Source organism: Microbispora cellulosiformans (assembly GCF_008728085.1).
GTDB classification, from domain to species: domain Bacteria; phylum Actinomycetota; class Actinomycetes; order Streptosporangiales; family Streptosporangiaceae; genus Microbispora; species Microbispora amethystogenes.
Genome location: NZ_VYTZ01000004.1, coordinates 282,187 through 339,857, shown reverse-complemented (window position 1 = coordinate 339,857; position 57,671 = coordinate 282,187). Strand labels below are relative to the sequence as shown.

The 57,671-nt window shown below is 73.3% G+C and carries 50 protein-coding genes (2 of these 50 only partly in view); 35 read left to right on the top strand and 15 right to left on the bottom strand.

Annotated features, from left to right (window positions below; genetic code table 11):
- The 4 genes from F5972_RS12695 to F5972_RS12680 all read right to left on the bottom strand — a co-directional run.
- Positions 1–10 carry the beginning of a GNAT family N-acetyltransferase gene (locus F5972_RS12695; RefSeq protein WP_191910078.1) on the bottom strand. Its footprint begins 2,339 nt before the window's first position, so 10 of the gene's 2,349 nt are visible here — the first part of the coding sequence; it begins with the start codon at positions 8–10; the stop codon falls past the left edge of the window.
- On the bottom strand, positions 7–1,302 hold the full coding sequence (locus F5972_RS12690; RefSeq protein WP_150933666.1) for a lysine N(6)-hydroxylase/L-ornithine N(5)-oxygenase family protein: 1,296 nt from the start codon (positions 1,300–1,302) through the stop codon (positions 7–9). The genes F5972_RS12695 and F5972_RS12690 overlap by 4 nt, the downstream gene beginning before the upstream one ends.
- Positions 1,289–2,788 (bottom strand): pyridoxal phosphate-dependent decarboxylase family protein, encoded by a 1,500-nt coding sequence (locus F5972_RS12685; protein ID WP_225311410.1) that lies wholly within the window; start codon positions 2,786–2,788, stop codon positions 1,289–1,291. Before F5972_RS12685 ends, F5972_RS12690 begins: the two co-directional genes overlap by 14 nt.
- Before the next feature lie 83 nt (positions 2,789–2,871).
- A complete protein-coding gene (locus F5972_RS12680) occupies positions 2,872–3,918 on the bottom strand; it encodes an ABC transporter substrate-binding protein (RefSeq protein ID WP_225311409.1) in 1,047 nt (348 codons plus the stop codon).
- Between the two features lie 120 nt (positions 3,919–4,038).
- Here F5972_RS12680 and F5972_RS12675 point away from each other — a divergent pair, with 120 nt between their 5' ends.
- From F5972_RS12675 to F5972_RS12640, 8 genes are all read left to right on the top strand, one after another.
- On the top strand, positions 4,039–5,103 hold the full coding sequence (locus F5972_RS12675; protein ID WP_225311408.1) for a FecCD family ABC transporter permease: 1,065 nt from the start codon (positions 4,039–4,041) through the stop codon (positions 5,101–5,103).
- A gap of 13 nt (positions 5,104–5,116) precedes the next feature.
- Complete coding sequence (locus tag F5972_RS12670) at positions 5,117–6,283, top strand: FecCD family ABC transporter permease (protein WP_225311407.1); 1,167 nt, start codon at positions 5,117–5,119, stop codon at positions 6,281–6,283.
- A gap of 197 nt (positions 6,284–6,480) precedes the next feature.
- Positions 6,481–7,296, top strand: coding sequence for an ABC transporter ATP-binding protein (locus F5972_RS12665; RefSeq protein WP_225311475.1), 816 nt, complete (start codon positions 6,481–6,483; stop codon positions 7,294–7,296).
- Entirely contained in the window at positions 7,293–9,911 is a 2,619-nt protein-coding gene (locus tag F5972_RS12660) for a penicillin acylase family protein (RefSeq protein ID WP_150933663.1), read from the top strand. The genes F5972_RS12665 and F5972_RS12660 overlap by 4 nt, the downstream gene beginning before the upstream one ends.
- The gene (locus F5972_RS12655) at positions 9,901–10,473 is read left to right on the top strand and encodes a GNAT family N-acetyltransferase (RefSeq protein WP_150933662.1); all 573 of its coding nucleotides are present in this window, start codon (positions 9,901–9,903) and stop codon (positions 10,471–10,473) included. Before F5972_RS12660 ends, F5972_RS12655 begins: the two co-directional genes overlap by 11 nt.
- 17 nt (positions 10,474–10,490) lie before the next feature.
- Entirely contained in the window at positions 10,491–11,207 is a 717-nt protein-coding gene (locus tag F5972_RS12650; protein ID WP_150933661.1) for a (2Fe-2S)-binding protein, read from the top strand.
- A 113-nt stretch (positions 11,208–11,320) separates the two neighbouring features.
- Positions 11,321–11,668, top strand: a complete 348-nt coding sequence (locus F5972_RS12645; RefSeq protein WP_150933660.1) for a YciI family protein — start codon at positions 11,321–11,323, stop codon at positions 11,666–11,668.
- Positions 11,669–11,692: 24 nt separating this feature from the next.
- Positions 11,693–12,937: an RNA polymerase sigma factor gene (locus F5972_RS12640; RefSeq protein WP_150933659.1), complete on the top strand. Its 1,245-nt coding sequence runs from the start codon at positions 11,693–11,695 to the stop codon at positions 12,935–12,937.
- A 39-nt stretch (positions 12,938–12,976) separates the two neighbouring features.
- Here the strand turns inward: F5972_RS12640 and F5972_RS12635 are convergent, their stop codons facing one another.
- On the bottom strand, positions 12,977–13,579 hold the full coding sequence (locus tag F5972_RS12635) for a dihydrofolate reductase family protein (protein ID WP_150933658.1): 603 nt from the start codon (positions 13,577–13,579) through the stop codon (positions 12,977–12,979).
- A 396-nt stretch (positions 13,580–13,975) separates the two neighbouring features.
- On the opposite strand from F5972_RS12635, the gene F5972_RS12630 reads away from it, so the two are divergent.
- Positions 13,976–15,223, top strand: a complete 1,248-nt coding sequence (locus F5972_RS12630; RefSeq protein ID WP_150933657.1) for an RICIN domain-containing protein — start codon at positions 13,976–13,978, stop codon at positions 15,221–15,223.
- Between the two features lie 308 nt (positions 15,224–15,531).
- Here the strand turns inward: F5972_RS12630 and F5972_RS12625 are convergent, their stop codons facing one another.
- On the bottom strand, positions 15,532–16,029 hold the full coding sequence (locus F5972_RS12625) for a tautomerase family protein (protein WP_150933656.1): 498 nt from the start codon (positions 16,027–16,029) through the stop codon (positions 15,532–15,534).
- 94 nt (positions 16,030–16,123) lie between these two features.
- On the opposite strand from F5972_RS12625, the gene F5972_RS12620 reads away from it, so the two are divergent.
- A complete protein-coding gene (locus tag F5972_RS12620) occupies positions 16,124–16,615 on the top strand; it encodes a winged helix-turn-helix transcriptional regulator (RefSeq protein WP_150933655.1) in 492 nt (163 codons plus the stop codon).
- A gap of 545 nt (positions 16,616–17,160) precedes the next feature.
- Positions 17,161–17,946 carry an ArsR/SmtB family transcription factor gene (locus F5972_RS12615; RefSeq protein WP_150933654.1) on the top strand — a complete coding sequence of 262 codons (786 nt, stop codon included), beginning with the start codon at positions 17,161–17,163 and terminating at the stop codon, positions 17,944–17,946.
- 67 nt (positions 17,947–18,013) lie between these two features.
- On the opposite strand, the gene F5972_RS12610 is transcribed toward F5972_RS12615, so the two are convergent.
- The 4 genes from F5972_RS12610 to F5972_RS12595 form a co-directional block, all read right to left on the bottom strand.
- On the bottom strand, positions 18,014–19,078 hold the full coding sequence (locus tag F5972_RS12610; protein WP_150933653.1) for a glucose 1-dehydrogenase: 1,065 nt from the start codon (positions 19,076–19,078) through the stop codon (positions 18,014–18,016).
- Positions 19,078–20,874, bottom strand: coding sequence for a glycoside hydrolase family 15 protein (locus F5972_RS12605; RefSeq protein WP_150933652.1), 1,797 nt, complete (start codon positions 20,872–20,874; stop codon positions 19,078–19,080). Before F5972_RS12605 ends, F5972_RS12610 begins: the two co-directional genes overlap by 1 nt.
- 160 nt (positions 20,875–21,034) lie before the next feature.
- Entirely contained in the window at positions 21,035–21,598 is a 564-nt protein-coding gene (locus tag F5972_RS12600) for a dihydrofolate reductase family protein (RefSeq protein ID WP_150933651.1), read from the bottom strand.
- Between the two features lie 50 nt (positions 21,599–21,648).
- Positions 21,649–22,236 (bottom strand): NADPH-dependent FMN reductase, encoded by a 588-nt coding sequence (locus tag F5972_RS12595; RefSeq protein WP_150933650.1) that lies wholly within the window; start codon positions 22,234–22,236, stop codon positions 21,649–21,651.
- Positions 22,237–22,345: 109 nt separating this feature from the next.
- Here F5972_RS12595 and F5972_RS12590 point away from each other — a divergent pair, with 109 nt between their 5' ends.
- From F5972_RS12590 to F5972_RS12495, 20 genes are all read left to right on the top strand, one after another.
- A complete protein-coding gene (locus tag F5972_RS12590; RefSeq protein ID WP_150933649.1) occupies positions 22,346–25,618 on the top strand; it encodes a BTAD domain-containing putative transcriptional regulator in 3,273 nt (1,090 codons plus the stop codon).
- Positions 25,619–25,828: 210 nt separating this feature from the next.
- Positions 25,829–25,918 carry a potassium-transporting ATPase subunit F gene (locus tag F5972_RS12585; RefSeq protein ID WP_150933648.1) on the top strand — a complete coding sequence of 30 codons (90 nt, stop codon included), beginning with the start codon at positions 25,829–25,831 and terminating at the stop codon, positions 25,916–25,918.
- Positions 25,918–27,618 (top strand): potassium-transporting ATPase subunit KdpA, encoded by a 1,701-nt coding sequence (kdpA, locus tag F5972_RS12580; protein ID WP_150933647.1) that lies wholly within the window; start codon positions 25,918–25,920, stop codon positions 27,616–27,618. The genes F5972_RS12585 and kdpA overlap by 1 nt, the downstream gene beginning before the upstream one ends.
- Entirely contained in the window at positions 27,615–29,717 is a 2,103-nt protein-coding gene (gene kdpB, locus F5972_RS12575; RefSeq protein ID WP_150933646.1) for a potassium-transporting ATPase subunit KdpB, read from the top strand. The genes kdpA and kdpB overlap by 4 nt, the downstream gene beginning before the upstream one ends.
- 1 nt (position 29,718) lies before the next feature.
- Entirely contained in the window at positions 29,719–30,570 is an 852-nt protein-coding gene (locus tag F5972_RS12570; protein ID WP_150933645.1) for a potassium-transporting ATPase subunit C, read from the top strand.
- A 9-nt stretch (positions 30,571–30,579) separates the two neighbouring features.
- The gene (locus tag F5972_RS12565) at positions 30,580–33,138 is read left to right on the top strand and encodes a sensor histidine kinase (protein ID WP_150933644.1); all 2,559 of its coding nucleotides are present in this window, start codon (positions 30,580–30,582) and stop codon (positions 33,136–33,138) included.
- Positions 33,135–33,803 (top strand): response regulator, encoded by a 669-nt coding sequence (locus F5972_RS12560; RefSeq protein ID WP_150933643.1) that lies wholly within the window; start codon positions 33,135–33,137, stop codon positions 33,801–33,803. Before F5972_RS12565 ends, F5972_RS12560 begins: the two co-directional genes overlap by 4 nt.
- Before the next feature lie 726 nt (positions 33,804–34,529).
- Positions 34,530–35,912, top strand: coding sequence for a poly(ethylene terephthalate) hydrolase family protein (locus F5972_RS12555; RefSeq protein ID WP_225311406.1), 1,383 nt, complete (start codon positions 34,530–34,532; stop codon positions 35,910–35,912).
- A 321-nt stretch (positions 35,913–36,233) separates the two neighbouring features.
- On the top strand, positions 36,234–39,068 hold the full coding sequence (locus tag F5972_RS12550) for a glycosyl hydrolase family 95 catalytic domain-containing protein (RefSeq protein ID WP_225311405.1): 2,835 nt from the start codon (positions 36,234–36,236) through the stop codon (positions 39,066–39,068).
- 53 nt (positions 39,069–39,121) lie between these two features.
- Entirely contained in the window at positions 39,122–41,110 is a 1,989-nt protein-coding gene (locus F5972_RS12545) for a multicopper oxidase family protein (RefSeq protein WP_150933641.1), read from the top strand.
- 121 nt (positions 41,111–41,231) lie between these two features.
- Complete coding sequence (locus tag F5972_RS12540) at positions 41,232–41,666, top strand: hypothetical protein (RefSeq protein WP_150933640.1); 435 nt, start codon at positions 41,232–41,234, stop codon at positions 41,664–41,666.
- Entirely contained in the window at positions 41,663–42,577 is a 915-nt protein-coding gene (locus tag F5972_RS12535) for a V-type ATPase subunit (protein WP_150933639.1), read from the top strand. The genes F5972_RS12540 and F5972_RS12535 overlap by 4 nt, the downstream gene beginning before the upstream one ends.
- The gene (locus tag F5972_RS12530; protein WP_225311404.1) at positions 42,564–44,039 is read left to right on the top strand and encodes a V-type ATPase 116kDa subunit family protein; all 1,476 of its coding nucleotides are present in this window, start codon (positions 42,564–42,566) and stop codon (positions 44,037–44,039) included. The genes F5972_RS12535 and F5972_RS12530 overlap by 14 nt, the downstream gene beginning before the upstream one ends.
- Complete coding sequence (locus F5972_RS12525; protein ID WP_150933638.1) at positions 44,003–44,365, top strand: ATP synthase subunit C; 363 nt, start codon at positions 44,003–44,005, stop codon at positions 44,363–44,365. The genes F5972_RS12530 and F5972_RS12525 overlap by 37 nt, the downstream gene beginning before the upstream one ends.
- 5 nt (positions 44,366–44,370) lie before the next feature.
- Positions 44,371–44,598: a V-type ATP synthase subunit F gene (locus tag F5972_RS12520; RefSeq protein ID WP_150933637.1), complete on the top strand. Its 228-nt coding sequence runs from the start codon at positions 44,371–44,373 to the stop codon at positions 44,596–44,598.
- A gap of 180 nt (positions 44,599–44,778) precedes the next feature.
- Positions 44,779–45,282 (top strand): V-type ATP synthase subunit E family protein, encoded by a 504-nt coding sequence (locus F5972_RS12515; protein WP_225311474.1) that lies wholly within the window; start codon positions 44,779–44,781, stop codon positions 45,280–45,282.
- Entirely contained in the window at positions 45,270–46,946 is a 1,677-nt protein-coding gene (locus F5972_RS12510) for a V-type ATP synthase subunit A (RefSeq protein WP_225311403.1), read from the top strand. The genes F5972_RS12515 and F5972_RS12510 overlap by 13 nt, the downstream gene beginning before the upstream one ends.
- Entirely contained in the window at positions 46,943–48,316 is a 1,374-nt protein-coding gene (locus tag F5972_RS12505; protein WP_150933634.1) for a V-type ATP synthase subunit B, read from the top strand. Before F5972_RS12510 ends, F5972_RS12505 begins: the two co-directional genes overlap by 4 nt.
- Positions 48,313–48,939, top strand: coding sequence for a V-type ATP synthase subunit D (locus F5972_RS12500; protein ID WP_150933633.1), 627 nt, complete (start codon positions 48,313–48,315; stop codon positions 48,937–48,939). The genes F5972_RS12505 and F5972_RS12500 overlap by 4 nt, the downstream gene beginning before the upstream one ends.
- A gap of 133 nt (positions 48,940–49,072) precedes the next feature.
- Positions 49,073–49,300 (top strand): DUF1918 domain-containing protein, encoded by a 228-nt coding sequence (locus tag F5972_RS12495; RefSeq protein ID WP_150933632.1) that lies wholly within the window; start codon positions 49,073–49,075, stop codon positions 49,298–49,300.
- Positions 49,301–49,375: 75 nt separating this feature from the next.
- On the opposite strand, the gene F5972_RS12490 is transcribed toward F5972_RS12495, so the two are convergent.
- Positions 49,376–52,105, bottom strand: a complete 2,730-nt coding sequence (locus tag F5972_RS12490) for a bifunctional acetate--CoA ligase family protein/GNAT family N-acetyltransferase (RefSeq protein ID WP_150933631.1) — start codon at positions 52,103–52,105, stop codon at positions 49,376–49,378.
- 180 nt (positions 52,106–52,285) lie between these two features.
- Between F5972_RS12490 and F5972_RS12485 the strand changes: the two genes are divergently transcribed.
- Positions 52,286–52,894 (top strand): ClpP family protease, encoded by a 609-nt coding sequence (locus tag F5972_RS12485; protein WP_150933630.1) that lies wholly within the window; start codon positions 52,286–52,288, stop codon positions 52,892–52,894.
- Positions 52,891–53,481 carry a ClpP family protease gene (locus tag F5972_RS12480; protein ID WP_150933629.1) on the top strand — a complete coding sequence of 197 codons (591 nt, stop codon included), beginning with the start codon at positions 52,891–52,893 and terminating at the stop codon, positions 53,479–53,481. Before F5972_RS12485 ends, F5972_RS12480 begins: the two co-directional genes overlap by 4 nt.
- A 3-nt stretch (positions 53,482–53,484) precedes the next feature.
- On the opposite strand, the gene F5972_RS12475 is transcribed toward F5972_RS12480, so the two are convergent.
- Complete coding sequence (locus F5972_RS12475) at positions 53,485–53,856, bottom strand: helix-turn-helix domain-containing protein (protein ID WP_150933628.1); 372 nt, start codon at positions 53,854–53,856, stop codon at positions 53,485–53,487.
- Positions 53,857–53,930: 74 nt separating this feature from the next.
- Positions 53,931–54,539, bottom strand: a complete 609-nt coding sequence (locus F5972_RS12470; RefSeq protein ID WP_318527575.1) for a class I SAM-dependent methyltransferase — start codon at positions 54,537–54,539, stop codon at positions 53,931–53,933.
- A gap of 172 nt (positions 54,540–54,711) precedes the next feature.
- On the opposite strand from F5972_RS12470, the gene F5972_RS12465 reads away from it, so the two are divergent.
- Positions 54,712–55,308 carry a TetR/AcrR family transcriptional regulator gene (locus tag F5972_RS12465; RefSeq protein WP_225311402.1) on the top strand — a complete coding sequence of 199 codons (597 nt, stop codon included), beginning with the start codon at positions 54,712–54,714 and terminating at the stop codon, positions 55,306–55,308.
- Positions 55,309–55,314: 6 nt separating this feature from the next.
- On the opposite strand, the gene F5972_RS12460 is transcribed toward F5972_RS12465, so the two are convergent.
- Positions 55,315–56,130, bottom strand: coding sequence for a phosphotransferase family protein (locus F5972_RS12460; protein ID WP_150933626.1), 816 nt, complete (start codon positions 56,128–56,130; stop codon positions 55,315–55,317).
- Positions 56,131–56,204: 74 nt separating this feature from the next.
- Between F5972_RS12460 and F5972_RS12455 the strand changes: the two genes are divergently transcribed.
- A complete protein-coding gene (locus F5972_RS12455) occupies positions 56,205–56,900 on the top strand; it encodes a VOC family protein (protein WP_150933625.1) in 696 nt (231 codons plus the stop codon).
- A gap of 44 nt (positions 56,901–56,944) precedes the next feature.
- Here the strand turns inward: F5972_RS12455 and F5972_RS12450 are convergent, their stop codons facing one another.
- A protein-coding gene (locus F5972_RS12450) for a bifunctional aminoglycoside phosphotransferase/ATP-binding protein (protein WP_225311401.1) crosses the window boundary here: on the bottom strand, positions 56,945–57,671 show its 3' end. 767 nt of this gene lie beyond the right edge of the window; the window shows 727 of its 1,494 coding nt (coding positions 768–1,494); its start codon lies beyond the right edge, outside the window; the stop codon is at positions 56,945–56,947.

The window sequence follows — 57,671 nt, the reverse complement described above, 5'->3', positions numbered from 1 at the left end:
TCCCGCTCACGCGACCACCCCTTCGGGGGCGCCGAACTCCTGGAAGGCGATCGACTTCTCGATGGGGTAGTGCTCGCGGCCGAGGATCTGGGCGATGATCCACGAGTTGCGGTACGGCCCCATGCCCAGGTCGGGCGAGGTGACGCTGTGGGCGTGGGTCGCGCCGTTCTGCACGAAGATCCCCCGGCCGGTGACGTCGACGCTGTAGTTCCTGGCCACGTCGAACCGGCCGCGCCGGTCCCACCGGATGCGGTCCCGTACGGGATCGAGGAAGGCGGGCGGCTCGTAGCGGTAGCCGGTCGCCAGCACGAGCCCCTGGGTGACGAGCGTGAAGTCGCGCTCCTGCTCCAGGTGGCGCAGGCCGAGCGTGAACTCGCCCCGGGCCGCGTCGTGGGCCGCCTCGCGCAGTTCGGTGCAGGTCAGCAGCCGCGACGGGACCGGGCCGCCGGCGGTCTTGGCGTACAGCAGGTCGTAGATCTCGTTGATCAGCGCCGCGTCGATGCCCTTGTGCAGGCACTTCTGCTCGGCTTCGAGGCGGTATCGGGTGTCCTCCGGCAACGCGTGGAAGTAGTCCACGTAGTCCGGGGAGGTCATCTCCAGGGTCAGCTTGGTGTATTCCAGCGGGAAGAACCGGGGCGACCGGGTCACCCAGTTCAGCCGGTAGCCATGGGTGTCGATGCCGGACAGCAGGTCGCGGTAGATCTCGGCGGCGCTCTGCCCGCTGCCGACGACCGTGATGCTCTCCTTGGCCAGCAGGTCCTGCCTGCGGGCGAGGTAGTCGCTGTTGTGGACGACGCCGCCGCCGAGGCCGCGGCACGGCTCGGGCACGTACGGCGGGGTGCCGGTGCCGAGCACGAGGTGCGGGGCGCGGTGCTCGGTCCGCTCGCCCGCGTCCGTCAGCGCGTGGACGACGTACCGCCCGTCCGCCTCTTCGTACGTCACGGAGGTGACCCGGTGGCCGAAGCGGACGCTCCGCAGCCGCCCGGCGGCCCACCTGCAGTACGCGTCGTACTCCGCGCGGAGCTGGTAGAAGTTCTCCCGGATGTAGAAGGGATAGAGCCTGCCGGTCTCCTTGAGGTAGTTGAGGAAGGAGTACGGCGAGGTCGGGTCGGCCAGCGTGACGAGGTCGGCGATGAACGGCGTCTGCAGCGTGACCGAGTCGAGCATCATCCCCGGATGCCAGGCGAAGCCGGGCCTCGCCTCCAGGAACAGCCCGTCGAGCCCGGCCACCGGCTCGGCCAGGCAGGCGAGGCCCAGATTGAACGGCCCCAGCCCGATCGCGACGAAGTCATGAGTGGACATGCGTCACCTCCGGCTGGCCGGCGAGCGGGGCGAGGTCGTCCACGTGGCGCTGGGCGTGCCCGGCGAGGAGATCGAGGACGTACGCGACGTCGTCCCGCGTGGTCTCCGGGTTGAGCAGGGTGAGCTTGAGGTGGTGGCGGCCGTCGACGGTCGTGCCGGCGACGACGGCCTCGCCCGAGGCGGCCAGCGCCTCCCGGGCGTACAGGTTGGCGTCGTCGGCCAGTTCACGGCCCGGACCCTCCGGCGGCAGGTAGCGGAAGACCAGCGTGCTGAGCGGCGATCGCGTGACGACCTCGAAGCGCGGGTCGGCGGCGAGCATCGCGTGCGCCTCGGCCGCGAGATCCACCACCTGGTCGAACAGCTCGCCGACCGCGTCCGCGCCCATCACGCGCAGGGTCAGCCAGAGCTTCAGCGCGTCGAAGCGGCGGGTGGTCTGCAGGCTCTTGTCCACCTGGTTGGGGATCCCCCGCTCGGCCATCCGCAGCGGGTTGAGGTAGTCGGCGTGGTGGGCGGCGTGCCGCAGCGCCGCGCCGTCCCGCACCAGCAGGGCGCTGGAGCTGACCGGCTGGAAGAAGGACTTGTGGAAGTCGACCGTGACCGAGTCGGCCCGCTCGATCCCGTCGAGCAGGTGCCGGCGTCTGCGGGAGACCAGCAGCCCACAGCCGTACGCCGCGTCCACGTGCAGCCACACCCCGGCCGCCGCGCACAGCCGGGCGATCTCCGGCAGCGGGTCGATCGAGCCGAAGTCGGTGGTGCCCGCGGTGGCGGCGACGGCCATGACCGTCAGCCCGGCGCGGCGGCAGCGGTCGAGCTCGCGGGCGAGCCCGTCGAGCCGCATGCGCCGCTCCGCGTCGGTCTCCACGGCGACGACCGCCTCCGGCCCGAGGCCGAGCAGGGCCGCCGCCTTGCGCACGCTGAAGTGGCCCGCCTCGGACGTGATCACGCGCAGCCGGGACAGCGGCGTCCCGGCGGCGCGGGCCTCCTCGCGGGCGAGGAACAGCGCTTGGAGGTTCGACTGGGTGCCGCCGCTGGTGAAGACGCCGTCGGCGGCGGGACCGAAGCCGATCCGGCCGGCCGTCCACTCGACCATGCGGCGCTCGATGAGCGTGCCGCCCGCGCTCTGGTCCCAGGTGTCGAGCGAGGAGTTGACGGCCGACAGGACCACCTCGCCCAGCAGCGCGGGGATCACCACCGGGCAGTTGAGGTGGGCCAGATAGCGGGGGTGGTGGAAGTAGACGGCGTCGCGGAGGTAGACCCGTTCGAGCTCGTCGAGCGCGGCGGCGTGGTCGTGCAACGGCCGTTCGAGGTCGATCGCGGCGATCTCCGGCGCGAGCCGCGCCGGGGCGGCGCCGCTGAACGGCCGGTCGGTCCGCCCGACACGGCCGGCCACGCGGGCGCTCCCGGCGGCCACCGCACGCCGGTATCCCTCCACGGTGTGGTCGTTGAACAGGTACGACCGCGCGTCTCCGGCGCGGGGATGGGTCATGGTCATCCTCAGTTCGTTAGGCTAGGCAAACCTAAGTTGACAGAGCGCAGACGGGGGCCCGGGTGATTTCCGGCAGGTGCGGGTCAGCCGAGCTTCTTGGCGTTCCGGATCGCCGTCGCCAGGTTCTCCAGGATCGGCGCGGCGCCCGCGTACGAGAAGCGGGGCACCGGGTCCCAGGCGGCGACCTGGCCGGCCTTGACCGCCGGCAGCTTCGGCCAGGCGGGCTTGGCCTCGAGGTCCTTGGGCTGCAGCGCGGTGGGGCGGTTGTCGAGCAGGATCAGGTCGGCGTCGTACTTGCCGGCGTTCTCCCAGCTGAGGTTCTCGTAGTAGCCGCCGTCACCGGGCTTGTCGGGCTGGACGACCTCGACCCCCAGTTCGGCGAAGTACATGAGATCGGTGTTGACCTTGGGATTGGAGACGTACAGCACGTCGGGGCTGCCGGAGGCGGCCATCACCCTGATCCCGGGGTTCTCGGCGACCGCCTTGCGCACACTCTCGGCGGCGGCCTCGAACCTCGCCTTCGCCTGGGCGATCTCGGGAGACTTCAGGTCGGCGCCGAGGGTCTCGGCGAGGGCGGCGTAGCGCTCGATCGTCTCGGTCATCGGCACCCGGGCGGCGCTGACGGCGACCGTGGGGGCGAGCTTGACGATCTTGTCCTTGCTCTCGTCCGGCACGTACCAGAGCGCGCCGGGGTCGTACAGGTGGGTGACGAGCAGGTCGGGGCGCAGCGCGGCGTACTTCTCGATGTTGAACTCGCCCCAGACGTTGCCGAGGATCGTCACCTTGTCCACGTCGAGGTCGCCCGCCTGTGGCTCGGGCGAGCCGTCGGCGCGCTTGGTCTCGCCGAACACGCCGACGAGTTTGTCCTGCAACCCGTAGTCGGCGAGGGCCGCCGCCGTGCCGATGAACGCCACGACCCGCGCCGGGACCCCCGCCGCCGTGGCCGTCTCCTTCCTGTCGTCGGTGAAGGACCACGCCCCGGCGCTCCCACTCGCGGCGGCGGCACTCTGACCTGCGGCGGAGGGGGTGGAGCCGCCCGATCCGCAGGCGGCCAGGGCCAGCGTGAGAGCGGCGGCTCCGCCCACGGCGAAGAGCCCGCGACGGGACATGGTGGTGTTCAGGTTTCGCACGGTTTGTCTTTCTCTTGCATGCTCATGCCCTTGGGGCGGATCGATTGTTAGGTTACCCTTACCTAAGTTCTTGTCCAGAGGGGCGATCGGAATTCGTCCCCCGCCCCGATGGAGCCGGCCGTGGTCGTCACCGAGTCGTCGCAGCTCAGCGGGCCCGCACGGGCACCGCGAAAACATCCGCCGAAGGCCCGGCCGACGGCGGCGCTGCTCGGCCCAGTGTTCGGCACGGTGTTCGGGCCGGTGCTCGCGCTGCTCGCCGTCCTCGTGCTGAGCCTCGGGCTCGGCGCCCGGCCGATGTCCCCCGCCGAGGTCTGGCAGGGACTTGTGGACACCGGGTCCGGCGCGTACACGGTGGTGCACGAGATGCGGCTGCCCCGCACCCTGCTCGGGCTGCTCGCGGGCGCGGCGCTGGGAGTGGCGGGCGGGGTCATGCAGGCACTGACCCGCAACCCGCTCGCCGACCCCGGCCTGCTGGGGATCAACGCCGGGGCCTCCGCGGCGGTGGCGACGGCCGCCGGGCTGCTGGGGGTGGCGACGTTCCAGGGCTATGTCTGGTTCGCGCTGGCCGGAGCCGCGGCCGTGTCCGTGCTCGTGTACGGCGTGGGCGGCGGGCGGGCGGCCACCCCGGCGCGGCTGGCGCTCGCCGGAGCCGCGATCAACGCCGCGCTCTACTCGTATGTGAACGGGACGATGCTGCTCGACGCGGCCTCGCTGGAGACGATGCGCTTCTGGACGGTCGGCTCGCTGGCGGGCGCGCAGAGCGCGACGGTGGCCATGGTCGCGCCGTTCGTCGCGGCGGGGCTGCTGCTGGCCCTGGCCCTGGCCCGGCCGCTCAACGCGCTCGCCCTCGGTGACGACTCCGCCCGGTCGCTCGGCGCGCGTCCCGCGCTGATCCGTACGGCCGCCATCGTGGCCGTGACGCTGCTGTGCGGGGCGGCGACGGCGGCCTGCGGGCCGATCGTCTTCGTCGGGCTGATGGTGCCGCACCTCGTCAAGGCGCTGACCGGCCCCGACCTGCGGCGGCTGCTGCCCTGCTGCGCGGTGCTCGCACCCGCGCTGCTGCTCGGCGCGGACGTGCTCGGGCGGATCGTGGCCCGGCCCGGCGAGTTGCAGGCGGGCATCGTCACGGCGGTGCTCGGCGGCCCGCTGTTCCTCTACTTCGTGCGAAGGAAGGTGCGGGCGTGAACCCGGAACCCGCGTGCCTGCGCTCGGCGTGCGGCCGCTCGGCCTGCTCGCGTTCGGCGCGCCTGCGTTCGGCGTCCGGGCCTGCGGCGCTAGGGCGTGCGGCGTCCGGGCCTGCGGCGTGGGAGAGGTGTGGCCGGTGAGCGTGGTCCGCACCGCCGCCGGGCGGCCCGTGGTCGCCGGGGTCGTCGCCGTACGCCCCCGGGCCGTGGCCGTGGGGATCGGCTGCCTGCTGCTGGCCCTCGCCTTCGGCGTGCTCTCGGTCGGCGGCGGCGACTACCCGATGAGCCCGGCCGACGTGCTGCGCACCCTCGCGGGCGGCGGCGGCCCCGCCGAGGACTTCGTCGTACGCGAACTCCGGCTGCCCCGGGTGGTGACCGCGCTGGTCGTGGGCGCGGCCCTCGCGCTGGCCGGCGCGATCTTCCAGTCGCTGGTGCGCAATCCGCTCGGCAGCCCCGACCTGCTCGGCTTCACCCAGGGCGCGGCGACGGGCGCGCTCCTGGTGGTGGTCGCGGGCGGCGGCAGCGCGGCCCTCGCGGGCGGCGCGGTGCTCGGCGGCGTCGTCACCGGCGTGGTGATCTACCTTCTGGCCTGGCGCGGAGGCCTGCACGGGCACCGCCTCGTGCTGGTGGGCATCGGCGCCACCGCGGTCCTCACGGGAGTCAACGGCTACCTGCTGACCCGCGGGCGGCTGATGGAGGCGGCCCGCGCCATGCTGTGGCTCACCGGCAGCCTGGACGGCCGGGGCTGGGAGGACGCCCTCCCGCTGCTCGCCGCGACGGCGGTGCTGGTCCCGGTGGTGCTGCTCGGCTGCGCGCGGCCCCTGGCGATGACCGAGATGGGCGACGACCTCGCCCGCGGCCTCGGTGTGCGGGTGCAGGGGCTGCGGCTGGTCCTGACCGCGGCGGCCGTGCTGCTCGCCTCCCTCGCGGCGGCCGCCGCCGGGCCGGTGTCGTTCGTGGCGCTCACCGCGCCGCATCTGGCCCGGCGGATGACCCGGACACCCGGGCCCAACCTGCTCACCGCGGCCTGCGTGGGCGCCGCGCTGCTGACCGGCGCCGACCTCGCGGCGCAGCGGCTCTTCGGGGACCACCAGTTGCCGGTGGGAGTGGTGACGGGAGTGCTCGGCGGCGGCTACCTCGTCTGGCTGCTCGCCGCCCAGCGGAAGGCGGGCCGGATTTGACCAGGACGAACGCGTACGGACACCTCGCGCAGGGCGACCGCGCGTGCGGAAACGGAGTGGCAGGCGTGGTGACAGCGGGTGTGGCAGACAGAGTGGCGAGCCGGGCGAGCGGCCCGGCGAGAACCCTGGCGAGCGGCCCAGTGGGCGACTCGGCGAGAGGCTTGGCGGGCGACTCGGTGGGCGGTGAGGCGGGGGACGTGCGGGGCGACGGGCCCCGGCTGCGCGGCGACGCGCTGACCCTTGCCTACGACGGGCGGGTCGTCGCGGAGGGGCTGGACGTCTCCATCCCGGACCGGTCCTTCACGGTCGTCGTCGGGCCCAACGCCTGCGGCAAGTCCACCCTGCTGCGGGCGCTGGCGCGCACGCTCAGGCCGTCCGCCGGGGCGGTGCTCCTCGACGGACGGGACGTCACCTCGCTGTCGGCCAGGAAGGTCGCGCGTACCCTCGGCCTGCTGCCGCAGTCGTCGGTCGCGCCGGACGGGATCACGGTCGCCGAGCTGGTCGGCCGCGGCCGGTATCCCCACCAGCGGCTGCTGCGCCAGTGGTCGGCGGACGACGAGCGGGTCGTGGGGGAGGCGATGGCGGCCACCGGGGTCGCCGACCTCGCCGGGCGGCTGGTCGACGAGTTGTCCGGCGGCCAGCGCCAGCGGGTGTGGATCGCGATGGCGCTGGCGCAGGAGACGCCGCTGCTGCTGCTGGACGAGCCGACGACCTACCTCGACATCGCCCACCAGATCGAGATCCTCGACCTGTGCGCCCGGCTGCACGAGGAGCGGGGGCGCACGCTCGTGGCCGTGCTCCACGACCTCAACCACGCCGCGCGCTACGCCACCCACCTGATCGCGATGCGTGCCGGGCGCGTCGTGGCCTCCGGCGCTCCCGCCGAGGTGATGACCGCCGGCCTGGTGGAGGAGGTCTTCGGCCTCCCCTGCCGGGTGATCGACGACCCGGAGACCGGCACGCCGCTGGTCGTCCCCGCCGCCCGCCGCCGTACGGGAGGGAAGGTGTCATGAGCGTCCGGGTCTTCCGAGATCGGTGGGGCATCCCCCACCTGCGGGCGGGCGACGCCCGCGAACTGGCCTACGCCCAGGGGTTCGTCACGGCGGTGGACCGGGCCTGGCAGATCGAGGTCGAGCGGCTCCGCGCGGCCGGCGCCTCGGCCGCCGTCCTCGGCGCGGACGCCGTCCCGTGGGACCGCTTCGTACGGCAGGTCAGGCTGGACGACACGGCCAGGCGCTGCCTGGCGGCGCTCGACGCGGACACCGCGGCCTGGGTGGGCGCGTACGTGGACGGCGTCAACGCGGGCCTGCCCGAGGGAGCCCGCCGCGCCCCAGAGTTCCGAGCAGCCGGGCAGGCGGCGGACGCGACAGGACACGACACGGCCGGGGACAGCACAGGCGGGAACAGCACGGCCGGGGGCGGCAGCACGGCCGGGGGCGGCAGCACGGCCGGGGGCGGCAGCGCAGCGGGGGGCGGCAGCACGGCCGGGGGCGGCGACGCGGCGGCGCTCGTGCCGGGCCGGTGGGAGGCGTGGACGCCGCTGGCGGTCTGGCTGTCGCACCACGTCCTGTTCGCGCACGTCCCGGCGAAACTGTGGCGTGAGGCGGTCACCGCCCGGCTCGGCCCGGAAGCCGTCGCGTTGTTCGCCACCGACGGGCCGGGCACCTCCGGAAGCAACGGCTGGCTGGTCCCCGGCGACCGCACCCGCACGGGAGCGCCGATCATCGCCGGAGACCCGCACAGGCCCATCGAGGACCCCGGTTTCTACCAGCAGGTTCGCCTGGCCTGTCCGGAGTTCGACGTGGCCGGGCTGGCCGTGCCGGGAGTGCCGGGCGTCGCCCACTTCGGGCACGCCGGGCCGGTCGCCTGGGCGATCACCAACGCCATGGCCGACTACCAGGACCTCTTCCGCGAACGCCTCCGGCGCCGGGACGGCCGCGTCGAGGCGCTCGGCCCCGCGGGCTGGCGGCAAGCCAGCGCCCACACCGAGGTCATCGAGGTCGCCGGAGGCGAACCGGTCGAGGTGGAGGTGATCGAGACCGAACGCGGCCCGGTCGTCATGGACGAGCCACCCCGGCCGTACGAGCCCGCTCGGCACGATCCGACGGGACACCCTCCCCACGACCGGGACGCCGGGCAGGAAGGCGGGCCGGATGCCGGGCGCGAGGGCCAGCGCGAAGACGGCCCGGACATCGGGCAGGACAGCGAGCGCGCGGGTGGGCCAGATGCCGGGCGCCAAAACGACCTGGAAGCCGTATGGGTAGGCGGGCGCGAGGGTGAGTGGGAGGGGGTGAGCCTGCGGTATCCGCCGCGGGTGTTCCACGACCTGGGATTCGCGGCGATTCCCGCCCTGATGCGGGCCAGGACCGTGGCCGACGTGGACCGGGCGTTCGACCGGTGGGTGGAGCCCGTCAACGTCGTGCTCGCCGCGGACACCGGCGGCGGCCTGCTGCACCGCGTCGCCGGTCTGGTGCCCGTCCGCCACCCGGGCAACTCGCTGCGGGTCGTGCCCGCCTGGGAGCCCGGCCACGAATGGAGCGGCGAGCACGCGCCGATGCCCCGCCGGGAGGTCACGGGGATCACGGTGATGGCCAACGAACGAGGCCTCTCGGCTCCGCTCGGCGTCGAGTTCGCCCCGCCGTACCGGGCCGACCGGATCAGGACGCTCCTGGAGGCCGCCCCCGTCTGGTCCGCCGGGGACATGGCGGCGGTCCACACCGACACGCTCCTGCCCGGCGCGAAGCCGCTGCTGGGGATGCTGGCGCGGCTGACCGGGCTCACCCCCGGCGCCGTACGCCTCCGGGACCGGCTGACCGGCTGGGACCGGCGCATGGACGCGGACAGCACCGACGCCGCGGCGTACGCGGCCGTGCGGGCGGAGGTGGTGCGGCGCCTGGCGGCCCATCCCGCGCTCGCGCCGCTGGCCGATCTGTCACACCCGCTCCAGCCCGACCAGGCGCGCAGCCCGAATCCGCTCACGCCCGTGGAGACTCGTCCCGGGCAGACCGGCGCCGCGAAGGACCGTCCCGTGCCGGGCGGTGCCGGGCAGGAGAGACCTGCGCAGGCCGGCACCGGTGATCGGGAGGAGCCGGGGGGAGGCATCGCGTGTCCGGAGGTGTTCCGGCCGTGGCTGACGGCGGCTCCCCGGATCGCGCACGCCCTGGAGACCCTGCTGACGACCGACCGGCTCCCCGGCCTCGGCGGCGACGATCTGGCCGAGGTGGCGCGGGCCGCGCTGGAGGACGTCGCGGCCGATGGCGAGACCGGCGTCCGGTGGGGCGACCTGCACCGGCTCGTCCCCTGGCGGGCGCTGCCCTCCCCGGCGCCGACTCCTCCGGTGGCGCAGGACGACCCGCAGACCGAGCCGGGGCTGTCGGGTGACCACGGCTGTGTGCTGTGTACGTCGAGCGTGCCGGGAGTCACCCATCACTGCGCCCGCGGCCCGGCCGCCCGCTACGTCTGGGATCTCGCGCGGCGCGACGCGAGTCTCTGGGTCGTCCCGTTCGGCGCGAGCGGCGTGCCGGGCGACCCCCACCACCGTGACCAGCAGCCGCTGTGGGTGCGCGGCGAACTCGTGCCCCTGGCCACCGACTGGGCCCTGCTGACGGAGGAACGACATGATCTCTGAGACGTCCGCCCGGCGTGCGGCCGTGTACGAGCAGGTGATGGCCGGGTTTGGCACCGTCCGCGTCGTCCCGGTGGACCCGGCGGCCGACGCCGGACTGATCCACTCGTGGGTCACCCAGGAGCGGGCCCGGTTCTGGGGCATGCTCGACGCGAGCCCCGAGCGGGTCCTGGAGATCTACGACTACCTGGACGGGCTGACCACCCACCACGCCTACCTCGTCCACCGCGACGACCGGCCGGTGGCGCTCTTCCAGACCTACGCGCCGGAGGCGGACGCCGTCGGGGAGTGCTACGACGTCCGGCCGGGCGACTTCGGCGTCCACCTGCTGCTCGGCCCGGCGGCGGCCGGGGAGGGCGAGCGCGGCTTCACCGCCGCCCTGCTCTCCGCGCTCCTGGCGTACGCGTTCTCCGATCCCGCCCACACCCGGATCGTCGCCGAGCCGGACGCCCGCAACGAGAAGGTGATCGGCCGCATGCTGCGGACCGGTTTCACGCTCGGGCCCGAGATCGACCTGCCGGACAAGCGCGCCCGGCTGCTCTTCCTGACCCGAGACGACCGCTGAGAACCAAGGAGTACGGAGTGCTGCTCGACGCCCTTTCCCGGCATCTGGAAGGCCTCGCGGCCGAACGCGGCGGCGTGCTGGGAGTGCTGCCCGGGCTGGTCGCCGACGACTCCCCCGGCTGGATCCCCGCCGCCGACCTGCTGCGGGAGCCGTACGAAGGACTGCTCGCGCTGGTGGACGAGACGGCGGCGCGCTGGAACGCGCCGCGTCACGTGGCGGCGGCGCTGCTGTGGAAGACCTACGGCTACTGGCACACGATGCCGATGGTCCTCGGCTGGGCCCTCCATCGTCGGGTGCCGCTGATGCGGCTGGAGGACACGCTGGTCAGGCCGTCGGCGGCGGGCGTCACGGTGGCGGCGTCCCGGCTGACCGTGGCCGTGCTCCCCGACGACCCGGCCGCCGGCGGCACGGTCGTGGTCCCGGACCTGGCGGCGGCCATCAGGGCGGCGATCCTCGACGGGCAGCGTCCGTTCGTCCGGGCGCTGAGCGCGGTGGCGCGGGTGGGCGAGCGCACCCTGTGGGGATCGACGGCGGAGGCGGTCGCCCACCCCCTGCTCACACTCGGGCCGTACGCCGAGGCGGCCCGGCTGCTGGAGGAGATCGGACCGCCGGTGGCCGGGCTGCTCGCGCCCGACGGCGACGGCTACCGCCGCCGCACCTGCTGCCTGTGGATCACGCTGCCGGACGCCGAACCGTGCTCCTCCTGCTGCGTTCCGGCCGCGCGCATACCCTGATCCGGGACCGAAACAAAAATTTCCGGCGATCGTGTCCATCCGGCGGAGTCCCATCCGTAGAGGTGGCGTGCGGCGACGCCCGCACGCGACTCCACAGGAAAGGAAGGCTCGGCATGAAATACATGCTCCTGATCAACAGCAGCCCCGAAGGCCCCTCCGAGGAGGTCGAGGGCGCCTCGTTCGACGACTGGGTCGCCTACGACAAGATGGTGCGGGAGTCCGGCATTTACGTGTCGGGGCACTCCCTCGCCGACCTGACCACCGCGACGACCGTACGGGTCGCCCCGGACGGGCAGCGGGCCATCACCACGGACGGGCCGTTCGCCGAGACCCGTGAGGTACTCGGCGGCTACTACGTGCTCGACGTGCCCGACCTCGACGCCGCCCTCGACTGGGCCGCCCGCTGCCCCGGGTCGCGCGGCGGCGGGTCGGTCGTGGTGCGGCCGGTGGCCGAGTTCTGACATCTGGCGATCCGAGAGCCGGCGATGACGGACGGCCGGGCGGCGACGGCGGTGGAGGCCGTGTTCCGGGAGGAACGCGGCCGGCTGCTGGCCGCGCTGGTGCGCCGCTTCGGCGACCTCGATCTCGCCGAGGAGGTCACCGCCGAGGCGATCGAGGCGGCCTTGGTGCACTGGCCGGTGAACGGCGTGCCGCCGAACCCGGGGGCGTGGCTCGCGACCACCGCGCGCCGCAAGGCGGTCGACCGCCTGCGGCGCGACACGGCCTACGCCGCCCGGCTGGCCATCCTGCAGGTGGAGGCGGAGCGGGCCCCGCCGCCCGCTCCGGAGACCGGCGACGGTGACGATCTGCCCGACGAACGGCTCCTGCTGTTCTTCACGTGCGGCCACCCGGCCCTGCCCGCCGAGGACCGCGTCGCGCTGAGCCTGCGGTGCCTCGCCGGGCTGACCACCCCCGAGGTGGCCCGGGCCTTCCTCGTCCCGGTGGCCACGATGGCGAAGCGGATCGTCCGGGCGAAGAAGAAGATCCGCGAGGCCCGGATCCCGTTCCGCGTGCCGGGGCCGGACGAACGGCCGGAGCGGCTGGCGGGGGTGCTCCAGGTCGTCTACTCGATCTTCACCGAGGGGTACGTCGCGAGTTCGGGGTCCGACCTGCAGCGTCCCGACCTCGCCGAGGAGGCGATCCGCCTGGCGCGCATCCTGCGCCGGCTGCTGCCTGCCGAACGGGAGGTCTGCGGCCTGCTGGCGCTGATGCTGCTGGTCCACGCCCGCCGCGACGCCCGGACCGCTCCCGGCGGTGGGCTGGTGCTCCTCGCCGACCAGGACCGCGGCCGCTGGGACCGTACGATGATCGAGGAAGGGCTGGCCCTGGTGCCCGTGGCGCTGACCGGCGGCCCGGTGGGACCGTACGGCGTGCAGGCCGCGATCGCCGCCCTGCACGACGAGGCGGCGGACGTCACCACGACCGACTGGCCGCAGATCGTGGCCCTCTACGACGTCCTGTCCTCCCTGACTCCGTCGCCGATCGTGGCGCTGAACCGCGCGGTCGCGGTCGCCATGCGCGACGGGCCGCAGGCCGGGCTGGCGCTCCTGGAGCAGCTCGCGGACGAGCCCCAGTTGCGGGACCATCACCCCTTCCACGTGGCGTGCGCCGACCTGCTGTCCCGGCTGGGCCGGGACGCCGAGGCGGCCGCGGCGTACCGGCGGGCCCTCGACCTCGCCGGCACCGAACCCGAACGCGCTCACCTGCGCCGGAAGCTGGCCCTGGAATGAGCCCTGGAATGAGCCCCGGGATGAGGCCGGCCGCCGCGGTCAGCCCGCTGCCTTCGCCTCGGCGGCGCGACGAGCGGCGGCGGGATCGGGGATGCCCTCGCCGGTCGGCTCGTAGGTGAGCAGGACCACCCCGGACGAGAACGGCCTCGACTCGGCGAGCCGGAGGGTGGCGGGCTCGCCGCCCTGGTCGAACAGCCGGGCTCCGCGCCCGGCGATGACGGGATAGACCGCGAGACGCATCTCGTCGAGCAGGTTCTCGTCAAGCAGCCAGCGCACCAGCGCCGCGCTGCCGAAGACGAGGATGTCGCCGTCCACCTCGCCCTTCAGCGCCTTGACGCGGTCGGCCGCGTCCGCGCCGATGATCGTGGTGTTGTTCCAGGCGGCCTCGGTCAGCGTGGTCGACACGACGTACTTCGGCAGCGTGTTCATCGCGTCCGCGTAACCGACCTCGTCGGTCATCGACGGCCAGGAGGCCGCGAAGCCCTCGTAGGTGACCCGGCCGAGCAACAGCGCCCTCGCGGCACGGATCTGGTCGAGACCCGCCTGCATGGAGTCTTCGCTCACGAAGCCGAAGGCCCATTCGTGCGGGTTCTCGATGACACCGTCGAGGGTGGTGAAGACGGACAGAACTATGCGTCCCATGGTGCGGTTCCTTCAGGTGGAGTGGTACAGGTGGCGGTCGCCGGCGGATGGCCGGCCGCGCGCCGCATGCTGGGCGCCGGTGGGCGGCGACGTCACGGTGACGTCCGCCGTCGTGACCAGCCCCCGTGGTGTCGGCCACGTGCACCGGCGCTCCAGCATGAACGGACCGGTGGTGCGACGGCCACCGTCGCCCGGGCGCACCCGCGCCGTCCACCCGTTCCGGTGTCCGGGACTGTCCGGGACGCCCCGCTTCTCACGTCTCCGCAGGTGGCGGCCATGGCGCGGAGAGGAGTCCGTTCCGACGGGCGGCGGAGGGGTACCAGGATCGCGCGATCCACCTCCGGCGGGTGCATAGGCTCCGTCGGGAGCGAATGATCCAACGGGGATGGGACAAGCGTGAGCGACACCCGGCCACAGCCGCAGACCGCCGCCACACCCGCCGAGTTCGTCGCCCAGATGCGGCGGTTGCGGGCATGGAGCGCGTGCAGTTACCGAGATCTCGAACGCCGCGCGGCGGCCGCGGGGGACGTCCTGCCCCGCGCCACCCTCTCCGGCGCGCTCAACCGCGCGGATCTGCCGCGGGAGGATCTGCTGGCCGCGTTCGTGCGGGCCTGCGGGGCGGACGACGACACCGTCGCCGAGTGGGTGGACGCCCGGCGTCGCCTGGCCGCCGCCGCGGAGACACACGCCTCCGGCCCTGCGCCCGTGTCACCGCCTCCCGTCCCGCCGACTGCGCCGCCGCCCGGCGACCGCGTACGGCAGGACGACGAGCGCTCCGGCGGCGAAGCAGGCCCGCGTGTGGATTCGGACGCGCCCGACCGGCGGCTCACCCGCCGACGACGGCTGGCAGGCGTGGGGGGCGTCACCCTGCTCTGCCTGCTCGGCGCCTGGCAGCTCGGTCACATCTCCGCCCGTGACACCGCCTCCCGGACCTCGGCGCACGTCTCGTCCGTTCCGGCGGCCCGCGAGGCGGCCTCGGAGGAGCAGGCCGGCCCGACAGACGGCGGCACGACACACAGCGGTGGAGCCCAGAGCATCTCGGAAGCACTGGCCACTTCAGCGGCACCGGGCAGTTCGGCAACACCCGGCGGGCCGGCAACAAAGGGCGGGTCGGGAACACAGAGCGGTTCGGGGACACAGAGCGGTTCGGCAACAAAGGGCGGCGTCGTGTCCTCCTCGGCCGGACCGATGCCGGCCCGTACGTGGGTACGGGTGCGCCCGGCCGGCGACCCCTCGTTGTGTCTCACGGCGGGACGTGCCCGCGGCATCGCCTACGTCCCCGAGATCGCGGCCCTGCGCCCCTGCGCCGAGGCGACGCCGCTCCGGACCTTCCTCACTCCCGCCGGGGCGGGGCTGCTCCACCTGCAGTGGGATCACCCCGACCCGGCGAAGGGCGTCGGCTGCCTGACCGTCGTCCCGGCGGGCCCGGCGGCGGGCATGCTGGAGCCCTGGAGCGACTGCACCGGCGCCCGCGCCAACCAGCGTTTCCGGCTCGAACCCGTCGGGGCCGCCTACCGCATCCGTCCGGCGTCCAGCGGCCGGTGCGTCGCCCTCAAGGGCGGGGACACCGAGCCGGCGGCCGAGGCCGTCGTACGGCCCTGCTCCTCCGCGAGAGACCAGCTCTTCCTCATCGGGCCGGAGTGATCCCCGTAGTCCCCGCCGCTCCGGCCCTGCTGGGCGGGTCCAGGCGGTCCGGAACACCCATGGTTCCGGTGCCAGTGCCGCATGAGAGAACCTTTGCCCCGTAGTGACATGACGCGCCGTTCGGATGCTGGTCCGTGCGACGCGGTGTCGCCAGGCTGCCCGGGTGGCAGAACGGGTACGCGTCCGCGAGATCGATGACGACGAGGGCCGGCGCCTGGAGTCGTCTTCTGCCTGGACGTCGCCTGAATCCGGCTGATCCTAACGACTGTGTCACCGGCCGCATCGATCCCCACTTCGTTCGCCGCTCATCAGGGCAGGCGGGCGTGTTCGGCTCGGGTGGCAGCGATCCGCTCACGCGCGAGCGTACGGGCCCGCTTGGTGTCGTCGCCGGTGAGTCGGGCGAGGATCGTTGCGAGCGGCCTGATCTGGCCCCAGCCGCCCCAGTGACCCTCGGGGATCTCGGTCGGGAATACCCAGATCCGGCTGGCGTCACGCGGCCAGGCGCCGTTCTCCGCGTCGAGGATTGCCTCGGTGACCTCGGCGATGACGCTCGCGCGCTTCTGCTCGTCGAGCTGGCCCTCGGGGACGGACGGGACGACCTTGTAGCGAGGTGCGTCCGCGGGTTCTCCGCCGACATAGATGCCGGCCGGTCGGTGCAGCCAGAGCCAGGAGACGGAACGGCTCACCGGGTCGGCGGGGTCGAATCCCTCGTTGCGGACGAGGATCTCGGTGATGCGGTTCAGCAGGGCCGCCTCGGCGTCCGGCTGGAGCGCGCCGGCGGGAATGTACACGTCGAGCATGGGCATGGTCGATCTCCTTCATGAGTTTATTTCTTCAACTCAGGCCGGAGCTTACGAGGGCTAAGTACAGCTTGTAAACCCAGATGGGTACACTCGTCCCATGGAGACGCGGCGAATCGACCCGGTGAACTGCTCGGTGGCGCGCGCCCTCTCGGTGGTGGGGGAGCGCTGGTCGCTGCTGATCGTTCGTGAAGCGCTGGACGGCGCGCGCCGGTTCGGAGAGTTCCACTCCCGTCTCGGGATCGCCAGAAATCTCCTGGCGACTCGGCTCGAAACCTTGGTGACCGCGGGAGTGATGCGCCGTGTGCCCTATCAGGAGCCCGGGGATCGGCAGCGCTTCGCCTACGAGCTCACCGAGCAGGGCCGGGCGTTGCGGCCCACGCTCGTGGCACTCCTGGAATGGGGCGACACGTACCTCGCCGACCCGCAGGGCCCATCGGTCATAGTCCGGCACCGGCCCGCCGACGATGCGAGCTCCTGCGACGAGCCGGTCAAGGTCGTCCTCGAGTGCGCTGCGGGGCACAGCCACCTCGCCCCGGAAGACGTCTGCCGCACGCCCGGGCCGGGCGCGCGCTTCGTGGAAAGCTCCTGAGATCCCAGGATCGTACTGATCCTTCACCTGCTCCAGGTGTTATTGGCGACCTGGACAGGCCGATGCCCCACCTGCCGCCAACGACCACCATGACGACCTGACAAAGTCCCACTAGTGCGCTGTCCGCCAACGTTCACCGGGGTGGAGGGAGCGGAGCGGAAGGGAGCGAGGACCGCAGCGAAGGCCCAGCGAAGCGGGCTTCGCGAGGACCGGAGGTTCCTTCCGGCGCAGTGACCGACAAGGCCAAAGAAGGACCGGGGATTCCTTCCTGCGCAGTGACCGACTTGGCCAAAGAAGGGCCGGGGATTCCTTCCGGCGCAGTGACCGGCCCAGCAAAGTCCGTGGACATCCCGCTGGGCAGGTCTGGGCAGATCGGCGCGGTACGCGGCGCGCGTCGGCACCCGTGCGGCTATGACCGGCTTCCGCGCCGGCCCGCGGTAGCCGCACGTATTGACATGCAGCCATCCGGCTGCCTAAGTTGATGACACCAAAGGCAGCCGAAAGGCTGCATATCAACACACGGCAACCCGGATACGAGGGCGGGCATGGACGAGGTGTTCAAGGCGCTGGCCGATCCGAGCCGGCGCGCGCTGCTCGACTCGCTCAACGCCCGCAACGGGCAGACGCTGCGCGAGCTGTGCGCCGGGCTCGACATGGCCCGGCAGTCCGTCAGCAAGCACCTCGCGGTGCTGGAGGAGGCCGGGCTCGTCACCACCGTGCGGCGGGGCCGGGAGAAGCTGCACTACCTCAACGCCGCGCCCGTGCACGAGATCGCCCACCGGTGGATCAGCCGGTACGACCGGGCCAGGGTCCAAGCCCTGGCCGACCTGAAACTCGCTCTGGAGGAGACCCCGATGGACGCGCCGACCTTCGTCTACACCACCTACATCCGCACGACTCCGCAGAAGCTCTGGCAGGCGCTGACCGAGCCCGCCTTCACCCGCCGCTACTGGGCCACGGAGTTCACCACGGACTGGTCCCCCGGCTCGCCGATGACCTGGGACAACCACGGCGTGCTGATCAGCGACCCGGAACAGGTCGTGCTGGAAGCCGAACCCTACAGCCGGCTCTCCTACACCTGGCACACCGTCACCCCGGAGCTCGCCAAGCGTTTCGGCTGGGACGAGGAGACGCTCGCCCGGCTGTCCGGCGAGGCCCGCTCGAAGGTCACCTTCACGATCGAGGAGGCCGAGCAGGCCGTGAAGCTCACCGTCGTGCACGACGGCTTCGAGGCCGGATCGAGTATGGCCGAGATGGTCAGCCACGGCTGGCCGAGCGTGGTGTCGAGCCTGAAGTCTCTGCTGGAGACCGGCGAACCGCTGCCGGCCTGACGCGTGACCTCCCCGATCAGGCCCGGATCCCCGATCAGGCCCGCCCCTGATCAGACCCGGATCCCCATCAGGCCCGGACGGTGTCGTCCAGGGTGATGACGACCTTGACGTCCTCGGGTTCCGCCGTGAACGCGTCGGCGAACGACTCCAGCGGCACCCGGCGGGTGATCAGCCGGCTCAGCCAGGCGTGGTCGGCCTGCGCGAGGGCGTCGGCCGCGGCGGCGTAGTGCCGGAGGTTGGCGTTCACCGACCCGATGAGGACGTCGTTCTCCAGCACGATGTCGCGGTTGAGGCTCCCTGCGTCGATCGTGAGCCGGCGCCCGGCCGAGGAGACCCCGGTGAGACAGACGATGCCGTACGGCGCGGTGTTGAAGGCCACCCCGAAGATCACCGGTCCGGCGCCGGTGGCCTCGATGACGACGTCGGGCCGGATCTTCGCGGCGACCTCGCCCGCGTCGCCCGCGTGGTAGACGGCGCCGAGGTCGCGAACCAGTTCCGGCTTGGGGCCGTCGGTGACCCGGTCGAGGACGTGCACCTCCAGGCCGCGCCGCACCCCGAGCAGCGCGGCCAGCAGGCCGATCGGCCCGGCGCCGGTGACCAGCGCCGTCTTCGGCTCGAACCAGGCCCGGGCGCCGACCTTCTCGACCTCGTCCCAGGCCTTGACGACGACGCTGGTGGGTTCGAGCAGCATGCCGACGTCCGCCAGCGCGGGGTCCAGCTTCACCGCGTAGCCGGGCTCGACCACCCAGGTCTGGCTCGCGTACCCGTCCAGGTCCTTGATGCCGCGCTCGGTGTAGCGGCCGTTGCGGCACATGTCGAACTGCCCGTGCGCGCACGCGCCGCACGGCACCGGGTCGGGCCGCCGGACCACGCCGACCACCAGGTCGCCCGGGGCGAAGCCGCTGCCCCCGGGCGCCCGCCGCACCCGGCCCAGCGACTCGTGGCCGATGACCAGCCGCTCGCGGCCGGGCGGGGCCGAGCCGTAGTCGCCCGCGGCGATCTCCTTGTCCGTGCCGCACACTCCGACGGCGAGGCCGTCGACGAGCAGGTCGCCGTCTCCCGGCTCCGGGTCGGGGACGTCGGCGACCGCGAGGGAGTCCTTCCGCAGCGGGACGACGGTGAGAGCGCGCATCAGCGCCTACCTCCAGCATGCTCGGCCGGGTCCGTCCCGGACAGGTGACGGGCCGCGTTGACCAGCCCGACGTGGCTGAACGCCTGCGGGGTGTTGCCGAGCTGCCGCCGGGCGACGGGGTCGTACTCCTCGCTGAGCAGACCGAGGTCGTTGCGCAGATCCAGCAGCCGTTCGAACAGCTCGTACGCCTCGCGCCGGCGGCCGATGCCGTACAGGGCGTCGGCGAGCCAGAACGTGCAGGTGACGAACGCGCCCTCCGCGCCGGGCAGGCCGTCGACGCCGCCGTCGGCCCCGGTCCGGTAACGCAGCAGGAAGCCGTCGGAGCACAGCTCACGTTGGACCGCTTCCACGGTACCCCGCACGCGCGGGTCGTCCCAGGGCAGGAACCCCGCCCGGGGGATCAGCAGCAGAGCGGCGTCGAGGCCCTTCGACCCGTAGAACTGGGTGAAGGTGTTGCGCCCGGAGTCGTAGCCGCGGTCGCACACCTCGGCGTGGATCTTGTCGCGGGTGGCCCGCCACCGGTCCACCGGCCCCTCCAGGCCGAACCGCTCGACGGCCCGCACGGCGCGGTCCATGCCCGCCCAGGCCATGACCTTGGAGTGCACGAAGTGGCGGCGGTCGCCGCGCACCTCCCACAGCCCGTTGTCCGGGTCGTCCCAGTGGCCCTCCAGGAAGTCCAGCAGCGCGCGTTGCAGGTCCCAGGCCTCTTCCTCGGACTCGATGCCGGCCAGGCGGGTCAGGTGCAGCCCGTCGAGGACCTCGCCCCACACGTCGAGCTGGAACTGGCCGGACGCCGCGTTGCCCACGCGCACCGGGGCCGACCCCTCGTAGCCGGCCAGCCAGTCGACCGTGTATTCGGGCAGGCGGCGGGTGCCGTCGATGCCGTACATGATCTGCAGGTCGGCCGGATCTCCGGCGGCGGCGCGCAGCAGCCACTCGCGCCACGCCTTGGCCTCCGCGACGAAGCCGGTGCCGAGGAGGGCCTGCAGCGTGAACGTCGCGTCACGCAGCCAGCAGAACCGGTAGTCCCAGTTGCGCGGGCCGCCGAGCTGTTCCGGCAGCGAGGTGGTGACCGCGGCGACGATGCCGCCGGTCGGCTTGTAGGTCAGGGCCTTGAGGACGACCAGCGAGCGGCGCACCGCGTCCTCCCACCGGCCCTCGTAGCGGAAGCCCCGCAGCCACGACGTCCAGAACGCCTCGGTGTCGGCGAGGGCCCGCTCGGCGTCCACCGCCTTCGGTTTGCGCTCGTGCGAGCGCCGGTAGGTCAGCACGAACGGCACCCGCTGCCCGGCGGCGACGGTGAAATCGGCGTAGGTGGTCATGTCCTCGCCGCGCAGCGGCACCGGAGTGTTCAGCCAGGCGGCGTCCGGCCCTGCGACCGCGACCAGTTCGCCGTCCCGGTTCCGCACCCAGGGCACGACCTGGCCGTAGTCGAACCGCAGCCGGAGCGCCATCCGCATCGGCACCCGTCCGCTCAGCCCCTCGACCACGCGGACGACGTCGGCGGCCTCGCCGCGCGGCGGCATCGCGTCGATCACCCGTACGGAGCCCTCGGGGGTGTCCCACTCCGTTTCGAGCACGAGGGAGTCGCCCCGGTAGCGGCGGCGCGTGCACAGCCCGCCGGCGGCGGGGGCCACCCGCCAGAAGCCCGCCCGCTCGTCGCCGAGCAGGGCCGCGAAGCACGCCGGAGCGTCGAACCGGGGCAGGCACAGCCAGTCGACCGACCCGTCCCGGCCCACCAGCGCCGCCGTCTGCAGGTCGCCGATCAGCCCGTAGTCCTCGATCCGCAACGCCACCGCGCGCCCCCACAGCCGTCCACCGCTCCTGCACCGCGCGCCTACCCTGGCAAAGGGAACGTATGCCCAGTGCAAAAAGGCGTGCGGCGGAGTGGTGCCGGACGGGCAGGAGCCCCCGTTATCCGCTCCTGCCCGTCCTGCCTGTGGACCCGCCGGGCCGTCAGGCGCGCCTGGGCTCCAGACGGAGGGCGGTGACGCCGCACTCGAACGGCGTCGCCGAGACGAGGCGGAACCGCTTCTTGTCGCCGCCGCCGGGGAACACCGGCAGGCCCGCGCCGATCGCGCTCGGGTTGACGAACAGGTTGAGCTCGTCGATCAGGTCGGCGGCGATCAGGCTCGTCACCAGCGTGCTGCCGCCGTACGTGATCAGGTCGCCGCCCGGCTCGGCCTTGAGCTTGCCGATGGTCTCGGCGAGGTCGCCGCCGGCCACGACGGCGTTGTCCCAGGGCGACTCGGCGAGACTGTTGGAGATCACGGTCTTGGGCGTGTTGTTCATGAAGTCGATCGCCTCCTGCGACTCCCCCTCGGGACCGGCGGCCCAGGCCGGGATGAACCCTTCGGCGAGCCGGCGGCCGAGGACGATGTGGTCGACGTTCTCCATGAGCCCGGTGATGTAGGCGGCGAGGTCGTCGGTCCAGGGGAAGGTCATCCAGTCCATCTCGCCCTGCGGGCCGCCCATGTAGCCGTCGACGGTGGTCTGGACCTGAAGCTTGAGCTTGCGCATGATGTGTTCCTTCTTCGTGAGCTTCGTGAACTTCGTGAGTGAGTGAGAGGTCAGGCGACGTAGGGAGTCCTGGCGCGGGCCGCGCTGAGCGCGGCGGCCCACCAGGCGAGCTGGTCGAGCATCGTGGTGACACTGGTGTTGCAGGCGGCGCCGTCCTTCGGCCAGCTTCCGTCCGCGGCGAACAGGTCCCAGTAGCACGGAAGGCTGATGGTGCCCTGGAGCGTCACCGCGTGCAGTTCGGCGAAGATCTGCCGCAACTGCGCGACGGCGTGCAGGCCGCCGGACTCCCGGCCGTAGGAGATGAAGGCGACCGGCTTGGCGTGCCACTCCTGGTAGTACCAGTCGATCGCGGTCTTGAGCGACGCGGGGAAGCTCTGGTTGTACTCCGGGGTGACGATGGCGAAGGCGTCGGCGGCGGCGAGGCGCGCGCCCAGCTCCGCCACCTGCGGCGGGACGAGGTCGTCGTGGTCGCCGAGGGTCGCCGGGACCCGGGTCTCCGCGAGATCGATCAGGTCGATCTCGAAGTCGCCGCGCCGGCGTGCCCGGGTGGTGAACCACCGCGCCACCGTCGGGCCGAACCTGCCGCTCCTGGTGCTGCCGATGATGACCGCCAGCACTGGTCTCGTGGTGTCCGGCATCCTCGGCCTCCTTCCTGCCTCGCCGTCCGGCTGATGTCCCCGACTCTCGCAGGGGGCGTTTACCGTTCGTTTACGGTGTCCTCTCGCCCCGGGCGTTAGGGTGCGCACCATGCGGTTTGGGGTCCTGGGTCCGCTCGCGGTGTGGACGGCAGGGGGCGAGCCGGTCGCGGTGCCCGGTGCGAAGGTGCGCGCCCTGCTCGCCGTGCTGCTGCTCAACGACGGGCGGCCGGTCTCCGCCGACCGGCTGATCGACGACCTGTGGGGGGACGACCCGCCGCGGCGCAATCCCCTCGGCGCGTTGTCGGCCAAGGTCTCCCAGCTCCGCAGGGCGCTGGAGGACGCGCAGCCGGGGGCACGTGAGCTCGTCGTCTCCCGCCCGCCGGCCTACCGGCTGCTCCTGGACGACGAGGCGGTGGACGTCCGGCGCTTCCACACGCTCACCACGCGGGCGCGGCAGGCCGGCGACCCGAGGGCCGGGGCAGCCCTGTTCGCCGAGGCGCTCGCCCTGTGGCGGGGCCCGGCGTTCGCCGACTTCGCCGACGAGCCGTTCGCCCAGCCGGTGATCGCGAGGCTGGCCGAGCAGCGGCTGACCACGCTGGAGGACGCGGCCGAGGCCCGGCTGGCGCTCGGCGAGCACGCGGTGCTGGCCGCCGAGCTCGGCGACCTGGTCGCCGCCCATCCGCTGCGCGAACGGCTGCGGGCGGCGTACATGCGGGCGCTGTACGGCGCCGGGCGCCAGAGCGAGGCGCTGGAGAGCTACGAGGAGCTGCGCCGCCTGCTCGGCGACGAGCTGGGGCTGGACCCCGGCCCCGAACTCGCCGCGCTGCAGCGGGCGATCCTCACCCAGGACCTGCAGGCGCCGCCCGCACCCGACCGGCGGCCCCGCTCGAACCTGCCCGCCCCGCACACCGAGCTGATCGGGCGGGAGAGCGCGGTCGCCGAGATCGGCGCGCTGCTGCGGGAGGAACGGCTGGTGACGCTGACCGGCCCGGGCGGCGTGGGGAAGACCCGGCTCGCGACCGAGGTCGCCGACGGCCGGCGGGACCTGCCCGACGGGGTGTGGCTCGTCGAGCTCGCCGGCGTACGGAACGGCGCCCGGACCGGGGTGGGGAACGGCATGGGGGCAGGTGCGGTGGCCGACGCGGTCACCGCGGCGCTCGACATCAGGGAGGGCGACCACGCGGACCTGTCCGCGGCGCTGCGGTCGAGAGATCTCCTGCTCGTCCTGGACAACTGCGAACACGTGATCGACGAGGTGGCGGCCCTGGCGGAGCGCCTGCTGCGGACCTCTCCCGGCCTGCGGATCCTCGCCACCAGCCGGGAGCCCCTCGCCCTGGCGGGGGAGGTCGTCTGGGACGTGCCGCCGCTCGACGTGCCGGGACGCGACGCCGAGCCGGGCGCGCTGGCGGAGTCCAGCGCCGTGCGGCTGTTCGTCGCGCGTACGGCCGCCGCCGTCCGGGGCTTCACGCTCGACGACGGCAACGCCGCGGCCGTCGGCCTGCTGTGCCGCCGCCTGGACGGCATCCCGCTCGCTTTGGAGCTGGCCGCGACGCGGGTCCGCGCGCTGGGCGTGCAGGGGGTGGTGGACCGGCTGGACGACCGGTTCCGCCTGCTGGCCACCGGCCACCGCGGCGCCCCGCCCCGGCAGCGGACGCTCATGGCGATGATCGACTGGAGCTGGGAGCTGCTGACCGTTCCCGAGCGGACGGTGCTGCGCAGGCTGGCCGTACACGCCGACGGATGCACGGTGGAGGCCGCCGAGTCGGTGTGCGGCGGGGACGACCTCGACGTGCTCACCCTGCTCGTACGGCTGGTCGACCGCTCGCTGGTCGTGATGCTGCCGACGCCGGAGGGGCCGCGCTACCGGTTGCTGGAGTCGGTGGCCGCCTACTGCGCCGACCGTCTGGCGGAGGCCGGGGAACGGGAACGGATCCGGCGGCGGCACCGGGACCACTACCTCGCCCTCGCGGAGCGGGCCGCGCCCCTTCTGCGCGGCCCCGAACAGCGCCACACGCTGCGGCTCCTCGACGCCGAGGCCGCCAACCTGCGCGCCGCCCTGGACCACTGCCTGGCGGACTCCGACGCCGCCGCCGCGCTGCGGCTGACCGGCGCGCTCGCCTGGCACTGGTTCCTGCGCGGCCGGCTGACCGAGGCCCGGCGCTCCCTCCAGGCCGCCCTGGTGCTCGCCGAAGACGGCACGGCGGACGGCACGGGGCACGGCACGGCGGACGGCGGGGAGGACGGCGGGGAGGACATCGCGGGTCTCGCCGACGAGGTCCGGATCTGGCTGGCCGGATTCGCGGCCCTCCAGGGCGACATCGGCGACACGGCGGTCGCGGAGCGTCTGGACGCCGGCCGGGGCAGGGCCGGGTGGTTCCTCGCCCACGCCTCGCTCGGTTACCTGGACCTCGCCGACAGCGAGAAGCTGCTGGCCCGCGCCCTCGACGCCGCCGTGGCCGAGGGCGACCGGTGGGCCGAGGCCGCCGCCCTGATGACCCGTGCCCAGCTCGCCCACGTACGCGGCGACCTGACGGGGCTGGAACGCGACGCGGCGCGGAGCGCCCGGATGTTCGCCGAGATCGGCGACCGCTTTGGCCGGATGGGCGCCACGGGCTGGCTCGCCGCCCTGGCCGAGGCCACCGGCGACCACGCGCACGCCACCCGGCTGCACCGGGAGGCCCTCGGCATGGCCGAGGAGCTCGGGCTGTGGCCGGAGGTCTCGACCAGACTGTGCTGGCTCGGCTGGATCCACACCCAGCTGGGCGACCACGCGGCGGCCCTCGACGACGGCGCGAGGGCGCTGCGCCTGGCCGGCGAGCAGGGATACCGCACCGGCGAGATCTTCGCCGGGACCGTGATCGCCTACGCCTCCCGCCGCGGCGGCGACCTCGACACGGCCGAGACGCACCTGCGGCGGCTGCTGGAGGCCGCGCCGTACCCGCCGCCGAACGAGGACGACCCACCGTCCGTACACGTCCCGATGCTCCTGGTCGAGCTGGGGTTCGCCGCGGAACTACGCGGCGACGCGGACGCGGCGCTGCGCCTGCACCTGGAGGCGTTCGACCTCGCGGCGCGGCTCGACGCGCCGCGCGACCAGGTGGGCGCGCTGGAGGGGCTGGCCGGAGCGCTGGCCCTGACCGGCGACCACGCCGCCGCGGCCGAGGTGTTCGGCGCCGCCGAAGCGGCCCGCGACGCGAGCCGGCTGCCCCCCGCTCCGGCCGAACGGGCCGACCTCGACCGCGTCGCCGCCGCCTGCCGGGCCGCCCTCGGCGAGGAGGCATTCGCCGCCGTCCGCGCCCGCGGTGCCCTCCTCGGCCCCGAGGCGGCACGCGCCCGGCACGGCCGGGACCACCCGGATCGCGCGATCCAGCGATCTTCGTAGCGGAGACGTCAATAATCCCGCCATAGGCGTATAGAAAGCGTCAACGGGCGCGGAAACCGCATATTTCTCGTGATTCGCTGACTGGGAATCGCCCACTTGAGGGCGGCACAGTGCGAATCAAGGAGTGAGGATGACCGACGTCGTCTTCGCCGCCCTGACGATCGCGAGCTTCGCGATCCTGGGCCTGGTCGTGAGCGCGGTGGAGCGGTTGTGAGCGCCGCCAACGCCGCCGGGCTGGCCGTGGTCTCCATCCTGGTGATCTTCATGGTCGTGGCCCTGCTGTTCCCGGAGCGGTTCTGATGACCCCTCCGGCGAATCCCGCCGTCGGCGCCGTCCTGGTCACCGGGACCGTCTTCCTCGCCCTGGCGCTCTGCTACCGGCCGCTCGGCGACCACATGTTCCGGGTCTACACGGGCACCCGGCACTGGCGGGTCGAGCGGGTGGTCTACCGGCTGGTGGGCGTGGACGCCGACGCCGAGCAGCGGTGGCCGGCGTACGCCCGCGCCCTGCTCGCGTTCTCGGTCGTCTCCGTGCTCGTCCTCTACGCCCTGCAACGACTGCAGGACCACCTGTTCCTCAGCCTCGGGATGCCCGCCGTACCCCCGGACCTGGCGTGGAACACCGCGGCCGCGTTCGTCACCAACACCGACTGGCAGGCGTACTCGGGCGAGTCGGCCATGGGCCACGTCGTGCAGACCGCGGGCCTCGCCGTGCAGAACTTCGTGTCCTCGGCGGCGGGCCTCTCCGTGGCGGTCGCGCTGGTGCGCGGGTTCGCCCGCGCGAGGAGCGACACGCTCGGCAACTTCTGGGTCGACCTGGTGCGCGGCACGATCCGGATCCTGCTGCCGATCGCGTTCGCCGCCGCGATCCTGCTGGTGGCCGGGGGGGCACTACAGAGCTTCGGCGGCCACCACGGCTGGACCACCCTCGCGGGCGGTGGGCAGACCCTCACCCCGGCCGGGGCGGCGAGCCAGGAGGCGATCAAGGATCTGGGCACCAACGGCGGCGGCGTCTTCAACGCCAACTCCGCCCATCCCTGGGAGAACCCCACCGCCTGGACGAACCTGCTCCAGATCTTCCTGCTCCTGGTGATCGCGACGTCCCTGCCCCGGACCTTCGGGCGGATGGTCGGCGACAACCGGCAGGGCTACGTCATCGTCTCGGTGATGGCGTTTCTCGCCCTGATCAGCATCGGCGTGACCCAGACGGCCGAACTGCACGCGGCGGGCACCGTACCCCAGGCCACGGCGGGTGCGGCGCCGCAGTGGAGCGGCCTGGCGGCGGAGGGCCGCGAGGCCCGGTTCGGCGTGCCCGACTCCGCGCTGTTCGCGAGCGCGGCGACCCTGACCTCCACCGGCTCGGTCGACTCCGCCCACGACTCCTACACGGCGTTCGGCGGCGGCATGCTGATCTTCAACATGCTCCTCGGAGAGGTCGCGCCCGGCGGCGCGGGCTCCGGGTTGTACGGCATCCTCGTCCTCGCGGTGATCACCGTCTTCGTGGCCGGTCTGATGGTCGGCCGCACTCCCGAATACCTCGGCAAGAAGATCGGCTCCCGGGAGATCAAGCTGGCCTCGCTGTACTTCCTGGCGACCCCGGCCCTGGTGCTCCTGGGCACGGCGGTCGCGATGGGCACGGCAGCGGGCCGCGCGGGCATCGGGAACGGGGGCGCGCACGGCCTCTCGGAGGTCCTCTACGCCTTCGCCTCCGCGGGCAACAACAACGGCTCGGCCTTCTCCGGGCTGTCGGCGAACACGCCCTTCTACAACACGGCCCTCGGCCTGTGCATGCTGTTCGGCCGGTTCCTGCCGATGGTGCTGGTCCTGGCGCTGGCGGGCTCCCTGGCCCGGCAGGCTCCGGTCCCCGTCTCGGCGGGCACGCTGCCGACCCACCGCCCGCAGTTCGCCGGCCTGCTCGCCGGGGTGACGATCGTCCTCGTCGCCCTCACCTTCCTCCCCGCGCTCGCGCTCGGGCCGCTCGCGGAAGGACTGTCCCGATGAGCCGGAGGACCGTTCGGGGCGCCGGCGGGGGAACAGCCGGTCTCCGGCAGGCGGCCCGCGCGCTGCCCGGGGCGGTGCGGAAGCTGAACCCCGCCGTCATGTGGCGCAACCCGGTCATGTTCATCGTCGAGATCGGCGCGCTCTTCACCACCGTCCTCGCCGCCGCGACCCCGTCCTTCTTCGCCTGGGCGATCACCGGATGGCTGTGGCTGACCGTGCTGTTCGCCAACCTGGCCGAGGCGGTGGCGGAGGGCCGCGGCAGGGCGCAGGCGGCGGCGCTGCGCGCGGCGAGACGCGACACGGTCGCCCGCCGCCTCGTCGACCCGGCCGTCCACGCCAAGTGGGAGGAGATCGGCGCGCCCGACCTGCGCCAGGGCGACCACGTGATCGTCGAGGCCGGCGAGACCATCCCCGGCGACGGCGACGTGGTCGAGGGCATCGCCTCGGTGGACGAGTCGGCCATCACCGGGGAGTCGGCGCCGGTCATCCGCGAGTCCGGCGGCGACCGCTCCGCCGTCACCGGCGGCACCCGGGTCCTGTCGGATCGGATCGTCGTACGGATCACCCAGCGGCCGGGCGAGAGCTTCCTCGACCGGATGATCGCCCTGGTCGAGGGAGCCGACCGCAGGAAGACGCCCAACGAGATCGCCCTCAACATCCTGCTGGCCGCACTGACGATCATCTTCCTGGTGGCCACCGCGACCATGCAGCCATTGGCCGTCTTCTCGCGGTCGGTCAACCCCGGCGTGGCCGACTCGATCGCCCTCACCTCCGACGGGGTCACCGGCGTCGTGCTGGCGGCGCTGGTCGTCTGCCTCATCCCCACCACGATCGGCGCGCTGCTGTCGGCGATCGGCATCGCCGGGATGGACCGCCTGGTCCAGCGCAACGTGCTCGCCATGTCGGGCCGGGCGGTCGAGGCCGCGGGCGACGTGTCCACGCTCCTGCTCGACAAGACCGGCACGATCACCCTGGGCAACCGGCAGGCGGCGGCGTTCCTGCCCGTGCCGGGTGTGCCCGTGCTGGAGCTGGCCAGGGCGGCGCAGTTGTCGAGTCTCACCGACGCGACCCCCGAGGGCCGTTCCATCGTGGTCTACGCCAAGAACGCGTACGGGCTGCGCGAGCGGGAGCCGGGCGAGCTCGCCCACGCCGGGTGGGTCCCCTTCACGGCGCAGACCCGCATGTCCGGGGTGGACATGGACGGCCGGCGGATCCGCAAGGGCGCCGCCACCGCGGTCATGAAGTGGGTGCGCGACAACGGCGGCCATCCGACCGTCGACGCGGGACACCTGGTCGACGGCATCTCCGCCTCCGGCGGCACCCCGCTGGTGGTGGGCGAGGTGAGCGGCGGCGCGGCCCGGGTGCTCGGGGTCATCCACCTCAAGGACGTGGTCAAGGAGGGGATGCGCGAGCGGTTCGACGCGATGCGCCGGATGGGCATCAGGACCGTCATGATCACCGGGGACAACGCGCTGACCGCCAGGGCCATCGCGGAGGAGGCCGGGGTCGACGACTTCCTCGCCGAGGCCACCCCCGAGGACAAGCTCGCCCTGATCAAACGGGAGCAGGAGGGCGGCCGGCTGGTCGCGATGACGGGCGACGGCACCAACGACGCGCCCGCGCTGGCCCAGTCGGACGTCGGCGTCGCCATGAACACCGGCACCAGCGCCGCCAAGGAGGCCGGCAACATGGTCGACCTCGACTCCAACCCGACCAAGCTCATCGAGATCGTCGAGATCGGCAAGCAACTGCTGATCACCCGCGGCGCGCTGACCACGTTCTCGATCGCCAACGACGTCGCGAAGTATTTCGCGATCATCCCGGCGATGTTCGCCGCGGTCTATCCGGGCCTGGACGCTCTGAACGTCATGCGCCTGGCCAGCCCGCAGTCGGCGATCCTGTCGGCAGTCGTCTTCAACGCGCTGGTGATCGTCGCGCTGATCCCGCTGGCCCTCAAGGGCGTACGCTACCGGCCGAGCAGCGCCTCGACCCTGCTGCGGCGCAACCTGTGCGTGTACGGCCTGGGCGGGATCGTGGTCCCCTTCGCCGGCATCAAGCTGATCGACCTTGTCGTCCGCCTCCTTCCGGGGATGTCCTGAGATGAAACACCTGCCCAGTTCGATCCGCCGGCACCTGGCCGCCGTCCGCGCGGTGCTGGTGCTCACCGTGGTGACGGGGGTCGTCTACCCGCTGGCCGTCACCGGGGTGGCCCAGGTCCTGTTCCGGCACCAGGCGAACGGCAGCCTGGTCGAGCGGAACGGCAGGGTCGTCGGCAGTTCGCTCGTCGGCCAGTCGTTCACCGACGCCTCCGGCGCCCCGATCCCCCGTTACTTCCAGAGCCGCCCGGCCGCGGCGGAGCACGCGTACGACACCACCGCCACCGGGGCGAGCAACCTCGGGCCGGAGGACGTCGTCGACACCCTCCCCGCGCCGGGCCGGATCGGCCGGCGGTCCCTGCTCACGCAGGTCTGCGCGCGTTCCCTGGCGGTGGGCCGGCTGGAGGGCGTCAGCGGCGCCCGCCCGTTCTGCACCCCCGGCGGGGTCGGCGCCGTGCTCCAGGTCTTCCCCGCGGCCGGCGCCGCGACCAGGGCCGTCTCGGTCAACCAGGCCTGCCCGGCCACCCCGTTCGTCCCTCGCTACCAGGGCGTACGGGTCGAGTGCGCCCGGCCGGGCGAGGACTACTCCGCGGGCCGCACCGTGCCCGTCCGGGGCGCCGTCACCCGGGTCGCGGTCCCTCCCGACGCGGTCACCGCCGGCGCGTCGGGGCTCGACCCGCACATCTCCGTGGCGTACGCCGTGCTGCAGGCGCCCCGCGTCGCGAGGGCCCGCGGCCTCACAGTGGAGAGGGTGCTGGACCTCGTCCGCCGGCACACCGTGAGCCCCTGGCTCGGCTACGTGGGCCGCCCGGTCGTGAACGTGCTCGAACTCAACCTCGCCCTGGACGGGGAGTAGGAGGCCGCGGTGGCACGCGGGCGGCTGCGGATCTACCTGGGCGCGGCGCCGGGAGTGGGCAAGACGTACGCCATGCTCGACGAGGGCCGCCGGGGCCTGGAGCGCGGCCGGGACGTCGTCGTCGGGCTCGTCGAGACGCACGACCGCCCCCGGACCGCCGCGCTGCTGGCCGGGATGGAGGTGATCCCCCGCAGGCAGGTGGTCTACCGGGGGGCGGCCTTCGGCGAGCTGGACGTGAAGGCCGTCATCGCCCGCCACCCGAAGATCGCGCTGATCGACGAGCTGGCGCACACCAACGTGCCCGGCTCCGGGCACCCCAAGCGGTGGCAGGACATCGAGGAGATCCTCGACGCCGGCATCGACGTGATCTCCACTGTGAACATCCAGCACCTGGAGTCGGTCAACGACGTCGTGTTCCAGATCACCGGCATCCCGCAGCGCGAGACCGTGCCGGACGAGGTGGTGCGGCGGGCCGACCAGGTCGAGCTGGTCGACATGTCGCCCGAGGCGCTGCGCCGCCGCATGGCGCACGGGAACGTCTACCGGCCGGAGAAGATCGACGCGGCTCTGTCCAACTACTTCCGGGTGGGCAACCTCACCGCCCTGCGGGAGCTGGCGCTGCTGTGGGTCGCCGACAAGGTCGACGAGCAGCTCGACCGCTACCGCGCCGAGCACGGCATCGCGGGCACCTGGGAGGCGCGCGAGCGGGTGGTGGTGGCCCTCAGCGGCGGGCCCGAGGGAGACACCCTGCTCAGGCGGGCGGCCCGCATCGCCGACCGGACCAAGGGCGCCGACCTGCTGGCCGTACACGTGACCACCGGCGAGGGGCTGACCGGCGCGCACCCGGCGCACCTGGCCCGCCAGCGGGCGCTGGTGGAGAGCATGGGCGGCAGCTACCACCAGGTCGCCGGCGCCGACATCGCGCACGCGCTGCTCGACTTCGCCCGCGGGGTCAACGCCACCCAGCTGGTGCTCGGCGCGTCCCGGCGGGGCAGGCTGGCCCGGCTCCTCTCCCCGGGCGTCTCGGTGATCACCACCGCCGACTCCGGCTCGATCGACGTGCACATGGTCACGCACGAGGAGATGAGCAGGGGACGGCGCCGGGCGCCGCGGCGGGAGGCCGCCCTCACGCCGGGGCGGCGGCTGGCCGGCTGGGTGCTCGCCGTCCTGGGGATGGGCGCGCTGACCGCCGTGCTGCTCCCGTTCCGCGACGAGCTGCGGCTGCCCAGCGAGATGCTGCTGTATCTGCTCATGGTCATCGCGGTCGCCCTGGCCGGGGGCCTGTGGCCGGCCCTCGCCGCCGCCGTCGGCGGGTTCCTGCTGCTCAACTGGTTCTTCACCGCGCCCACTCACACCTGGACGGTCTCCGACCCGGAGAACGTCTTCTCGCTGGTCGTCTTCGTGCTCGTCGCCGCCACGGTCAGCGCCGTCGTGGATCTGGCGGCCCGCCGTACCCGCGAGGCCGCGCGGGCGGGCGCGGACGCCGCGCTGCTGTCCACCCTGGCAGGGCACGTGCTCCGGGGCGACGCCGCGCTGCCGTCCCTGCTGGCCCGGCTGCGGGAGACCTTCGGCCTCACCTCGGTCACGTTGCTCGAACGCGCCGGCACACCCGTACCGGACGACCGGAGCGACCCGCGGGCATGGCGGATCGCGGCCACCGCGGGCGGCACGCCCTGCACCAGCCCGGCCGCGGCCGACACCGACGTCGTGATCGACGAGGAACTGACGCTCGCGGTGCGCGGACGGCTGCTGGACGCCGCCGACCGCCGGGTGCTGGAGGCGTTCGCCGCGGAGGCCGCCGTGGCGCTGCGCCAGCGGCGGCTGCGGGAGGAGGCCGACCAGGCCCGGCCGCTGGCCGAGGCCGACCGGATGCGTACGGCGCTGCTCGCCGCCGTCGGCCACGATCTGCGCACGCCGCTGGCGTCGGCCAGGGCCGCGGTCGAGAGCCTGCGCACCACCGGCGTCGACTGGTCGCCCCAGGACCGGGAGGAGCTTCTCGCCACCGCCGACGAATCGCTGATCAAGCTGAACCGGCTGGTGGACAACCTGCTCGACATGAGCCGCCTGCAGGCGGGCGTGCTCGGCCTGGCGCGTCAGCCGGTCGCCCTGGAGGAGGTGGTGCCCCGGGCGATCGACGACCTCGGGCCGCCCGGCGACCGCGTCGACGCCGACGTCTCCGTCGAGCTTCCCGAGGTCGTCGCCGACGCCGCCCTGCTCGAACGGGTCCTGGTCAACCTGCTGTCGAACGCGGTCCGCTACAGTCCGCCCGAGGAGCGGGTCCTGGTCACCGCCAGCGCGTACGGCGACCACGTGGAGGTCCGGGTCGTCGACCGCGGCCCCGGCATCCCCCGGGAGGCCCACGACCGGGTCTTCCTGCCGTTCCAGCGGCTGGGCGACCGGGACAGCCACACCGGCGTCGGGCTGGGCCTGGCCCTGTCGCGCGGGCTGGCCGAGGCCATGGGTGGCACGCTGGTCCCGGAGGAGACGCCCGGGGGAGGCCTCACCATGATCCTCACCCTGCCCGTCTCCACACCGGCGCCCGCCGTACGTCCCAAGGAGCTTCCGTGATCCGCGTCCTGGTGGTCGACGACGAGCCGCAGATCCTCCGGGCGCTGCGGATCAACCTGGTCGCCCGCCACTACGAGGTGGCGACGGCCGCCGATGGCGGCACCGCCCTGCGCCAGGCCGCCGAGTTCAATCCCGATCTGGTGCTGCTCGATCTCGGCCTGCCCGACCTCGACGGCGTGGAGGTCATCCACGGCCTGCGCGGCTGGAGCGCCGTGCCTATCGTGGTGCTGTCCGGCCGGGCCGGAAACCAGGACAAGGTCGACGCGCTGGACGCCGGCGCCGACGACTACGTCACCAAGCCCTTCCACGTCGAGGAACTGCTGGCCCGCATCCGCGCCGTCACCCGCCGGACCTCCGTACCCGAGGCGGAAGCGGCGCGGGTCAACGTCGGCGACCACGTCGTCGACCTGGCCGCCAAGACGGTCTCGGGAGACGTGCGCCTCACCCCGACGGAGTGGCGCATCCTGCAGATCATGCTGCGCAACCCCGGCAAGCTGATCAGCCAGCGGCAGCTGCTGACCGAGGTGTGGGGGAGCACCCACGTCAGGGAGACCCACTATCTGCGGCAGTACCTGGCGCAGTTGCGCAAGAAGCTCGAACGCGACCCCGCCCGCCCGGTCCACCTCATCACCGAGCCCGGCATGGGCTACCGCTTCGCCCCCTGAACCGAGGTGGCGACCGCCCCGAACCGCTCAGCCGGGAAGGAACTGCGGCCCCTGGCCCCAGAACGAATGCCACAGCGCCGCCAGCAGCCAGAAGACGCCCACGCCGATCGCGGCAGCCAGCACGACGACGAGAACGATCAAGCGGGCACTTCCCCAGGCCGGCGATCGCGGGACCGCGGCGTGGTGTCCGCCGGATCCCGAGGAACGCCGCAGGCATGCCCTCGGATGATTGTTAACGCTAACAAACCGACGTCGTCTTCGCCCTCCGTTTCGAGAGACCAACCGGTGGTGGTTGGGCGGAGCAAAGCCGAGGCGGAGGCGCGGTGTCAAGTGCCGCGGTACGTCCGAACGCGAGCGCGGGAGGGTGTGCACGCGGTCCAACTGCCGCATCAGGGGGCTCTGCGCGGTCAACGGTGACAGCGGCAGGGTGAAACGTTCATCCGATGACTCCGCTCCCGGATCACGCGCCGACCGTGGCGATGCGGGATCACGAGGCGATTCACGCGGCGCGGGCCTTTCGCGGCTTCACCCTACTCTTGACACATTTCGGTGAGGTTTCCACACTGAGCCCCGAGGCGGTCTCCCGCTGTCCGGTGGTGGTGCGCGGGGCGGAGGGCCGCCATTCGCGACGCCCGCATGGTGTGCGCTCCCCCGCCCGGGAGCACGGCGTTCAGCGCTGAATGCCCCGCGTTCCCCTTTTCTGATTTCAGTCATGGAGGCTCAGGCATGGGCGCACACGCAGTTCCGCCGCCGGGGACCCGGCGGCCATCCACGGACCCGCCCGCGTCCGGGCCCGGCTCGCGGAGCCGGTCGCTCCGGCGCGCGCTGGGCCGGGCGATGGCGGCGGCGGTGGCCGTCGTCGGGCTGTTCTCGGCGGCCGTCGCGACCCAGTCGGCCTCGGCCGCGGACAATCCCTACCAGCGCGGGCCGGACCCGACCCTGGCGAGCGTCTCGGCCAACAGAGGGACCTTCGCGACCGCGCAGACCAGCGTGCCGGCCGGCAACGGCTTCGGCGGCGGAGTGATCTACTACCCGACCGACACCAGCCAGACGTTCGGCGGGGTCGCGATCGTGCCGGGCTACTCGGCCCTCTTCGCCAACGAAGAGGCCTGGATGGGCCCCTGGCTCGCCTCCTTCGGCTTCGTGGTGATCGGCATCGAGACCAACAGCCGCACCGACAGCGCGGACGCCCGGGGGACCCAGCTGCTCGCCGCGCTCGACTACCTCACCCAGCGCAGCTCGGTGCGCGACCGGGTCGACCCGAACCGGTTGTCGGTCGTCGGCCACTCGGCGGGCGGCGCGGGGGTCCTCAGCGCGATCCTCCGGCGGCCCACCCTGAAGGCCGGGATCGGGCTCGCGCCCGGCTCGCCCGTCGGCGACTACGGGCTGTCCAACGACCGCGTGCCGACGATGTTCATCTCCGGCCAGCGGGACACGACGGTCACGCAGTCCTACCTCAACGGGCTCTACACCACGATCCCGGCCTCGACGCCGAGCGCGTGGGTGGAGATCACCGGGGTGGACCACCTGTTCGCGACGCGGGCCAACACGACCGAGATGCGGGTGTTGATCCCCTGGCTGAAGATCTGGGTGGACAACGACACCCGGTACACCCAGTTCCTGTGCCCGCTGGCGGACTCCAGCAACATCTCGATGTACCGCAACAAGTGCCCGTACGTGCCGCCGGGCGGGTCGCCGTCGCCGAGCGCCTCCCCCTCGTCCAGCCCGTCGCAGTCGCCCTCCCAGTCACCGTCGCAGTCGCCCTCGCAGTCGCCGTCCCAGTCGCCGCACACCAGCCCGTCGCCCCCGCCGCCGGGCGCCTGCGTGGCCGAGTACCAGCCGCAGAACTCGTGGCCCGGCGGCTACCAGGCGCTGGTCACGGTGAAGGCGGGCAGCTCGGCGATCAACGGCTGGACCGTCAGGTGGACACTCGGCAGCGGCCAGACGATCACCCAGGCGTGGAACGGCACGCTGAGCACGAGCGGTTCCACGGTGACGGTGAAGAACGTCTCCTACAACGGCTCGCTCCCGGCGGGCGGCTCGACCAGCTTCGGGTTCCTCGCCACCGGCACGCCGTCGACCCCCACCCTCACCTGCACCAGTCCGTGACCGCTCACGGCACGGCGTGCCGATCGATGTCCCGTTGACTCCGGAGAGGGCCGGCACACGACCCTCTCCGGGCTCCGGCAGGGCCTCTTATGGCGGTGGGAGGCCCTGCCGGAGAGAACCACACCCTTACCGCCACCTCGCTCAGGGCCTTCGGGTCGCAGGTCATCCCCCCGGACACCCACCACGTCTCGCCGGAGTGGAACTCCCGGTCGAAACGATTCCTGGTGTCCGTCCCCGCCGTGAACTTGGAGAACTGAATTGTCTGATATCACCCGAAGGCAAGCGCTGCGATTCGGCGCGGCCGGAGCCGGAGCCGCACTGTTGCCCTTGCAATGGACGGCGGCCGCGCGAGCCGGGTCGGTGGCGCCGGCGCAGGTACTCGCCGCGAACGATCTGGCGCTGTGGTACGACGAGAGCGCCGGGACGGATTGGCTGCGCGCGCTGCCGATCGGCAACGGGCGCCTGGGCGCGATGGTGTTCGGCAACGTCGACGTCGAGCGGCTCCAGCTCAACGAGGACACCGTCTGGGGCGGCGGGCCGTACGACCAGAGCAACACGCGCGGCGCGGGGGCGCTGGCGCAGATCAGGCAGCTGGTCTTCCAGAACCAGTGGAGCCAGGCCCAGAGCCTGATCGACCAGAACATGCTCGGCAGTCCCGCGGGCCAGCTCGCCTACCAGACCGTGGGCAACCTGCGGCTCACCTTCAGCGCCGGCTCCAGCGGAGTCTCGGGGTACAACCGGCTGCTGGACCTGACCACGGCCACCACGGTGACGACGTACTCGCAGAACGGCGTCAACTACCGGCGTGAGACGTTCGCCAGCGCGCCCGACCAGGTCATCGTCGTCCGCCTGACCGCCGACCGGGCCGGATCGATCACCTTCTCCGCGACGTTCGACAGCCCGCAGCGCGTCACCCGCACCAGCCCCGACGGCACGTCGGTGGGTATCGACGGCATCTCGGGCAACTTCGAGGGCAAGACCGGCTCGGTCAAGTTCCTGGCACTGGCCAAGGCAGTCGCCGACGGTGGCACCGTCAGCAGTTCCGGCGGCACTCTCCAGGTACGGGGCGCCAACAGCGTGACGCTGCTGATCTCCATCGGCTCCAGCTACGTCAACTACCAGAACGTCGGCGGCGACTACCAGGGCATCGCCCGCAACCACCTCAACTCCGCCGTCGCCCGCACCTTCGACGACCTGCGGTCCCGGCACGTGGCCGACTACCAGAACCTGTTCGGGCGCACCACCCTCGACCTGGGCCGGACGTCCGCTGCCGACCAGCCGACCGACGTGCGCATCGCGCAGCACGCGAACACCAACGACCCGCAGTTCTCGGTGCTGCTGTTCCAGTTCGGCCGCTACCTGCTGATCTCCTCCTCGCGCCCCGGCACCCAGCCGGCCAACCTGCAGGGCATCTGGAACGACTCGCTGGCCCCGCAGTGGGACTCGAAGTACACCATCAACGCGAACCTGCCGATGAACTACTGGCCGGCCGACACGACGAACCTGTCGGAGTGCTTCGACCCGGTGTTCAGGATGATCAACGACCTCTCGGTGACCGGCGCCCGCACCGCGCGGGTGCAGTACAACGCCAGTGGCTGGGTCACCCACCACAACACCGACGCGTGGCGGGCCACGTCGGTCGTCGACGGCGCGTTGTGGGGCATGTGGCAGACCGGCGGCGCGTGGCTGTCCACCCTGATCTGGGAGCACTACCGGTTCACCGGCGACCTGAACTTCCTGCAGCAGTACTACCCCGCCATGAAGGGCGCCGCGCAGTTCTTCCTCGACACCCTGGTGACCGAACCGAGTCTCGGCTATCTCGTCACGAACCCGTCGAACTCCCCGGAACTGCCCCACCACTCGGGCGTCAGCGTGTGCGCCGGCCCGACCATGGACAACCAGATCCTGCGCGACCTGTTCAACGCATGCGCGCAGGCGAGCCAGGTGCTCGGCACCGACTCCGACTTCCGCACCCGGGTCCTCGCGGCCCGCGACCGGCTCGCGCCGATGAAGGTCGGCTCGCGCGGCAACATCCAGGAGTGGCTGTACGACTGGGTGGAGACCGAGCAGAACCACCGGCACATCTCCCACCTGTACGGCCTGCACCCCAGCAACCAGATCACCAAGCGGGGCACCCCCACGCTCTACAACGCCGCGCGCCGAACCCTGGAGCTGCGCGGAGACGACGGGACCGGCTGGTCGCTCGCCTGGAAGATCAATTACTGGGCGCGGATGGAGGAGGGCGCCCGCGCGCACAACCTGATCCGCCTCCTGGTCAGGACGGACCGGCTCGCGCCGAACATGTTCGACCTGCACCCGCCGTTCCAGATCGACGGCAACTTCGGCGCCACCTCGGGCATCGCCGAGATGCTGCTGCAGAGCCACAACGACGAGCTGCACGTGCTGCCCGCGCTGCCGTCGGCATGGCCGAGCGGGAAGGTTCAGGGCCTGCGGGGGCGCGGCGGCTACACCGTCGGCGCGACCTGGAGCTCCGGTATGGCCACCGAGATCCTCGTCAAGTTCGACCGCGCCGGCACCGTCAACGTGCGCAGCCGGATCTTCACCGGCACCTACCAGGTGGTCGACGCCGAGACCGGCGGCGCCGTCACCGTCACCAAGCCCGAGGCCGACGTCATCACGCTGCCCGGCGAGGCCGGCCGCACCTATCGTCTGACCGGCTCCGGCAGCACCTCCTCGCCGTCGCCGTCGCCGTCGCCGTCGGCGTCGCCGACACCGGTGCCGTCGACCTACTCGCGGATCGTCAACGCCACCACCGGCCTGGTGCTGGACAGCGGCGGCAACGTGGCGTCGGGGTCGAACGTCAAGCAGTGGAACTGGGACGGCAGCAACAACCTGCAGTGGCAGCTGGTCGACCTGGGCGGTGGTTGGTACCGGATCGTCAACCGCACCAACGGCATGGTCATCGACAGCTGGGGCAACACCGCCAACGGCGCGAACGCCAGGCAGTCGGCCTGGAACGGCGGCAACAACCAGCAGTGGCGCCTGAACAGTGTCGGCAACGGCCGCTACCAGATCATCAACCGCGGCACCGGGACGTCCCTCGACGGCATGGGCTACACCAGCGCCGGCTCCGCCGTCGGCATGTGGACGCCGAACAACAACACCAACAACCACTGGACGATCACCGGCGTGTGACCCGGCCGATCCGGGCATGATGGAAAGGAGTGTCGGGGCGGCGGGGGTTCGCCATGAGCACACGACGGAACACACGACCGGACGTACCAGGGGCCACACAAGGGGACGAACAGCGGCTGACCCGGCGTGACTTCCTCCAGGGATGCGCGGCGGTCACGCTCGTGGGGGCGCACGGCCCGGCGGGACCCGCCCGCCGGTCGGCGCCCTCCGGGCTCCCGCTGCTCGACGCGGCGTCGGTGCCCAAATACGTGGCCGCATTACCCGTTCCCGCCGTGATGCCCACCGCGATGCGGGCCGCGCCCACGGGTGACGGCTCGCTCGACCGCTACGTGATCGGGGTGCGCCGGTTCCGGCAGCAGATGCTGCCGCCCGGCGCACCGGCCACGGCCGTCTTCGGCTACGGCTCGGCCCCGCACCCGGGCACGTTCGCCGTTCCGGGACGCACGATCGAGGCCCGAGTGGACCACCCCGTTCAGGTGACCTGGGTGAACGAGCTGACGGACCGGTGGGGGGATCATCTCCCGCATCTGCTGCCCGTCGATCCGACGCTGCACTGGGCCAACCCGCCCGGCGGCCGGGCGGGCCGCGACCGCAGGCCGGAGTTCGCCGCGACCCCCGGGCCGTACCGGGGGCCGGTTCCGGTGGTGACCCACCTGCACGGCGGGCACAGCCCGGACGACAGCGACGGACACCCCGAGGCGTGGTTCCTCGCCGCCGCCGAGATCCCGGACGGCTACGCCCGGGAGGGGTCCCGGTACGCCGGCTTCGCCGCCGCCTACGCTGCTCGGACGGGCGCCGGCTGGCGGGCCGGGTCGGCCGTCTACCGGTACGGCAACGACCAGCACCCGGGCACCCTCTGGTACCACGACCACGTGCTCGGGATGACCCGGCTCAACGTCTACGCCGGCCTGGCCGGGTTCTACCTGCTCCGGGGCGGCCCGAACGACCTGCCGCCCGGCGTCCTCCCCGGGCCGGCGCCGGGGGCGGGCGATCCGGCGGGCGCCCGCTGCCACGAGATTCCGATCATCGTCCAGGACAGGACGTTCACGGCGGACGGCTCGCTCTTCTACCCGGACAGCCGCGCGGCGCGCGGGTACGGCGGCCCGTACATCCCGCGCACCGACGTCCCGCCCATCTGGGTGCCGGAGTTCTTCGGCGCCACCATGACGGTGAACGGCCGGACCTGGCCGCTGCTGGAGGTGGAGCGGCGCCGTTACCGGTTCCGCTTCCTCAACGGCTGCAACGCCAGGGTCCTCGACCTCGGCATCGCCGCCTCCCCGGTGGCCCGGCCCGTACGATCGGCGCTGCCGTTCTGGCAGATCGGCTCCGACGGCGCGTTCCTGCCCGCGCCGGTCGCGCTCGACCGGCTGCTGCTGGCCCCGGCCGAACGCGCCGACGTGGTGGTCGACTTCACCGGCGTTCCCCCGGGCACCCCGCTCTACCTGGTGAACGAGGGGCCCGACGGGCCGTACCAGGGGGACACGGCGGCCGCGCCCGCGGATCCCGCCACCACCGGGCAGGTGCTGAAGTTCCTGGTGCGGCCGGCCTCCGGCCGCGACTCCAGCGTGCCGCCCGACGAGCTGGAGCTCCCCCGGGCCGCCCGGCTCGGTCCGGCCGTACGGACGAGACGGCTCGCCCTGCTGGAGCAGGGCTCGACCGTCCGGGGGGCGGGTCCCGTCGCGACCCTGCTGGGCGACGCCGCCGGGCGGGGCTGGGCCGCGAGAAGGTGGCACGACCCGGTCACGGAGAACCCGGGCGTCGGCGACGTCGAGGTGTGGGAGTTCCACAACCTCACTCCGGACGCGCATCCCATCCACATCCACGAGATCCTGTTCGAGGTGCTGGACCGCACGCCGTTCCACGGCTCGGCGCGGCCGGCCCGGCCCTGGGAGCGGGGACGCAAGGACACGGTCATCGCCCTGCCCCGGGAGGTGACCCGGGTCAAGGCCCACTTCGACCGGCCCGGGCTCTTCGTGTGGCACTGCCACATGCTGGAGCACGAGGACAACGAGATGATGCGGCCCTACCGCATCGGCGGCTGAGGCGGGCGGACGGGGCGCGACCGGGCCAAAGATTGGCGGGAGAGGCACCAGTTTCGGGGCCGCCGACCTGCACGATGCGACCGCTGCCGGGGCATCACTCCATGCGGGTGGAGGTGAACGGATGGCTCGGTTGCGTGACTTCCTCCAGAGGTTCCGTCCGGCGGGCATACCCGGCGCCGCGGCGCCCGCCGGGGTGCCGGCGGACTACGTGGCCGACCCGGCGACCGAACTGGAGGCGGTCTTCTCCTTCCTGGAGGAGACGCGGGAGCGGTGTGCCCGTGAGCGGCGCGCCGCCCGGCTGCGCGCCGAGGAGACGCGGGACCACGCGCGGGCCCGGGCCGCCGACGTCCTGTCCGCGGCGCGGGTGGAGGCGACGGCCGCGCGGGCGCGGGCCGCGTCGTCGGCCAGGCTGAGGGCGGAGGAGGAGGCCGCGGCTCTCCTCCGGGACGCGGAGGCGGCGGCCGAGCGCGTCCGCGAACGCGCCGCGGAGCGGATGCCGGACCTGGTCGCCCTGGCCGTCGCGGAGGTCAGGGCCCTCGCGGGTGATCCGCCGTGACCGCCGCCTGGGTCTCCGGGTCCACCCGGGCGAGAGGGCTCCTGAGCAGGGGGCTCGGCCCGCGCCGGGCCCGCCGTCTGGCCGCCTGCGGCTCCTGCGCCGAGGCGGTGGCCGTGCTCGCGCGCTCCTCCTACGGGCACGACGTACGGCCCGGCCAGAGCCTGGCCGACGCCCAGTGGGCGGTGCTCGCCACGCTCCTGTGGCACCTGCGCGTCCTGGCCGGCTGGCTCCCGAGGGAGGGCGGCGAGATGATGCGCCTGATCGCCCGGTGGTTCGAGATCGCGAACGTGGACGAGCTGATGTGCCGCCTGGGCGGCCGGCCCGCCGAGCCCGAGTTCGTCCTCGGGTCGCTCGCCACGACCTGGCCGCGGCTGCGGGGGTGCCGGTCGCTGACCGAGATCCGGGCGACTTTGGCCGCCTCACCGTGGGGTGATCCCGGTGGCGCGGCCCGCCGGGAGATCCAGCTCGGCATGCGCCTGTCCTGGGCGGAACGGCTCGCCGCGACCCTTCCGCCCGCCGCCCGGGGCTGGGTCGCCGGCGCGACGGCCCTGCTGGTCGCCCGGGAACGGCACGCGGAGCGCCGTGAGCTTCCGGCCGGGACGGGTGGGCGCTCCCGGGCCCTGCTCGGGCCGGCCGCGCTCGCGGCGGCGTCCGTCGCCGACATGACCGCGCGCCTGCCCTCCTCCGCGCGCTGGGCGCTGCTGGAGATCGACGACCCGAGCGGGCTGTGGACCGCCGAACGGCGCTGGTGGAGACGGGTGGAGGACGACGGCCGCGCCCTGCTCGCGGGCTCCGCCTTCTCGGCCGGGCCCGTCCTGGGGGCCGTGGCCGTGCTCGCCGCCGACGCCCGCCGGGTGCGGGCCGCGCTGGAACTGGCCGCGCGGGGAGGCGGCGACGATGTCCTCCTCTGAGTCCTCCTCTCAGTCCTCCTCCGACGCCGGCCGCCCGCGCCCCGCCGCCTCGAACCCGGCCGATCCGTACCCCGCCGACCCACGCCGCGCCGCCTCGAACCGCGCCGCTTCGAACCCCGCCGACCCGCATCCGGCCGGCCCGCACCCGGCCTGGCGGGACGCCCTGCGGCCGGTCCGGATGGAACGGGTCGCGATCGTGGCGCCCTCTCGCGTGCTGACCAACGTGCTGCGGCGGGTCGGGGACGCCGGGCTGGTCGAGCTGTCCACGCCCGCCGACGCCTCCCTGGAGACGGTGGCGCGGGCGGCCGTGGTCCGGGACGAGGTCGCGGCGCTCGCCGGCTGGATGCCCGCCCCGACCGTGCCCGAACTGGCGGGCCGTCTCGCGGCCCTCGGCGGCGCGGTCGTCACGATCTCCCGGCCGAGGGGCGTCGAGGCGCCGTCGCTGCTCCGGGCGGGCGGGCTGCGCGGGTCGCTGAGCCCGGTCGTCTCCACGTACGGGACCGTGCCCTACCGCGACATCGATCCCACTCCGCTCGCGGCGGGGGCGTACGTGGTGATGTTCGGCATGATGTTCGGCGACGCCGGTCACGGGGTGATGCTGCTCGTCGCGGCGGCGGTGCTGTACCGCGCGCACCGGACGGGCCGCCAGGGCCACGCGGGCCGCCCGGGTGCGCTGGCCCGGTTCGGCCGGGGGTGGCCGTTCGCCCTCGGCGCGGGGGTGACGAGCATCCTGTTCGGTTTGGCCTACGGGGAGTTCTTCGGGCCCACCGGCCTGGTGCCGGTGCTGTGGCTGGCGCCGCTCGCCCGGCCCCTCCAGCTTCTGCTCGCCGCGCTCGGCGTCGGCGCGCTGCTGCTCGGCGCCGCCTACGCGCTCGGCGTCGTCAACCGATGGCGCGAGGGCGGCTGGCCGGTCGCGCTCTACTCCTCCGCCGGGATCGCGGGCGCGGCGCTGTTCACCGGGACCGGCCTGGCCGTCGCCGGGTGGTACACCGGCCTCGATCTCCTCGCGCTGGCCGGCGGCCTGCTCGCCGCCACGGGACTGGTCCTGGCGTTCACCGGCTTCCTGGCCGACGCCGGCGGTGGCCCGAGTGGGGTCGCCCAGGCCGTCATGCGGCTGTTCGACGTGGTCGTACGGCTGGGCGCGAACCTCGTGTCGTTCGCCCGGCTCGCGGCGTTCGGCCTCACCCACGCGGCCATCGGCTCCATCGTCTGGGTGGGCACGACCGCGCTGTGGGCGGGCCGTCCGGTCGCCGCGGTGGTGGTCTTCGTCGTCGGCAACGCGCTCGCGTTCACGATCGAGGCGCTGGTGGTCGGCGTCCAGGCGCTGCGGCTCGAATACTACGAGCTGTTCTCCCGGCTCTTCCAGGCCGAGGGGCGTCCGTTCCGTCCGTGGCGTCTTCCACCGACATCCGGGGAGGCGAGATCATGTCCGTCTGGATCAGGAGAGGCCTGCAGGCCGTGAACGCCGTCGTCGTGCTCGCCGCCCTCGCCCTCCTCCTCGCGGCGCTCACCGCCGCGGGCGCCCCGAGGGCGGACACGGGCGGTGCCCAGGGGGCGGTGGCCGCCGCCGCGGCCGTGAACGGGACGGCGCTGCTCGGCGCGGCGATCGCGGTCGGGGTCTCGGCGATCGGCGCGGGCATCGCCGTCGCCTACACCGGGGCCGCCGCCCTCGCCGCGATGAGCGAGCGGCCCGAACTCTTCGGCCGGGCCATCGTCATCGTCGGCCTCGCCGAGGGAATCGCGATCTACGGTCTCGTCGTCGGCGTCATCCTGATCCAGAGAGCGTGACGGGCATGGGAACCGTGGCCGTGATCGGGGAGGCCGTCCGCGTCGCCGGTTTCGGCCTGGCGGGCGCGCGGGTCCTCGTGGCCGAGGACGCCGCGGAGGTCCGTACGGCCTGGCGGAGCCTCGGGCCCAGGGTGGCGGTCGTGGTCCTCACTCCCCGGGCCGCCGAGGCCCTCGACGCCACCGCCCCGGGGGAGGCGTCCGACGGGCCGCTGACGGTGGTGATGCCGGAATGACGCCCGTGCCCCGAGCGAGCCGGAGGGGCGCGCCGGCGGTCTGGACTGAGGAGCGAGGGACGAGGGCTGGATTCCTCGCGTGCCTCCGGCACGACCAGCCGGGTGTGAGCACCCCGATGAGCGAAGCGGAAACACGATGATGCCCCTGGTGGCGCTGGGAACGGTGTACAGGTGATCACGATGCGGGACGCGCTCGGGCCCGTGACCGAGGCGCTGCTGCGGCAGGCGCGGCTGGACGCGGACGCCGTCGCCGGCGCGGCCGAGCGCGAGGCCGCCCGTACGGTCGCCGACGCCCGCCGGGAGGCCTCGGCCGTCATCTCCGACGCCACCCGGCAGGGGGAGGCGGAAGCGGAGGCGCACGCGGCGGCGGCGCGGGCGCGAGCCCGCCGGGAGGCGCGCGGCCGGGAACTGGCCGCCCGGCGGGAGGTCCTGGCCGACCTGCGCGGGCGGGTCGTCGCGGCGGTGCGGGCGCTCCGCGACGATCCCTGTTATCCCCGGCTCATCGAGCGCCTGGGCGAACTGGCCCGCGAGTCGGGCGGCGCGGATCTGGTGGTGCGTGAGCACCCGGACGGCGGGGTCGTGGCCGAGGGACCGGGCCGCCGGGTCGACTGCTCCCTCACGGCACTCGCGGAACGCGCCGTGAACGCCCTCGGCGCGGAGGTGGAACGCCTGTGGGCACCGTGACGAGGGTGGACGGTCCGCTGGTCGAGATCGAGGGCCTGGCCGGCGCGGCGATGTTCGAGTCGGTGGTCCTCGGGCCCCACCGGCTGCCCGGCGAGATCATCGCCCTGCGCGGCGACCGGGCCACCGTCCAGGCGTACGAGTACACGGGCGGGCTCGCCCCGGGCCAGCCCGCCGAGCGCCGGGGCGCGCCGCTGTCGGCCCGGCTGGGCCCCCATCTGCTCGGCGGGGTGTTCGACGGGCTGCTCCGCCCGCTCGGCGGCGCGGGCATGTGGCTCGACCCCGCCGCACCGCCCGCCCGTACGGAGGCCCGCTCGTGGCGCTTCACGCCGCTGGCCGGGGAGGGGCGCGCGGCGGCGCGCGGAACGCCCCTGGGCAGCGTCGAGAGCGGATCGTCACCGCCGTACCTGGTGCTCTCACCCGGCGGCGAGGTGTCGCGGATCAGGCCGGCGGGCCCCTGCCCCTCCGGGGCGCCGGTCGCGGTCGTCGGAGGCGCCGAGGTGGCCCTCGAACGGGAGCAGCCGGTGCGGCGGGCCCTGCCGTACGCCGCCCGGCTCCCCGAACCGGTCCCGCTGACGACCGGGCAACGGGTCGTCGACCTGCTGCTGCCGGTGTCCCTCGGCGGCACGGTGGCCGTGCCCGGGGGGTTCGGCACCGGCAAGACCGTGCTGCTGCAGCAGATCGCCAAGTGGTGCGACGCCGACGTGGTGGTGTACGTCGGCTGCGGGGAGCGCGGCAACGAGATGGCGGACGTCGTCGCCGAGCTGGGCCGGCTGGCCGACCCGCGCACCGGCGGGCGGCTCGCGGACCGGACCGTCGTGATCGCGAACACGTCGAACATGCCGATGATGGCCCGCGAGGCCGGCGTCTACACCGGTGTCACGGTGGCCGAGCACTTCCGCGACATGGGCTACGACGTGGTGGTCATCGCCGACTCGACCTCCCGGTGGGCGGAGGCTCTGAGGGAGCTGGGCTCGCGCCGCGGCGCGCTCCCGGCGGAGGAGGGCTATCCGGCCGATCTGGCCTCCGCCCTCGCGGCCTTCTACGAAAGAGCGGGCCGGGTGACCACGCTCGGCGGCGCCACCGGGTCGGTCACGATCATCGGCGCGGTCTCCCCGCCCGGCGGCGACATGACGGAGCCGGTCACCGCGCAGACCCAGCGGTTCGTGCGCACCCTCTGGGCGCTGGACCGCGACCTCGCCTACGCGCGGCACTACCCGGCGGTGTCCTGGCCGGGGTCCTTCGCCCGCGACGCGGACGCGATGGCCGCGGCGGTCCCGGGCGGCGCGGAGCGGCGGGGGCGGATGAGCGGCCTGCTCGCGGAGGCCGAGCGCGTGTCCGCGCTGGCCGAGCTGGTCGGAGCCGGCACGCTTCCCCCGCAGGAACGGGTCGCCCTGCTCGCCGGACGACTGATCGCGGAGGGCTTCCTGCGGCAGAGCGCGCTCAGCCCTCGCGACGCCTTCTGCCGGCCGGAGCGCACCGCCCTGCTCGCCGACGCGCTGCTCGCGGTCGTCGCCCGCTGCCGGACCCTCGTCGAGGGTCAGGTGCCGGTCGCGCGGCTGGAACAGCTGGACTTCACCCCGATCCTTCGGGCCAAGGAGGCGCCCGAGGAGGAGATCGCGGCCCGGCGCGACGCGGTGCTCGCCGCGCTGGAGGCATCGCGATGACGGTCTGGGCCCCGGTGGAGTACACGGACGTGGTGGAGCTGCGCGGGCCGCTGGTCGTGGTCCGCGCCACCAGGGGCGTCGGCTGGGACGAGCAGGCGTCGATCGAGCTGGAGACGGGGGAGCGCCGGCAGGGTCTCGTCCTGGAGGCCGACCACGACCTCGCCGTCGTCCAGGTCTTCGAGGGCACCGCCGGAATCCGGGCCGAGGGCACCCGTGTCGCCTTCGCCGGGCATCCCCTGCGTATCCCGGTCGGCCCGGGCTGGCTGGGCCGGGTCTGCGACGGCCGCGGCCGGCCGCTGGACGGCGGCCCGCCGGTCTTCGGCGCGGCGGACGCGGCCGTGAACGGCCTCCCCCTCAACCCCACCCTGCGTGAGCCCCCGTCGGAGCCGGTGCTCACCGGTGTCTCCGCCATCGACCTGCTGACCACCCTGGTCCGGGGACAGAAGATCGCCGTTTTCTCCGCCGGCGGGCTGCCCCACCTGGAGCTGGCCGCCCAGATCGCCGCGCAGGCGAACGCCGGAGGCGAGACGTTCACCGTCGTCTTCGCCGCGATCGGGCTGACCCACGCCGACGCGGCGACCGTACGGGACACCCTGGACGAGCGCTCCGCCGCCGGCGAGCTGACCCTGCTGCTGAACCTCGCCGACGACCCGGTCATCGAACGGATCCTCACCCCGCGGCTCGCCCTGACCATCGCCGAGCACCTCGCCTTCGCCATGGGACACCACGTGCTGGTGGTGCTCGCCGACATGACCGGCTACTGCGAGGCGGTGCGGGAGGTGTCGGCCGCACGCGGGGAGATCCCCGCCCGGCGGGCCTACCCCGGCTATCTCTACAGCGACCTCGCCTCCCTGTACGAACGGTGCGGACGAGTGCGGGGACGTCCCGGCTCCCTCACCGTGCTGCCGGTGCTCACCATGCCGGCGGGGGACATCACGCACCCGGTGCCCGACCTCACCGGCTACATCACCGAGGGCCAGATCCTGCTGACCAGGGACGTCGCCCCCTATCCGCACATCGACCCGCTCTCCTCCCTGTCGCGGATGATGCGGTCGGGCGTGGGTCCGGGCCGTACGCGGCCGGAACACGCCGACCTCGCCGCGCAGATCGTCGCCGCCCTCTCCCGCGCCCGGCAGGCGAGGGAACTGGCCGAACTCGTCGGCGAGAGCGCGCTCGGCGAGGGAGACCGCCGTCACCTCGCGCTGGCGGAGGCGCTCACGCGGCGGCTGCTCGCGCAGCACGGCGACGAGCCCCGCTCGCTCGCGGACACCTTCGACCGTGCCTGGGAGGTCGTCTCCGTGCTCCCCCGCCGGGACCTGACCATGCTGTCGCCCGAAGCGCTCGACGCGGGCTACCGGGGGAGGCGATGAGAATCCGCGTCCCTCCCGGGAGAGCCGGGCGGCTGTGGCTCCGGCACCGGCTGGCCGTGCTGCGCCACGGACTCGCCGTGCTCGACCGCAAGCTGCGGATCCTGCGGCAGGAGCGGGACCGCCTCGCCCGCGAGGCCGCCCGCACCGGCCGGGAGTGGGAGGAGGCCTGCCGGGCCGCCGACGCGTGGGTGTCGCGTGCCGCGCTGCTCGGCGGACGGCGGGCGATCCGGCTGGGCGACGACGGGCGACTCGCCGAGGTGCGGGTGGACTGGACCGACGCGATGGGCACGCGCTATCCCCGCCGGGCGCTCTTCCGCCCGCCGGACGAGCCCGGGCCGTCGGCTCCGCTCCCGCTCACCGCCGCGCTCGTCCCCGCCCGTGAGGCCTGCCGCGCCGCGTTGCGGGCCGCCGTGGACCACGCGGTCGCCGCGGAGGCCGCCCGCCTCGTGGCCGCCGAGGAGGAGGCGACCGGCCGCCGCATCCGCGCGCTCCGCGACCACGTCCTCCCCCGCCTGGAGGCGGCGCTGGCCGAGGTCGAACTGTCCCTGGACGAGGCGGAACGCGCCGACGGCGCCCGGATCCGCCGCGCCGCCGCCGCCCGCGAGGCTGAGCAGGACCCCTGAGCAGGATCCCAAGGCTGATCCACCCGCGGCGACAGGGCAGGAGGTCCCTCGGTTCCGGGACCTCCTGCCCTAAGCGGGAGGCGCGGCCCCGGCCACGCTGGAAGAGCAGCGACGGGGTGAGAAGGGGGCGTACATGAAAGCGGCAGTCGGCGACCGGCTGATCATCGAGAGCCTTCACCTGGACGGGCCTCGCCGTAAGGGCGTCATCACGGCCCTCCACCACAGCGACGGATCCCCGCCGTACGTGGTCAGGTGGCTGGACGAGGAGCACGAGACCCTCATCTTCCCCGGCCCGGACGCCCACGTGGAGCCCCGCCGCGAGCACCGCAGAGAGGAAGAGGCCCGCCCGGCCGCCCGGTGACGGGCGAGACGCGCCCGACGCCGACGCCGTGACAAGCGCGCGGCACGCGCGGGTCAGTCCCCTGGCACATGCGGGTCAGCGCAGCCGGCGCCGGAAGGGCGAGGGGAGCGGCGGTGCGGGTGCGAGCCGTACGCGCGCGTGCACGACCACCGCTCCGTACGGCGTCACGACGACGGGGTCGAGGTCGATCCCGGCGACGCCGGGCTGGTCGTCCATGAGGCGGCCGACGCGGACGATCTGGTCCTCCAGCGCGCGGAGGCCGGCCTCCGGCAGGCCTCGGTGACCGTGCGGGAGCGCCGCGCGGCACGACTCGCCGATCATCCGCCCGGCCTCGGCCCGGTCGATCGGCGGCACCCGGAAGGCGTGGTCACCCGCGTGGTCACCCGCCTGGTCATCGGCATGGTCATCGGCATTTACACCGGGCGCCCCGGGGCGCCCGGGCGCCGTCGAGCCGGGTCCCACCATGACCAGCGGGCCGAACGTCTCGTACGCGACGCCCCTGACCACCATCTCGACGCCCCGGACGCCCTCGCCGCCGGGGACCGGCCCGGCAGTCGTCTCCGCGACCGTCTCGGCGACCGGCCCGATGACGCGGATGCCGTAGGCCGCCAGCAGCCGGGCCGCCGTATGGTCGTCCAGCAGGCGCCCCTCGGGATAAGCGGCCAGGTCCGCGGCCACGAGGCGGCGGGCGAGCGGCGGATCGACTCCCGGGAGTTCTTCCGGCGCGGGCACCGGCCGTGCCCGCCAGGCGGCATATCCGGCCGCCTGGGCGAGAGCGTGCACGGCCCGCTCAGGGGTGGCGTACGCCGGAATCCGGCCGTCGATCAGCCCGTCCCACCCGGCCAGGCAGGCGAGCACGGGTTTCGTCGCACCCCTGGTCGCGGCGGCGATCGCCTCCCGGGGCGCCTGCCTGACCGCCCCCGGGTCCAGGCCGGACGGCGGGGCGGAAATGACGAGGACGGCGTCGACGCCCGGGTCCGCGAGAACCGCCGTGATCGCGGAAGCGAGGTCGTCCACGTTGCCCAGAACAGCCTTGATCGCGGCGGCGAAGTCGCCCACGCCCCCCGCGTCGGCCTCGGCGGTGCAACCGCCACTGAGATCGCCGCTGAGATCGCCGCTGAGATCGGCGGTGGGATGTTCGGTGAGATCAGCGGTGTGATGGTCGGTGAGGTCGAGAGGGCTGCCAAGGGCCAAGCCCGAGCGGAGCCGGGCGCGGAGCGCCGCGACGGTGGCGGGGCACAGGTCCGCCACGACCAGGCCGGCCCGCTCGCAGGCTCTGGAGGTCGCCGCCGCATGGACCGCCGCATGGCCGGAGTCGCTCACGATCGCCACCCGAGGGCCGTCCGGCAGCGGCTGGAAGGCCAGCAACCGGGCGGTGTCGAGCATGCCCCGCACGCTGTCCTCCCTGATCGCACCACACGCGCGCAACAGCGCGTCCACAGCGGCCTCCATGCTCGCCGCACCGAGGGTCGTGGCAGCGGCGTGGGGGTGGCTCACTGAGAGGTCGCGGGCGCGCTTCATCACGATGATCGGTTCGCGGGCGCCGATCCTGCGGGCGATGCGGCCGAACCTGCGCGGGTTGCCGAACGATTCGAGGTGCAGGGCGATGACCCGGGTCGCGGGATCGTCCTCCCAGTATTCGAGCAGGTCGTTGCCGCTGACGTCCGCCTTGTCCCCGACCGAGGCGAAGGAGGAGACGCCGAGGCCGAGCCGCCCGGCCCCCTCGAGCAGGGCGACCGCTGCCGTACCCGACTGCGCCATCAGGCCCAGCGGTCCGGCGGCGGGACGTATGGGCAGGAGACCGGCGTGCAGGCGGGCGGCCGTGTTCACGACGCCCAGGGAGCCGGGCCCGACCAGCCGCATGCCCGCCTCGCGGCAGACGCGCAGCAGGTCCCTTTCCTCCTCGCGGTCCCCCGCCTCGGCGAAGCCGCCGGTGATGACGACCAGGGCCCGCACCCGGCGGCGGGCGCATTCGCGGGCGACACCGAGCACCGCGGGGGCCGGGACGGCGACCACGGCCAGGTCGACCGGCCCGGGCACGGCGGCGACGCCGGCATGGACGGATAGGCCGCACACCTCGGTCGCCGGGGGTGCCTGGGCCGCGCGGGGGTCGACGGGGTGGATCGGGCCGGGGAAGCCTCCGGCGACCAGGTCGCGCAGCACGCGGTTGCCCAGGCCGTCGGGGTCGAGAACGTCTCCGATCACGGCCACCGAACCCGGGGTGAACACGTGCGCCAGCGACCCGCGCTCCGCCTCGTGCGCCCGGGCCTCGATCTCGGCCACGAGCCTCTCGGTGGGCCGGGCGGCGATGCGGATCTCGACCTGCCCCCGCTCGTACCGCTGCTCAACCGGCAGGCCGAGATCGTGCAGGACGCGCAGCATCGCCCGGTTCTCCGGCAGGACGGTGGCGACCAGCTCCTCGACGCCAGCATCCGCCGCGTCCAGCGCGACGTGCTCCAGCAGCAGCGTGCCGAGCCCCTGGCCGTGCACCCGGTCGTCCAGCAGGATCCCGACCTCGGCCTCCGCCCCGCCGGGGCCGGGGATGCACTCGGCCACGCCGACCACGAGACCACCGGCCAGGGCGACCAGGGCGTGCCCGAGATATCCCGGACCGGTGATCAGGTCCATGTACGCGTGGGCCGACGCGGTGCCACCGGCGAAGAACCTCAGGTACGCCGAGCGCGGGGACGATCGGGCGATCAGCGCGTGCAGGGCCGCGCGGTCCGACGGCCGCAACGGGCGGATGTGCGCCATGCCGCCGTCACGCAGCAGGACGTCACACGCCTCGGCGACGCTTCGGGTCATGGTCCCAGCGTCGGCCGTCGCCGGGCCCGGCCCCAGGGACTTCCTCCCCCGTCAGGAGGGACCCTGGTCCCCAGTCCATCGAGAGCTGGTCGCCGCCTGCGACAGCCGGTCGCGGGGCGGTCGTCTGCCCTCGGCAGACATTCCGGTGGTCGGCGGGGGTGGGGCGGATACAAAGGCGGCATGCCTGTTTCACCGAGCACGAGTTACCGGGATCGGCTGAACGAGAAGCTGTTCCAGCAACGGACACTGCTGTTGACCGGAGAGGTCGACGACGAGATGGCCGAGCGGGTGTGCGCCGAGATGGTGCTGCTGGCCTCGGCGGACCCCGAACGCGACATCATCCTCTACATCAACTCACCCGGCGGGTCGGTGCTGGCCGGCCTCGCGATCTACGACACGATGAAGCTGGTCCCGAACGACGTGGTCACCGTCGCGCTCGGGATGGCGGCGAGCATGGGGCAGGTGCTGCTGGCCTCCGGCACGCACGGCAAGCGGATCAGCCTCGCGCACAGCCGGATCATGATGCACCAGCCGTCGGCCGGGATCGGCGGCACGGCGATCGACATCGCGATCCAGTCCGAGAACCTCAGGTACATGAAGCGGCAGTCCGAGGAGATCCTCGCCGCCGAGACGGGCCGCAGTGTCGAGGAGATCTCCGCCGACAGCGACCGGGACCGCTGGTTCACCCCTGAGCAGGCCCGCGACTACGGGATGATCGACGAGATCGTCGGCTCCTTCCGCATCCTCGCGCCGTACGCCGCGCCCAACCGGATGGGGTTCGCGTCATGAGCCAGTACACGATTCCGTACGTGATCGAGAAGACGCCGGTCGGGGAGCGGTCGTTCGACATCTTCAGCCGGCTGCTCAACGAGCGGATCATCTTCCTCGGCACCGAGATCGACGACGGCGTCGCGAACGTCGTGATGGCGCAGTTGCTCCACCTGGAGGCGGACAGCCCGGACCAGGAGATCAACCTGTACATCAACTCGCCCGGCGGATCGTCGACCGCGATGCTGGCGATCTACGACACCATGCAGTTCATCCGCGCCAAGGTCGCGACGTACTGCATGGGCCAGGCGGCCTCCGCGGCCGCGGTGCTGTTCGCCGCCGGAGCCCCCGGACGGCGGTTCGTGCTGAACCACTCCCGCGTGCTGCTGCACCAGCCGTCCACCCAGGGGCAGGGCACCATCTCCGATCTGGCGCTCCAGGCGGCCGAGGTGATGCGCATGCGCACGCAGACCGAGGAGATCCTCAGCCGCCACACCGGGGTGGACATCGAGCGGCTGCGCAGGGACACCGACCGGGACCGGATCTTCAGCGCCCGCGAGGCCATCGAGTACGGCCTGGCCGACGAGCTGATCGACACCCGCGCCTAGCGCTCACGCCGCCAGCAGCAGCGTCGTGCCGGACGCGCCGCGCCCGGCGATCCGGCGCGACGCCGTGATCCGCCGTACGGCACGGGTGAGCAGGTGTTCGATCGGCAGTCCGAGCGCGTCGCACACCGAGTGCAGCATCTCCGACGACGGCTCCTTGCGGCCGCGCTCGACCTCCGACAGATACTGCTTGGACATCCCGACCGCACGCGCCACGTCCTCGAGCGTGCGGTCCTGGTCCAGTCGCTCGTCGCGGAGGATCTCGCCGTACACGGTGCGCAGCAGCCGGTCGGGGCCGTCGGGAGTCTCCGGGCCGCGCTTCTCGCCGTCCCGGCGCGTCCGGATGTCGACGACCGCTGGTCGGCCCGAAGCTGCCATGCCTGGAGTCTGACACGACCGGATCTCCGGCGACACGCCTGTTCGCGCACAGAGGAGCGGCCGGCCTCCGAGATTCAGGAGCGGGTGGCGGCAGGGCGGACGGCGTTCACGTAGTAGAGCACCGGCCCCACGGTGCCCGTGCTCTCGACGCGGAGACCGGCGCCGGGCACCAGGGTGGCGAGCAGTTCCGGCATGGTGGGCCGCACCGCCGGACCCGCCACGATCTCGGCCAAGCGGGCGGCGAGAGGGTTGGCCGGCGGGCGGAACTCAGCGATCAGCAGCCGTCCGCCCGGCCGCAGGACGCGGAACATCTCCTTCACGGCGGCGCCTCGGGCCGAGCCCGGCATGTGGTGCACCGCGAAGCTGGAGACCACGATGTCGAACGACGCGTCCGGGAACGGCAACGCCTGCCCCTCGCCCACCTCGTAGGAGCAGTTGCCGGGGGAGCGCCGGCGCGCGTGCCCGATCATCGGAAGTGACGGGTCGAGCCCGATCACCCGCCCCTCGGGGCCCACGAGAGGGGCCAGCACCCGGCTCAGGTAGCCGGTGCCGCAGCCGACGTCCAGAATCCGATCGCCCGGCCCCGCCCCGGACAACGCGGCCAGCCGGGTGAAAACGCTGCGGCGACGCCCGGCGAACCCGATTTCGGCCAGAATCTCATAACCCCGCGGATAATTGATCACGCCACCCCCGTCGTCGTTTCTCGAATGACGGTGCATGAGCTTTCCCCTGGCCACAGCGCTTCTCCTTCTTGTTCCGGAACAACCTGTTCGGTTATAAATGATCGATTCGCCGGGCCGGAGTGGTCAACAAGCAGATCGGTCAGGCTGTGCCGTACTGAACAAAGGGGGAAAAGTGGTCGGAAACCCGCGGCGGGAGAGCACCGACCGCCGGGTACGGCGCACCCGCAAGGCCGTTCAGCAGGCGCTGATAGAGCTGGTCCTGGAGAAGGGCTACGAGGCGGTGACCGTCACGGATCTGATCAACCGCGCCGACGTCGGCCGCTCGACCTTCTACGCGCACTTCACCGACAAGCAGGACGTGCTGTTCAGCAACCTCGACGAGCTCTCCGGCCTGCTTCGTCTCGCTCCCGCGGCCGCGCCGGGCACGCTGTTCGCGTTCAGCCTGCCGATGTTCGAGCACCTGCACGAGCAGCGCCGGCTGGCGCGCGCGTTGCTCGGGCGGCGCGGAGGCAGCGCCGTGCTCGCGCGCGGCGAACAGATCCTGGCCACGGTCGTACGCGACGAACTGCTGGCGGCCCTCCCTCCGCGAAGCGCGCCGCCACCCTCGCTCGACCTGCTGGTGACCTGCGTCGTGGGGGCGTTCATGGCGCTGCTGCGGAAGTGGGCGGACGGCGAGATCACCGCGACGCCCACCGAGATGGACGCGGCGTTCCGCGCCGTGGTGACGCCAGGTGTGGAAACCGCCCTGGCGGCAGGCCGAAGACCGTGAGGTCGCTCAGGCGAACAGGCTGAGGACTCGCTTTCCTTGTCGCTCCAACGCGTCGTCGGCGTTGCGCTCGGCGAACAGACCGCCCGGCCCGAGCATGTGCAGCCAGACGAGGGCGAGCAGACGCCGGACTTCCCGGATGCGGTCCGTCTCCGCCGTGGTCAGATCGAAGTGTTCCAGCAACGCGGAGCCGTCGAACTCCCCGTCGAACCGGGAGACGTGCTCGACGACCTCGGCGAGTTCGAACGCACGGTCGCTGCGGCCGGAGTCCTCCCAGTCGACCAGCCGCACGCACTCGCCGTCCCACAGGTAGTTGGCCAGGTTGCCGTCCGACAGGCCGAACACCGGCGTGACCGTCGCCTCGGCCAGTTCGTCGAGAGGGCGGCTGTCGAGCCACTCCGCGCCCACCGCGAAGGCCCGCAGCACCAGCGGGTCCTCGCCCGGATACGGCCGCTCCGCTCGGAGCCGCCGGGCCTTGGCCACCGCCACTCTCGGGTTCCACGGCGACGGAGCCAGTCCGGTCAGCACGGGCTCGGGCACCGACGCGTGCAGGGTGGTGATCGCCTCAGCCATGGCCTCGATCTGTCCGGGCGTGACGGCCCGCCCTCGGAGCGGAACCCCGTCCAGCCTGGACATCACGATGACCGGCGGCTCGGCGCGTAGATCCGCCTCGAGGGGAAGCGGAGCCAGGCCGGGCGCGTACCGCGCCAGCAGGTTCAGGGCGCGCCATTCCCGCTCGTGCTCGCCGCGGTCCCAGGACGCGTACGTCTTGACGACCCCGCCGGCGGACATCGTGATGCCGTGGGTGCTGGACTGGCCGGTCATGTCGTCCTCCGGCGGTCGCGGTGGGCCGCCTCGAGGGCGGGTGGACTGTCGGTTCCGGACGTTACGCTGCCGGGATGACCGACGTCACGCAGAAGATCGAGCGGATCAGGCCGCAGCGGTTCCACGAGATCGGCGGCCTGGAGGACTGGCGGGTGCTGGGTGAGGGGGCGTGCGCCTACTTCCGCACCGGGTCGTTCGCGGCCGGGGCCGCGCTCGTGCGGGCGATCAGCGAGCTGCCCGGCGTGGGGAGCGGGCACCCCGACGTCGACCTGCGCCACGAGGGTGTCACGGTACGGCTGATCACGATCGCGGACTTCTACGGGCTGAGCGACCGGGACGCCGAACTGGCCCGGCGGATCTCGGAGGTGGCCCGCACGCTCGGCATCCCCGCCGATCCCTCGGCCGTGCAGAGTGTGCAGGTCACCGTCGACGCCCTCGCCGGCGCCGAGGTGGTGGCGTTCTGGCGGGCTCTGCTCGGCTACGAGGACCGCGCGAACAGCCCGGAAGACCTGATCGACCCGCACCGGCGCGGCGCGGCGTTCTACTTCCAGCAGATAGACGCGCCGCGCCCGCAGCGCAACCGGGTCCACGTCGACGTCTGGGTGCCGTACGACCAGGCCGAGGCGCGGATCGCGGCGGCGATCGCGGCCGGCGGCCGCCTGGTCTCCGACGCGTACGCGCCGTCGCACTGGGTGCTGGCCGACCCCGAGGGCAACGAGGCCTGCGTGGGCGTTGCGGGCTGGATCGACCCCGGCCCGCGCGACCGGTAGGAGTCGTCCGCCGTCGTCGGGGCCGTGGGCGCCGCGGTCGTGGTTCAGCCCGGTTCCATCCGGGACCGCCGGAACCGCCGTGGCACGGCGGCCCAGCGGGCGTGGATCGCCGTCATCGCCCGTTCCAGTGTCCGTTCCGGGGGTGCGTCGGTGTCGATCTCGGTCGCGTCGGGCCAGGGGGTCGTCGTCGCCGTCATCGCCGCGGCGATCGCCTGGTCCGCGTCCGATATGCCGCCGACGCGGCGTGCGAGGCGTTCGGCGGTGACCTCGGGAGGGGCGACGCAACGCAGGGCTGTGAGATGGGCGGAGGTACGCCGGGCCACGCACGCCGCGGCGTCGCGGTGCGCGGCGTCCGTCCAGGAGGCGTCCACGACGACCGGCTCGCCGAGACCGAGCAGCCGCTCGGCCCTGGACAGCAGCTCGGCGTAGGTCCGTTCGGTGGACTCCGCGCGGTAGATGCCCTCGCCGAAGGGGGCGGCCGCCGGCTGGTACGGCGATATGCCGGCGAGTTCCTTGCGGAGGCGGTCGCTGGTCAGCAACGTGCAGCCGAGCCGGTCGGCGACGGCGGCGGCCAGGGTCGACTTACCGGTCCCCGGGAGCCCGCCGACGAGGACCAGGGTGACCACACCCGCCTGAAGGTGGCCCAGCGTGAGCTCGGCCAGACGCCGGGCCTCCCACGCCGCCGCGTCGTCCCCCTGGCCATGGCGCAGACAGGCAACCTTGGCGCGGACGAAGGCCCGGTAGGCGACGTAGTGATGCCACAGCGAGGGC

Bases quoted from the DNA above. Each gene is read 5' to 3' on its own strand.
- F5972_RS12500 (WP_150933633.1), top strand. From the start codon at position 48,313: ATGAGAATCCGCGTCCCTCCCGGGAGAGCCGGGCGGCTGTGGCTCCGG.
- F5972_RS12505 (WP_150933634.1), top strand. From the start codon at position 46,943: ATGACGGTCTGGGCCCCGGTGGAGTACACGGACGTGGTGGAGCTGCGC.
- F5972_RS12620 (WP_150933655.1), top strand. From the start codon at position 16,124: ATGGAGACGCGGCGAATCGACCCGGTGAACTGCTCGGTGGCGCGCGCC.
- F5972_RS12485 (WP_150933630.1), top strand. From the start codon at position 52,286: ATGCCTGTTTCACCGAGCACGAGTTACCGGGATCGGCTGAACGAGAAG.
- F5972_RS12655 (WP_150933662.1), top strand. From the start codon at position 9,901: ATGATCTCTGAGACGTCCGCCCGGCGTGCGGCCGTGTACGAGCAGGTG.
- F5972_RS12460 (WP_150933626.1), bottom strand. From the start codon at position 56,130: ATGACCGGCCAGTCCAGCACCCACGGCATCACGATGTCCGCCGGCGGG.
- F5972_RS12660 (WP_150933663.1), top strand. From the start codon at position 7,293: ATGAGCGTCCGGGTCTTCCGAGATCGGTGGGGCATCCCCCACCTGCGG.
- F5972_RS12690 (WP_150933666.1), bottom strand. From the start codon at position 1,302: ATGTCCACTCATGACTTCGTCGCGATCGGGCTGGGGCCGTTCAATCTG.
- F5972_RS12525 (WP_150933638.1), top strand. From the start codon at position 44,003: ATGTCCGTCTGGATCAGGAGAGGCCTGCAGGCCGTGAACGCCGTCGTC.
- F5972_RS12540 (WP_150933640.1), top strand. From the start codon at position 41,232: ATGGCTCGGTTGCGTGACTTCCTCCAGAGGTTCCGTCCGGCGGGCATA.
- F5972_RS12625 (WP_150933656.1), bottom strand. From the start codon at position 16,029: ATGCCCATGCTCGACGTGTACATTCCCGCCGGCGCGCTCCAGCCGGAC.
- F5972_RS12590 (WP_150933649.1), top strand. From the start codon at position 22,346: ATGCGGTTTGGGGTCCTGGGTCCGCTCGCGGTGTGGACGGCAGGGGGC.
- kdpA (WP_150933647.1), top strand. From the start codon at position 25,918: ATGACCCCTCCGGCGAATCCCGCCGTCGGCGCCGTCCTGGTCACCGGG.
- F5972_RS12475 (WP_150933628.1), bottom strand. From the start codon at position 53,856: ATGGCAGCTTCGGGCCGACCAGCGGTCGTCGACATCCGGACGCGCCGG.
- F5972_RS12600 (WP_150933651.1), bottom strand. From the start codon at position 21,598: ATGCGCAAGCTCAAGCTTCAGGTCCAGACCACCGTCGACGGCTACATG.
- F5972_RS12640 (WP_150933659.1), top strand. From the start codon at position 11,693: ATGACGGACGGCCGGGCGGCGACGGCGGTGGAGGCCGTGTTCCGGGAG.
- F5972_RS12610 (WP_150933653.1), bottom strand. From the start codon at position 19,078: ATGCGCGCTCTCACCGTCGTCCCGCTGCGGAAGGACTCCCTCGCGGTC.
- F5972_RS12570 (WP_150933645.1), top strand. From the start codon at position 29,719: ATGAAACACCTGCCCAGTTCGATCCGCCGGCACCTGGCCGCCGTCCGC.
- F5972_RS12615 (WP_150933654.1), top strand. From the start codon at position 17,161: ATGGACGAGGTGTTCAAGGCGCTGGCCGATCCGAGCCGGCGCGCGCTG.
- F5972_RS12495 (WP_150933632.1), top strand. From the start codon at position 49,073: ATGAAAGCGGCAGTCGGCGACCGGCTGATCATCGAGAGCCTTCACCTG.
- F5972_RS12455 (WP_150933625.1), top strand. From the start codon at position 56,205: ATGACCGACGTCACGCAGAAGATCGAGCGGATCAGGCCGCAGCGGTTC.
- F5972_RS12490 (WP_150933631.1), bottom strand. From the start codon at position 52,105: ATGACCCGAAGCGTCGCCGAGGCGTGTGACGTCCTGCTGCGTGACGGC.
- F5972_RS12685 (WP_225311410.1), bottom strand. From the start codon at position 2,788: ATGACCCATCCCCGCGCCGGAGACGCGCGGTCGTACCTGTTCAACGAC.
- F5972_RS12555 (WP_225311406.1), top strand. From the start codon at position 34,530: ATGGGCGCACACGCAGTTCCGCCGCCGGGGACCCGGCGGCCATCCACG.
- F5972_RS12635 (WP_150933658.1), bottom strand. From the start codon at position 13,579: ATGGGACGCATAGTTCTGTCCGTCTTCACCACCCTCGACGGTGTCATC.
- F5972_RS12645 (WP_150933660.1), top strand. From the start codon at position 11,321: ATGAAATACATGCTCCTGATCAACAGCAGCCCCGAAGGCCCCTCCGAG.
- F5972_RS12530 (WP_225311404.1), top strand. From the start codon at position 42,564: ATGTCCTCCTCTGAGTCCTCCTCTCAGTCCTCCTCCGACGCCGGCCGC.
- F5972_RS12480 (WP_150933629.1), top strand. From the start codon at position 52,891: ATGAGCCAGTACACGATTCCGTACGTGATCGAGAAGACGCCGGTCGGG.
- F5972_RS12595 (WP_150933650.1), bottom strand. From the start codon at position 22,236: ATGCCGGACACCACGAGACCAGTGCTGGCGGTCATCATCGGCAGCACC.
- F5972_RS12515 (WP_225311474.1), top strand. From the start codon at position 44,779: ATGCGGGACGCGCTCGGGCCCGTGACCGAGGCGCTGCTGCGGCAGGCG.
- F5972_RS12520 (WP_150933637.1), top strand. From the start codon at position 44,371: ATGGGAACCGTGGCCGTGATCGGGGAGGCCGTCCGCGTCGCCGGTTTC.
- kdpB (WP_150933646.1), top strand. From the start codon at position 27,615: ATGAGCCGGAGGACCGTTCGGGGCGCCGGCGGGGGAACAGCCGGTCTC.
- F5972_RS12545 (WP_150933641.1), top strand. From the start codon at position 39,122: ATGAGCACACGACGGAACACACGACCGGACGTACCAGGGGCCACACAA.